59 protein-coding genes (2 of these 59 only partly in view) are annotated in these 56,320 nt (G+C 63.9%); 24 read left to right on the forward strand and 35 right to left on the reverse strand.

Annotated elements, in window-relative coordinates; genetic code table 11:
* A protein-coding gene (locus VKS22_16565; GenBank protein ID HLW72225.1) for a hypothetical protein crosses the window boundary here: on the forward strand, positions 1–622 show its 3' portion. It extends 1,247 nt beyond the left edge of the window; 622 of the gene's 1,869 nt are visible here — the last part of the coding sequence; its start codon lies off the left edge, out of view; it ends in the stop codon at positions 620–622.
* Positions 615–3,200 (forward strand): VWA domain-containing protein, encoded by a 2,586-nt coding sequence (locus tag VKS22_16570; GenBank protein ID HLW72226.1) that lies wholly within the window; start codon positions 615–617, stop codon positions 3,198–3,200. The genes VKS22_16565 and VKS22_16570 overlap by 8 nt, the downstream gene beginning before the upstream one ends.
* Positions 3,201–3,382: 182 nt before the next feature.
* Here VKS22_16570 and VKS22_16575 read toward each other — a convergent pair whose 3' ends face one another.
* Entirely contained in the window at positions 3,383–3,589 is a 207-nt protein-coding gene (locus tag VKS22_16575; protein HLW72227.1) for a helix-turn-helix domain-containing protein, read from the reverse strand.
* A gap of 323 nt (positions 3,590–3,912) precedes the next feature.
* Between VKS22_16575 and VKS22_16580 the strand changes: the two genes are divergently transcribed.
* Together VKS22_16580 and VKS22_16585 are read left to right on the forward strand one after the other, a co-directional pair.
* Entirely contained in the window at positions 3,913–4,620 is a 708-nt protein-coding gene (locus VKS22_16580) for a DUF72 domain-containing protein (protein ID HLW72228.1), read from the forward strand.
* An 8-nt stretch (positions 4,621–4,628) separates the two neighbouring features.
* Positions 4,629–5,252, forward strand: a complete 624-nt coding sequence (locus tag VKS22_16585) for a hypothetical protein (GenBank protein HLW72229.1) — start codon at positions 4,629–4,631, stop codon at positions 5,250–5,252.
* 68 nt (positions 5,253–5,320) lie between these two features.
* Here the strand turns inward: VKS22_16585 and VKS22_16590 are convergent, their stop codons facing one another.
* The 4 genes from VKS22_16590 to VKS22_16605 all read right to left on the reverse strand — a co-directional run bounded on the left by VKS22_16590 (position 5,321) and on the right by VKS22_16605 (position 8,837).
* A complete protein-coding gene (locus tag VKS22_16590; protein ID HLW72230.1) occupies positions 5,321–5,665 on the reverse strand; it encodes a polymer-forming cytoskeletal protein in 345 nt (114 codons plus the stop codon).
* A gap of 249 nt (positions 5,666–5,914) precedes the next feature.
* Positions 5,915–7,105, reverse strand: a complete 1,191-nt coding sequence (locus VKS22_16595; GenBank protein ID HLW72231.1) for an acyl-CoA dehydrogenase family protein — start codon at positions 7,103–7,105, stop codon at positions 5,915–5,917.
* Positions 7,106–7,222: 117 nt separating this feature from the next.
* Complete coding sequence (locus VKS22_16600; GenBank protein HLW72232.1) at positions 7,223–8,011, reverse strand: SDR family oxidoreductase; 789 nt, start codon at positions 8,009–8,011, stop codon at positions 7,223–7,225.
* A 31-nt stretch (positions 8,012–8,042) separates the two neighbouring features.
* Positions 8,043–8,837 carry an SDR family NAD(P)-dependent oxidoreductase gene (locus tag VKS22_16605; protein HLW72233.1) on the reverse strand — a complete coding sequence of 265 codons (795 nt, stop codon included), beginning with the start codon at positions 8,835–8,837 and terminating at the stop codon, positions 8,043–8,045.
* Positions 8,838–9,055: 218 nt separating this feature from the next.
* On the opposite strand from VKS22_16605, the gene VKS22_16610 reads away from it, so the two are divergent.
* The 6 genes from VKS22_16610 to VKS22_16635 all read left to right on the forward strand — a co-directional run bounded on the left by VKS22_16610 (position 9,056) and on the right by VKS22_16635 (position 14,026).
* Positions 9,056–9,679 (forward strand): DsbA family oxidoreductase, encoded by a 624-nt coding sequence (locus tag VKS22_16610; protein ID HLW72234.1) that lies wholly within the window; start codon positions 9,056–9,058, stop codon positions 9,677–9,679.
* Positions 9,680–9,684: 5 nt separating this feature from the next.
* On the forward strand, positions 9,685–9,903 hold the full coding sequence (locus tag VKS22_16615) for a sulfurtransferase TusA family protein (protein ID HLW72235.1): 219 nt from the start codon (positions 9,685–9,687) through the stop codon (positions 9,901–9,903).
* Between the two features lie 58 nt (positions 9,904–9,961).
* Complete coding sequence (locus VKS22_16620; GenBank protein HLW72236.1) at positions 9,962–10,411, forward strand: hypothetical protein; 450 nt, start codon at positions 9,962–9,964, stop codon at positions 10,409–10,411.
* A 127-nt stretch (positions 10,412–10,538) separates the two neighbouring features.
* Positions 10,539–12,038, forward strand: a complete 1,500-nt coding sequence (locus tag VKS22_16625) for a circularly permuted type 2 ATP-grasp protein (protein ID HLW72237.1) — start codon at positions 10,539–10,541, stop codon at positions 12,036–12,038.
* Positions 12,023–12,964: an alpha-E domain-containing protein gene (locus VKS22_16630; GenBank protein HLW72238.1), complete on the forward strand. Its 942-nt coding sequence runs from the start codon at positions 12,023–12,025 to the stop codon at positions 12,962–12,964. The genes VKS22_16625 and VKS22_16630 overlap by 16 nt, the downstream gene beginning before the upstream one ends.
* A gap of 141 nt (positions 12,965–13,105) precedes the next feature.
* The gene (locus VKS22_16635; protein HLW72239.1) at positions 13,106–14,026 is read left to right on the forward strand and encodes a transglutaminase family protein; all 921 of its coding nucleotides are present in this window, start codon (positions 13,106–13,108) and stop codon (positions 14,024–14,026) included.
* Between the two features lie 56 nt (positions 14,027–14,082).
* Here the strand turns inward: VKS22_16635 and VKS22_16640 are convergent, their stop codons facing one another.
* Both VKS22_16640 and VKS22_16645 read right to left on the reverse strand, forming a co-directional pair.
* Positions 14,083–15,534: an RNA-directed DNA polymerase gene (locus tag VKS22_16640; protein HLW72240.1), complete on the reverse strand. Its 1,452-nt coding sequence runs from the start codon at positions 15,532–15,534 to the stop codon at positions 14,083–14,085.
* A gap of 293 nt (positions 15,535–15,827) precedes the next feature.
* Positions 15,828–18,614 carry a vitamin B12-dependent ribonucleotide reductase gene (locus tag VKS22_16645; GenBank protein HLW72241.1) on the reverse strand — a complete coding sequence of 929 codons (2,787 nt, stop codon included), beginning with the start codon at positions 18,612–18,614 and terminating at the stop codon, positions 15,828–15,830.
* Between the two features lie 337 nt (positions 18,615–18,951).
* Here VKS22_16645 and VKS22_16650 point away from each other — a divergent pair, with 337 nt between their 5' ends.
* The 6 genes from VKS22_16650 (at position 18,952) to VKS22_16675 (ending at position 23,674) form a co-directional block, all read left to right on the forward strand.
* Complete coding sequence (locus tag VKS22_16650) at positions 18,952–19,404, forward strand: DUF721 domain-containing protein (protein HLW72242.1); 453 nt, start codon at positions 18,952–18,954, stop codon at positions 19,402–19,404.
* Positions 19,405–19,513: 109 nt separating this feature from the next.
* A complete protein-coding gene (locus VKS22_16655; protein ID HLW72243.1) occupies positions 19,514–19,864 on the forward strand; it encodes a hypothetical protein in 351 nt (116 codons plus the stop codon).
* 274 nt (positions 19,865–20,138) lie between these two features.
* Positions 20,139–21,707, forward strand: a complete 1,569-nt coding sequence (locus tag VKS22_16660; protein HLW72244.1) for a DUF1800 domain-containing protein — start codon at positions 20,139–20,141, stop codon at positions 21,705–21,707.
* Positions 21,708–21,723: 16 nt separating this feature from the next.
* The gene (locus VKS22_16665; GenBank protein HLW72245.1) at positions 21,724–23,001 is read left to right on the forward strand and encodes a DUF1501 domain-containing protein; all 1,278 of its coding nucleotides are present in this window, start codon (positions 21,724–21,726) and stop codon (positions 22,999–23,001) included.
* A gap of 68 nt (positions 23,002–23,069) precedes the next feature.
* Complete coding sequence (locus VKS22_16670) at positions 23,070–23,438, forward strand: hypothetical protein (GenBank protein HLW72246.1); 369 nt, start codon at positions 23,070–23,072, stop codon at positions 23,436–23,438.
* 35 nt (positions 23,439–23,473) lie between these two features.
* Positions 23,474–23,674: a hypothetical protein gene (locus tag VKS22_16675; GenBank protein ID HLW72247.1), complete on the forward strand. Its 201-nt coding sequence runs from the start codon at positions 23,474–23,476 to the stop codon at positions 23,672–23,674.
* Positions 23,675–23,752: 78 nt separating this feature from the next.
* Here VKS22_16675 and VKS22_16680 read toward each other — a convergent pair whose 3' ends face one another.
* Both VKS22_16680 and VKS22_16685 read right to left on the reverse strand, forming a co-directional pair.
* Positions 23,753–25,339 carry a hypothetical protein gene (locus VKS22_16680; protein HLW72248.1) on the reverse strand — a complete coding sequence of 529 codons (1,587 nt, stop codon included), beginning with the start codon at positions 25,337–25,339 and terminating at the stop codon, positions 23,753–23,755.
* A 152-nt stretch (positions 25,340–25,491) separates the two neighbouring features.
* Positions 25,492–25,905: a hypothetical protein gene (locus VKS22_16685; protein ID HLW72249.1), complete on the reverse strand. Its 414-nt coding sequence runs from the start codon at positions 25,903–25,905 to the stop codon at positions 25,492–25,494.
* Between the two features lie 195 nt (positions 25,906–26,100).
* Here VKS22_16685 and VKS22_16690 point away from each other — a divergent pair, with 195 nt between their 5' ends.
* Positions 26,101–27,249 carry a hypothetical protein gene (locus VKS22_16690; protein ID HLW72250.1) on the forward strand — a complete coding sequence of 383 codons (1,149 nt, stop codon included), beginning with the start codon at positions 26,101–26,103 and terminating at the stop codon, positions 27,247–27,249.
* Positions 27,246–28,523: an acyl-CoA reductase gene (locus tag VKS22_16695; GenBank protein ID HLW72251.1), complete on the forward strand. Its 1,278-nt coding sequence runs from the start codon at positions 27,246–27,248 to the stop codon at positions 28,521–28,523. Before VKS22_16690 ends, VKS22_16695 begins: the two co-directional genes overlap by 4 nt.
* 30 nt (positions 28,524–28,553) lie before the next feature.
* Here VKS22_16695 and VKS22_16700 read toward each other — a convergent pair whose 3' ends face one another.
* The 26 genes from VKS22_16700 to VKS22_16825 all read right to left on the reverse strand — a co-directional run bounded on the left by VKS22_16700 (position 28,554) and on the right by VKS22_16825 (position 51,810).
* Positions 28,554–29,951 (reverse strand): amidase, encoded by a 1,398-nt coding sequence (locus VKS22_16700; GenBank protein ID HLW72252.1) that lies wholly within the window; start codon positions 29,949–29,951, stop codon positions 28,554–28,556.
* Positions 29,952–30,038: 87 nt separating this feature from the next.
* On the reverse strand, positions 30,039–30,812 hold the full coding sequence (locus tag VKS22_16705; protein ID HLW72253.1) for a MotA/TolQ/ExbB proton channel family protein: 774 nt from the start codon (positions 30,810–30,812) through the stop codon (positions 30,039–30,041).
* Between the two features lie 272 nt (positions 30,813–31,084).
* A complete protein-coding gene (locus tag VKS22_16710; protein HLW72254.1) occupies positions 31,085–32,068 on the reverse strand; it encodes a FliG C-terminal domain-containing protein in 984 nt (327 codons plus the stop codon).
* A 44-nt stretch (positions 32,069–32,112) separates the two neighbouring features.
* Positions 32,113–32,991: a hypothetical protein gene (locus VKS22_16715; protein HLW72255.1), complete on the reverse strand. Its 879-nt coding sequence runs from the start codon at positions 32,989–32,991 to the stop codon at positions 32,113–32,115.
* A 17-nt stretch (positions 32,992–33,008) separates the two neighbouring features.
* Positions 33,009–34,367, reverse strand: a complete 1,359-nt coding sequence (gene flgK / locus VKS22_16720; protein HLW72256.1) for a flagellar hook-associated protein FlgK — start codon at positions 34,365–34,367, stop codon at positions 33,009–33,011.
* A complete protein-coding gene (locus tag VKS22_16725) occupies positions 34,357–34,605 on the reverse strand; it encodes a hypothetical protein (GenBank protein HLW72257.1) in 249 nt (82 codons plus the stop codon). Before VKS22_16725 ends, flgK begins: the two co-directional genes overlap by 11 nt.
* Before the next feature lie 66 nt (positions 34,606–34,671).
* Positions 34,672–34,962, reverse strand: a complete 291-nt coding sequence (locus VKS22_16730; GenBank protein HLW72258.1) for a flagellar biosynthesis anti-sigma factor FlgM — start codon at positions 34,960–34,962, stop codon at positions 34,672–34,674.
* The gene (locus tag VKS22_16735; protein ID HLW72259.1) at positions 34,962–35,504 is read right to left on the reverse strand and encodes a hypothetical protein; all 543 of its coding nucleotides are present in this window, start codon (positions 35,502–35,504) and stop codon (positions 34,962–34,964) included. Before VKS22_16735 ends, VKS22_16730 begins: the two co-directional genes overlap by 1 nt.
* 70 nt (positions 35,505–35,574) lie before the next feature.
* Positions 35,575–36,801, reverse strand: a complete 1,227-nt coding sequence (locus VKS22_16740; GenBank protein HLW72260.1) for a flagellar basal body P-ring protein FlgI — start codon at positions 36,799–36,801, stop codon at positions 35,575–35,577.
* Positions 36,801–37,652, reverse strand: a complete 852-nt coding sequence (locus VKS22_16745; protein ID HLW72261.1) for a flagellar basal body L-ring protein FlgH — start codon at positions 37,650–37,652, stop codon at positions 36,801–36,803. Before VKS22_16745 ends, VKS22_16740 begins: the two co-directional genes overlap by 1 nt.
* Entirely contained in the window at positions 37,649–38,419 is a 771-nt protein-coding gene (gene flgA / locus VKS22_16750) for a flagellar basal body P-ring formation chaperone FlgA (protein HLW72262.1), read from the reverse strand. Before flgA ends, VKS22_16745 begins: the two co-directional genes overlap by 4 nt.
* Complete coding sequence (gene flgG / locus VKS22_16755; GenBank protein HLW72263.1) at positions 38,400–39,191, reverse strand: flagellar basal-body rod protein FlgG; 792 nt, start codon at positions 39,189–39,191, stop codon at positions 38,400–38,402. The genes flgA and flgG overlap by 20 nt, the downstream gene beginning before the upstream one ends.
* A 22-nt stretch (positions 39,192–39,213) precedes the next feature.
* Positions 39,214–39,927, reverse strand: coding sequence for a flagellar hook-basal body complex protein (locus VKS22_16760; GenBank protein HLW72264.1), 714 nt, complete (start codon positions 39,925–39,927; stop codon positions 39,214–39,216).
* Entirely contained in the window at positions 39,924–40,535 is a 612-nt protein-coding gene (locus tag VKS22_16765) for a sigma-70 family RNA polymerase sigma factor (GenBank protein ID HLW72265.1), read from the reverse strand. The genes VKS22_16760 and VKS22_16765 overlap by 4 nt, the downstream gene beginning before the upstream one ends.
* Positions 40,532–42,562 (reverse strand): flagellar biosynthesis protein FlhA, encoded by a 2,031-nt coding sequence (locus tag VKS22_16770; protein ID HLW72266.1) that lies wholly within the window; start codon positions 42,560–42,562, stop codon positions 40,532–40,534. The genes VKS22_16765 and VKS22_16770 overlap by 4 nt, the downstream gene beginning before the upstream one ends.
* Positions 42,563–42,580: 18 nt before the next feature.
* The gene (locus VKS22_16775) at positions 42,581–43,687 is read right to left on the reverse strand and encodes an EscU/YscU/HrcU family type III secretion system export apparatus switch protein (protein HLW72267.1); all 1,107 of its coding nucleotides are present in this window, start codon (positions 43,685–43,687) and stop codon (positions 42,581–42,583) included.
* Positions 43,680–44,438, reverse strand: coding sequence for a flagellar biosynthetic protein FliR (locus tag VKS22_16780; protein HLW72268.1), 759 nt, complete (start codon positions 44,436–44,438; stop codon positions 43,680–43,682). Before VKS22_16780 ends, VKS22_16775 begins: the two co-directional genes overlap by 8 nt.
* Before the next feature lie 31 nt (positions 44,439–44,469).
* Positions 44,470–44,742, reverse strand: a complete 273-nt coding sequence (locus VKS22_16785) for a flagellar biosynthetic protein FliQ (protein ID HLW72269.1) — start codon at positions 44,740–44,742, stop codon at positions 44,470–44,472.
* Between the two features lie 27 nt (positions 44,743–44,769).
* A complete protein-coding gene (gene fliP, locus VKS22_16790; GenBank protein HLW72270.1) occupies positions 44,770–45,522 on the reverse strand; it encodes a flagellar type III secretion system pore protein FliP in 753 nt (250 codons plus the stop codon).
* Positions 45,519–45,944 (reverse strand): flagellar basal body-associated FliL family protein, encoded by a 426-nt coding sequence (locus tag VKS22_16795; GenBank protein HLW72271.1) that lies wholly within the window; start codon positions 45,942–45,944, stop codon positions 45,519–45,521. The genes fliP and VKS22_16795 overlap by 4 nt, the downstream gene beginning before the upstream one ends.
* A 10-nt stretch (positions 45,945–45,954) precedes the next feature.
* Positions 45,955–47,190: a flagellar hook-basal body complex protein gene (locus tag VKS22_16800; GenBank protein ID HLW72272.1), complete on the reverse strand. Its 1,236-nt coding sequence runs from the start codon at positions 47,188–47,190 to the stop codon at positions 45,955–45,957.
* 18 nt (positions 47,191–47,208) lie between these two features.
* On the reverse strand, positions 47,209–47,868 hold the full coding sequence (locus VKS22_16805) for a flagellar hook capping FlgD N-terminal domain-containing protein (GenBank protein HLW72273.1): 660 nt from the start codon (positions 47,866–47,868) through the stop codon (positions 47,209–47,211).
* A complete protein-coding gene (locus VKS22_16810; GenBank protein HLW72274.1) occupies positions 47,865–49,121 on the reverse strand; it encodes a hypothetical protein in 1,257 nt (418 codons plus the stop codon). The genes VKS22_16805 and VKS22_16810 overlap by 4 nt, the downstream gene beginning before the upstream one ends.
* A gap of 5 nt (positions 49,122–49,126) precedes the next feature.
* Complete coding sequence (locus VKS22_16815; protein ID HLW72275.1) at positions 49,127–49,534, reverse strand: hypothetical protein; 408 nt, start codon at positions 49,532–49,534, stop codon at positions 49,127–49,129.
* Positions 49,535–49,847: 313 nt separating this feature from the next.
* Complete coding sequence (locus tag VKS22_16820) at positions 49,848–51,137, reverse strand: FliI/YscN family ATPase (GenBank protein ID HLW72276.1); 1,290 nt, start codon at positions 51,135–51,137, stop codon at positions 49,848–49,850.
* Positions 51,138–51,168: 31 nt separating this feature from the next.
* Positions 51,169–51,810 (reverse strand): FliH/SctL family protein, encoded by a 642-nt coding sequence (locus VKS22_16825; protein HLW72277.1) that lies wholly within the window; start codon positions 51,808–51,810, stop codon positions 51,169–51,171.
* A gap of 2 nt (positions 51,811–51,812) precedes the next feature.
* Between VKS22_16825 and VKS22_16830 the strand changes: the two genes are divergently transcribed.
* The 6 genes from VKS22_16830 to VKS22_16855 all read left to right on the forward strand — a co-directional run.
* Entirely contained in the window at positions 51,813–51,995 is a 183-nt protein-coding gene (locus VKS22_16830) for a hypothetical protein (protein HLW72278.1), read from the forward strand.
* Between the two features lie 116 nt (positions 51,996–52,111).
* Positions 52,112–52,243, forward strand: a complete 132-nt coding sequence (locus tag VKS22_16835; GenBank protein ID HLW72279.1) for a hypothetical protein — start codon at positions 52,112–52,114, stop codon at positions 52,241–52,243.
* Positions 52,244–52,621: 378 nt separating this feature from the next.
* On the forward strand, positions 52,622–53,470 hold the full coding sequence (locus VKS22_16840) for a methane monooxygenase/ammonia monooxygenase subunit C (GenBank protein ID HLW72280.1): 849 nt from the start codon (positions 52,622–52,624) through the stop codon (positions 53,468–53,470).
* 100 nt (positions 53,471–53,570) lie between these two features.
* On the forward strand, positions 53,571–54,335 hold the full coding sequence (gene amoA, locus VKS22_16845) for a bacterial ammonia monooxygenase, subunit AmoA (protein ID HLW72281.1): 765 nt from the start codon (positions 53,571–53,573) through the stop codon (positions 54,333–54,335).
* 80 nt (positions 54,336–54,415) lie between these two features.
* Entirely contained in the window at positions 54,416–55,681 is a 1,266-nt protein-coding gene (gene amoB, locus VKS22_16850; protein HLW72282.1) for a bacterial ammonia monooxygenase, subunit AmoB, read from the forward strand.
* A gap of 178 nt (positions 55,682–55,859) precedes the next feature.
* Positions 55,860–56,320, forward strand: partial view of a hypothetical protein gene (locus VKS22_16855; GenBank protein HLW72283.1) — the 5' portion only. Its footprint extends 1 nt past the window's final position; the window shows 461 of its 462 coding nt (coding positions 1–461); its start codon is at positions 55,860–55,862; its stop codon straddles the right edge of the window (only 2 of its three bases are visible, at positions 56,319–56,320).

Below are 56,320 nucleotides of genomic sequence, written 5' to 3' on the forward strand. Positions count from 1 at the left end.
GCGCGCGCTCGCGCTGCCGGCCTGGATGGAGCCGCTGGCGCTCGGTGGCGTCGCGGGCGATCCGTCAAGCTTTGTGCTTGCCGGAATCGGCCGCACGCCCGGGGGCTCGAATGCGGTAATCGGCTTCGACGTGCGCAATCATCTGCTGCTTGATCCCGACCGGCTCGACGCGCTGCTGCTGACCATCGATACGCTGCGGCTGCTCGCCGCGCCGACTGACGCCAGAGTCGTCGCGACGGGCGACTTTGTGCCAGTTGCCACCTTTGCGCCGGCGACATTGCTCACGCCGAGCGGTGCGCGGAGTCAGTTGATTCCTGATCGCAGCGGCCGGGTGCGCTTCCGCGCGGTCGAGGCGGGTCGCTACGCGCTGCAGTCGGGCAAAAAGACAACCACGATTTACGCGAATTACTACGACGCCGGAGAATCCGATCTGGCGATGGCGCCGGGCGCCGACACGCCTGCGGCGCATATGGCGCATATGATCGAGGCCGCCGGGATGCATCGCGAGAGCCAGGTCGTGCAGCAGACGACACCGCTGGCCGCGCTCGTAATCCTGCTTCTGCTGCTGGAATCCGTGCTGCTGGCGCGGCGGTCGGCGCGCTGGGGAGTAAGCCATGTTTGAGCGGCCGCTGATGTTATGGCTGCTGGCCGCGGCGCCGCTGATCGTGTGGGCCGGCTGGCGCGCGATGGATACCGACTATCGCCTGGCCGCCGCGGTGTCGGCCCTGATGCGTCTGCTGGCCTTCGCTGCGGCCGTGCTGGTGCTCGCGGGCGCGAAAATTCCTATGCGTGGGAGCGCACAGCGCATGGCGCTGGTGGTGGCGCTCGACGAATCCCGCTCGATCGCGCCCGATCAGCATGACTGGATGATGCGCCAGGTCAGCGCGCTGCGCCGCGCGATGGACCCGCGCGATCGCCTCGGCCTGGTCGCCTTCGGACGCGACGCGCGACTGCGCGCGCCGCTGAGCGAACCGCGCATCCTCGCGCCCGAGGCGGCCGCGGTGGACGGCGGCGGCACCGATATCGCCGGGGCATTGATCACCGCCGCGGGCTTGTTCTCAGGCGCTTACGAGAAGCGCCTGGTCCTGCTGAGTGACGGGATCGAAACCCAGGGCGATGCGCGCGGCGAGATCGCGCCGTTGGACGAAGCGGGCGTGCACATCTATACGGACGCGCCGCCGCCGTCGGCGCAGGGACGCGTCGCTATCACGAGCTTCGCCGCGCCCGCTTCAGTGCGCGCCAACAGCAGCTTCTCGCTCCAGATCGAGGTCGAGAGCGAAGCGCCGCAGCCGACCGTCGCCGGCCTGAAGCTGCTGGCCGACGGCGCCGTCGTCGGTGGGCGGCAGATTACGCTTTTGCCGGGTTTGAACCGCTTTCGGCTGCCCTACCGAATCGCGCGCTCCGGTGCCTATCTGATGCAGGCGGCGATCACGGCGCCGGCGCCCCTCGTGGTGACGAATCCGCAGGCCGAATTGGCGATCTCCGTGAGCGCGCCGCCGCGCGTCCTGATAATCTCCGGCGCCCCGCCCGAGAGCCTCGCGCAGGTGCTCAAGCTGCGCGGCTATCAGGTCGCGGTCGCGGCGCCGCGGGAGTTGCCGATTCGGCCCCAGGACTATCTGGATTACCAGGCCGTGATTGTCGCCAACGCGCCGGCCGAAGCGCTGGATGAGCACGCGCAGCAGGCGCTGAATCGATACGTCGCCGATTTCGGCGGCGGCCTGATTGTCGTCGGCGACAGTCTGCGCGATACCGCCTTTCATGACGGTCCGCTGGAGAAGGTCCTACCGATCAGCTTCGCGCCGCAGCCGCCACCGCCATCGCGCGAGCCGATCGCGGTCTATCTGTTGATCGACCGCTCGAACTCGATGAGCTACAACTCACGTTTCCCGGCGGTGCGCGACGGCGAGCGCATCCGCTACGCGAAGGAGGCCGCGACGGCGCTGCTCAACCAGCTCGACGACACCGACTTTGCTGGCGTTATCGCCTTCGACTCTGACCCCTATGTGCTGGGCCATCTGCGCCCGCTCGGCGAGGACCGCGCGGAGGTCCTGGGACGCGTCCAGCGCCTGCAGCCGGGCGGCGGCACCGACTTCAAAGACGCGCTCGAAATTGCGCGGCGCGAAATCCTGCAAAGCGGCATCGCGGTGCGCCAGATAATTTTGCTGACCGACGGCGACACTAACCGCCAGTATCACGATCATGATGAGCTGATGGCGGCGCTGGCCAAGGAGGGCGTGCCGGTTTCCACCGTCAGAATCGGGCCCGACCTCGAAAATCTCCGCCTGCTGCAGGACTTCGCACAGATCACCGGCGGGGTTTTCTATCGCGTCGAGGATATTACCAAGCTGCCGCAACTGCTGGTTCATCTGACGCACGAGGCTCAGGATTTCAAGCTGCACGAGCATGCGCGAGTCGACGTCAGCGGCGCGAGTTCGATTCTGAGCGGGCTCGGCGCCAACGAGATTCCCGCGGTCGACTTCTTTGCGCTGACGGAGGCCAAGGACGGCGCGTCGGTTCCGCTGACCGCGCATAAGGGTAAAGTCAGTGCCCCGTTACTCGCGGCCTGGCAGTACGAGCTCGGGCGCGCGGCGATCTTTGCGGGCGATCCCGATTCTTTGGGCTCGCTGGCCTGGCTGCGCTGGGACCACTATGCGCAATTCTGGTCGCAACTCGTCAGTTGGGTGGCGCGCCCGGGCGATAGCGGTCCCTTTAATCTGCGCGCCAGCAATGGCGCGGACGGGGCCCTGCAGATCATTGCCGAAAAGGCCGATCAGACCCCGGCGGAGAACCTCTTCTGCCGCATCTCGGGGCCTCATCGGACGGCCGATATCGCGCTGACGCAGATCGGTCCGTCGGTCTATCGCGGCGAGTCCGCGCCGCTGACGCGCGGCAAATACAGCCTGGTCTTGATGATTAAGGCGGGCGACACGGAACGCGTTCTATTGCGGCGCGACATTGCCGCCACCGGCGTCAGTCTTGCCGACGCGGCCGAACTCAAGTTACGGCCCGCTGATACTGCCCTGTTGCGCGATCTCGCCGCCGGGACCGAGGGAGGATACGCAGCCGGCGTTAAGCAGATGCTCACACATGGCGGCGCCAAGGTCCGCACCTGGCGTCCGCTTGATTCGACGCTCCTGCCGATCGCGATTCTGTTGATACTCGGCGACGTCTTCATTCGCCGCCGCTATCTTGGGGACTAGCTGCGCATCTGAGCGAATCCGCTGCTCCGCCGCGTCCGCCCAGCGAGACTGATCCGGCAATCGACGCGGCGGGTTGTCACACGCTGCGAAGAATCTCTGGTGCGCGCGAACCCGGTAGGCGCGGGTACCGTCTCCCACAACGAGGCGAAGCCGGAAAGTCTCCTCGTCGGGGGCGCGGCCAATTACTGGCTGGCGCGCATCTGCTCGAGTTGCTCGGCGCCCTGCCGCAGCCGCCATTGGTCTATAGCTTCCACGTTGAAGCGCCAGTCACTGCCGATTTTGAAGCCGGGCAGTTGACCCTTCTTGAGCAGCCGGTAAATCGTCGAACGATGGACCCGGAGGTAATCCGACAGCTCACCAACCGTAAGAACCTTGGCATCTACTAGCATAGTCTTCTGATTCCTCTCCTAGATTTCCTAACAAAAGCTAATCAGCAAGTAAACGACCATATCTTGAAACTTGGCGCTGGCTGAATCGCGCTAAGCCGTCAGATAACGTTGACTCCGCCACTGCATATTTTATTCGACACAATTTATCTTTCAAGCCTCCATTGTGGATAACTTTGTCGTTGCTTATCTGTAGGCTGCGGAAACATTTTCGCCAAGAAACCATTCTGAACCTGTTGCCGCCGCCATCGCCCCGCTTGCGTCGCCTGACAATTCTCAGACGAGTCTAATTCTCAGACGCGCACGGGCTTGCTAGGTTACGACTGGTGGCGAGCGAGATCAGGGCCGGCGCGTCCGGTTTCAGCTACAAGGAATGGCTCGGCGGCTTCTATCCGGCGAAGCTGGCCGGGGCAAAGATGCTCGAGTTTTACTCGGCGCGGCTGGCGACCGTCGAGATCAATTACACCTTTCGCGCGATGCCGCGGCGCGCGATGCTAACGGGCTGGGCGGAAAAGACTCCGCCGAATTTCCGCTTCGCACTGAAGGCGCCCCAGCGGATCACCCACTTTGCCCGTCTGCGCGGCAGCCGCGAGACGCTGGACTACTTCATCGAGGTGGCGGGGGCGCTCGGCGAAAAGCTCGGTCCGGTACTTTTTCAATTACCGCCCGATTTGAGCCGCGACGACGCGCTGCTCGACGATTTTATCGCGCAGGTCGGCGGCCGTGTGCGCGCCGCTTTCGAGTTTCGCCATCCCTCATGGTTTGATGAGGAGGTGTTGGCGCTGTTGCGGCGCCGTCAGGTGGCACTGTGTGTAGCAGAAAGTGACAAACTGTCGAGTCCGGTGGCGAGCACCGCGCCGTACGCCTATCTGCGCCTGCGCAAGGAGAGCTACGACGACGCTGCGATGGCCGCCTGGGCCGAGAAGATCCGCGGGCTAACCGTCGGCGCGCGCGAGGCTTACATCTACTTCAAGCATGAGGCGGCGGCGCCCGAACTGGCGGCGAAGATGCAGCTGCTGCTCGCGACGGTTTGAACGCCTCGATGCTCGGGGCCGGCGCCTATCGTTACGAGATTCGCCAGGGCGCGACGGTCGTCGCGGTCGAAGAGGCGCGGGTTGCGCCCAAGGCGATCACGGCGACGCGGCGCGAGGCCGACGGTTTGACGGTGCGAGAGGCCGACGCCACGCTCGATGACGCCGGCAGGATTGAGCGGATCAGCCTGCGCTATGCCAGCAGCCTGTTCCGGCGTGACGCCAGTTATCGGGCGGACGGCGACAGCTTTCGCGGCAACGTCAGCGCGATGGCCGGGCGCAACGAAATCGTGATCAAGCTCGGGCGCTTCGGTGAGATCGACGGCGCCGACCTGACGATCTTTCGCGCCTTGATCCTCGCGCACGTGCGGGAGCGCGGGCAGATTCGCTGGACCGGCCGCGTGGCCGTGATCGATCACAACACGCTGGCCGCCGCGTCGCTCAAGCAAACCTGCCGGCTGGGAGATGCGCGCGGCGCGGCCCTGGGCGTGAGCGTTCCCGGCGACGGCTCACTATGGATCTACGAGGCGCGGATGGGCGATGTCGAGGAGATCGCGGTCGACCGGACTGGCTCCGTCGTCCGCCGGCGCGATAGCCGCGGAAGCGAATCCCGCCTCATCGACTTTAAACCCTAGCGAACCCAAAAAACAGGCAGCCCCACCCGGTTCGCCTTGAACGACGTCCCCGAGGCCGTCGCGCCGCGTCAGGCGGCGGCGCGCTCGCCGGGCATCTTGCAGTCACCCTCGAACTGCGCGCCCTCATTCAAAACGAGGCTCGGCGTCGTAATCGCGCATTTGAGCCGCGCCGTCGGCAGCAATTCGAGCCGCTCACGCACGATGATCTCGCCGCTGACCTGACCGGCCACGGTCAGGCGGGTGGCGGCGATGCGCGCCGTCACGATCGCGCCTTCGGCGATGAGGATTTCGTCGCCGGTAATCTCGCCGTCAACTTCACCCTCGATTTTCGCCGGTGCGCGAAAGTTTAGCTTGCCCGAAATTTTGGCGCCTTTGCCGATGCGCGATTGAAATGATTCGTCGTTTAGCCCCATGTTCCCCCCTTTTAACTACCTTGAGCTGCAAGGGGGGCGGCGGAGTCTGCGAACGCGCAGCGAAGGCAATGACTCCCCTGCTCGCTCCACTTTGTTTCGCTGATGCGCCCCCCCGGTGCTCGCTCCGCGAAGTGTCGCTAACGGCGAATATGCCGCGAAACGGCGGGCGAGGCAATGCCGTCGGCGCAAGGCGTCAAATGGGGAGCACTCTGAGGACGAAGTCGAATGGCCGCGAAATCAAATGCTCGCTTATTTGGCGCTGGCGTCGCGCGCGAGGATCGCGCGGGCCAGCGCGAAGCGATGGACCTCCGACGGCCCGTCGTAGATGCGAAAGGCGCGGATGTCGCGATAGGTGCGCTCGACTACGGTGTCGTCGGTGATGCCCATCCCGCCGAGAATCTGCAACGAACGATCGACGATGCGCCCAGTCGCCTCCGAGCAGAAGACCTTGCACATGCTGGTTTCATTGCGCGCCTGCTCGCCCTGATCGAGCATCCACGCCGCGTGCCAGATCGCGAGGCGGCAGAGCGACAACTCGTTTTCATTATCGGCGAGCATGAAGCCGACCCCCTCATGCTCGCCGATCGGGCGGCCGAAGGCGTGACGGCGCCGCGCATAGTCGGTCGCGATCGCATGACAGCGCCGCGCCGCACCCAGCCAGCGCATGCAGTGCGTCAGCCGCGCCGGACCCAATCGCACTTGCGCGTAGCGGAAGCCCTTGCCGACCGCGCCGAGGATGCGCTCGGGCCCGACCCGCACGTCGTGGAATTCGACCTCGGCGTGGCCGCCCGGTGAATTGCTGTCAATCGTATTGAGCAGGCGCGTGATCTTGAAGCCGGGAGCGTCGGTGTCGGCCAGAAACATGGTGGCGCCGAGATCGCGGCCGTCGGCGTCCTCCGTGCGCGCCATCACGATATTGAGCGTCGCGCCGGGCGCGCCCGTGATGAGCCATTTGCGGCCGTTGATCAGATAGTCGTCGCCGACGCGGCGGGCCGTGGTCTTCATCAGGCTGGGATCGGAGCCGGCGCCGCCGTCCGGTTCGGTCATCGAAAAGATCGTGCGGATTTCACCGCGCGCCAGCGGGCCGAGCCAGCGCGCCTTCTGCTCAGGCGTCGCGACCTTGTCCAGCAGGTTGGTGTTACCTTCGTCGGGAGCCTGGATATTGAGTGCGAGCGGCCCCAGCGGCGACCAGCCCGCAGCCTCGAAGATCACCGCCATCCCGCGATGGTCGAGGCCGAGTCCGCCGTACTCCTTGGGCGCGTGGGGCGAGAGCAGGCCGGCGGCGCGGGCGCGCGCGACCATCTCGAGCCGGAGCGCCTCGGCGGGTCCGTGCGGACCCTGGCGCGGATCGCGTTCGAGCGGCACGATCTCCTCGCGGATGAAGCTCGTGACCTTGCGCTCGAGCTGAACGATTTCGTCAGGTAGTGAAAAATCGATCATTGAGGATGACTCCGATTGGCGATTTGACCGCGCCCGGCGCGCCGGGCGGGCTGTGTCCTGGCGCTACTTTTTGTCTATTTCCTACATTCATGAATCGGCGAAGAGTTCGAATTGAGATTAAACGCGGCAGAGCAGGCCGCCGTCCACCGCGATCGCCTCGCCGGTGACGAAGCCGGAGACCGGCGAAACCAGGTAGAGCAGCGCGCCGGCGATCTCCTCGGGCTTCATCAGCCGGCGGTACGGCAGGTACCTGACCAGCTTTTCATTGAACTCATCGGCCTGCGTTTCGGCGCGATCGGCAACGTCAAGCCATCCGCATTCGATCTGGTTGACGCGGATTCCGCGTCGCGCCCACTCGAGCGCGAGCGCCCGCACCAGATTGCGCACCGCGCCCTTGGCCGCGCAGTAGAGCGTCGCGTTGGGGACGCCGCGCTCGGCCAGCACATTGCTGATGTTGACGATCGTGCCGCCGCCCCGCTGGAGCATCAGGCGCCCGACTTCCTGGCACGCCGTCCAGACGCTCTTGAAGTTGTCCTCGATCACGCGGTCGAAGGCGGAATCGTCGGTGGCCTCAAAGGGCGCGTAGAACGGGTGGTCGAGCGCGGTGACCAGAATGTCGAGGCCGCCCAGCTTCTTGACCGCGAGATCGGCGGTCGCGCTGAGGTCGGCACGGGCGGCGGCGGTCTGCACCTGGTACGGAGCGTTTTTTTGTCCCGCGGCTTCGAGCGCCTTAACGGTATCCTGCAAGGGCTTTTCGGCGCCGGGCTCCTGCGAGGCGAGAAAGACCTTCGCGCCAGCTTCGGCCAGCGTCAGCGCGGCGACGCGGCCCAGCGGATGCTCCGCGCCAATCACCAGCGCACGCTTGTCGGTCAGCGCAAAATCATTGACTCCGGAAGGCAGCGCCATCGCATTCAACTCCGTCGCGCGGGCGCGCGCTTCATTGTGAATCGGCCGGCGCGACGCCGGTCGGCGCGATCCCGCCGGCGAGGCCGCCGCCATCGATCGCGATCAGCTCGCCATTAACGTGATTGGAGGCGTCGGAGGCGAGGAAGACCGCGAGCGGCCCGACATCGTCGTCCACACCGGCGCGGCCGATCGGGATGAACTTGCCGCCCTTGAAAAACTTCATCATGGCCTCGTTGTGGGGAAAGATCCCGGGCACGATGCAGTTGGTCTGGATATTGTAATCGGCGTAGGTCAGCGCGAGCGAGCGGGTCAGCTGGAGGCTCGCGCCCTTCGCGCAGGCATACATATAGTTATGTTTTCCGCCTCGCAGTCCATAGCCGGAGGCGACATTGATAATTTTGCCGCGCTTGCGCACGACCATGTGCGGAATCGCGGCGCGCGCACAGTAGAATTGGCTCGAGAGATTGACGTCGATTCCGGTGCGCCATTCCTCATCGGTAATCTGTTCGAGCCGCTTGCCGAAGGAATCTTCGTCGATGCCGGCGTTATTGACCAGAATATCGATTTGGCCGAACTCGTTGAGCGCCGCGGCGACCATCGCGTTGACCTGCTCCGAGCGCGCGACGTCGGTCGGCTGCACCAGGCAGCGCCGGCCCAGCTTGCGCACCTCCTCGGCGGTCGCTTCGAGCTGGGCGAGCGTGCGCGCCGCGACCACGATGTCGGCGCCGCAGCTCGCGAAGCGCAGCGCCATCGCACGCCCAAGGCCGCGTCCGCCGCCGGTGATAAGCGCGACTTTGTCCTTAAGGCTGAAACTTTCGAGAATCATCGGTTCTTCCCATTAACTCTCATCGGCGTCACGCGGCTCAAGCGCACCGGCGCTCGTGCGTTCCATGCTAATTAACACAGCCGCTACTTCAAAACAGGTAGCACGCCTGGACGGAATCCACGCGACGGAGGGGCGTATCCGTTTACGTGCGACGCGCCGGAAGCGTATATATTTCCTGAGGTCTTTTCCTGGGGTGCTGTCCTGAGGTCTTGCCCTTTATGTCAACCAAAATCGAGATGTTCTCCGATTTCATCTGCCCGTTCTGTTACGTCGGCTTCGCGACGATTCGCCGGCTCAAGCCCGAATTTGATCTTGAGATCGGTTGGCGCGGCTTTCAGATTCATCCGGAGTGGCCGGCCGACGGGATGCCCGCGGCAGACTTTCGCCGCGACCTTAGCCCCGAGGCGCGCCGCGCGATCTGGACGCGAATCGGACAGATGGCCGACGCCGCCGGCATCGCGATGCGGCCGCCCGAAATTCTGACGAACTCGCGGCTCGCGCTCGAGGCCGCGGAGTTTGCGATCGAGCTTGGCAAGGGCGAGGCCTTCGAGGAGCGGGTCTATCGCGCCTACTTCAACGAGGGCCTCAATATCGGGCAACAAGGGGTGCTGGCGGAGCTCGCGTCGGAAGTGGGAATCGAGGCGCAGGCCATGAACGTCGCGCTGGAATCGAACCGTTATACGCTGCGGCTCAAGAACAACGCGATGATTGCGCATCGCCGCAACGTCGATGGCGTGCCGACCTTCTTTATCGGCGAGTATCCACTGGTCGGCGCGCAGAGCGAGGATGTGATGCGGCAGATACTTGGCCGCTACATCGGCAAGCTCGCCGCGGCGAAGTAGCCGGCATGGCGAGCGCGCTTGACCTGCGCGGGATCAAATGTCCGCTTAACTGGGCGCATGCGAAGGTGCGGCTCGAGCGGATGGCGCGGGGCGAGGTGCTTGAGTTGTTGATCGACGATCCGCGCGGCGTTCGCGATATCCCGCGCGCGGCTGAAGCGGAAGGCTATGCTGTAATCGAGGTCGCGCCGCTAGCGGCGACGTGGCGGCTGCGAATCGAGAAGTAGGCGGGCGGCCTCGCGGCGCCGTGACAGCTGACGCTGAACGATGCGAGAGGGGAATCCGATGCTGACGCCCGAACAGAAAAAGAAGCTGCTGGAGCTCTATGCGCGTCAGCACGTTGCGGTGCTGATCACGCAAGGCGATGAATGGACGACCGGCACGATGCAGGCGTTCGCCGAGACCGACGCGCTCGAATTGCTCTTCATCATGGCGGCCAACGCCGAGAAGTACCAAAACGCGCGTAAGCGACCGAATGTCACTGTGATGGTCGATACGCGAGACCAGGGCAAGGTCGAGACCTTCGAGATTACGCGCGCCTCGGTGCAGGGCGTCGCGAGCGAAGTCGCGCGCAACAGTCCGCAATGGGAGACGCTCAAGGCGGTGTTCCTCAAAAAAAATCCGTTCGAGGCGCCCTTCTTCAGCAACGACGGCCTGCGAATGATGCGGATAACGCCCCGGCGCGTTTCCTACGCCAGCGGCCTAAGCGACGTCTTCAAGGCCGAGTTCGACTAGCCCCCGCTCTTCCGCTCAGCACTCTCCTTGCCGCCGGGTCGCCGTCTCGGTCCGAAGGACCCGGCACGCGCATTGCGATTCAGGACCTTGACGCCGATCAGACGCGCACGGGAGTAGTGAAGTCGAAATGGATGCTCAAGCGACTGGCAGCGGACTGCCGAATTTGAAGGCATCGGCGCTGATGCGCGAACTGCCGATGGACGAGATGTTCGAGGTTGGCGGCCGGCCGCGACCGGAATGCGCGCGGGTCGCGAACTATCTGCTGACGCTGGAGGCGCCGCGCCTGGCGGAACTCGGCAATCACGCCCATCAGATGTTTCAGCAGATGGGCGTGACCTTCAATCACTATGGCGACGCCGACGGCGCCGAACGGATTTTTCCCTTCGATCCGGTGCCGCGCATCATCGCAGCGTCGCAATGGGCGCAAATCGAAGCGGGATTGATTCAGCGGGTCCGCGCGCTCAACGCCTTTCTAGCCGACATCTATGGCGAGGCTGCGATTTTGCACGACGGGATTGTGCCGCGCGATCTGATCATCGGCTCACCGCAGTTTCGCCACGCCGCCGCGAGCCTGCAACCGCATGATCGGCCCTTCGTCACGGTGGCTGGAATCGATCTGGTGCGCGGCGCCGACGGCCGCTTCCTAGTGCTCGAAGATAATGCGCGCACGCCGTCAGGCGTTTCATATGTTTTGCAGAATCGCGTGATTATGCTGCGGCTCCTGCCTGAGCTGCTGCGCGCGCTACGTGTTCGCAGTGTCGAACAGTATCCAGCCGATCTGCTGGCCTGTCTGCGCGAGTTGGCGCCCATCGGCATCAGCGATCCGGTCGTCGCGATTCTGACCCCGGGCCCATACAATTCGGCTTTTTTCGAGCACCTCCTACTCTCGCAGCAGATGGGCGTCGAGCTGGTCGAGGGCCGCGATCTCGTCTGCGCCGGCCACAAGCTCTTCATGAAGACGGTGTACGGCCTGCGCCGCGTGCATGTGCTTTACCGGCGGGTGGACGACGACTACCTCGATCCTGTGGTCTTCCGCGCGGATTCCCTGCTCGGGGTGGCCGGGCTGACCGCGACGATTCGCGCCGGCAATGTCGCGATCGCCAACGCGATCGGCACCGGCGTCGCCGACGACAAAGCGGTGTTCGCCTACACGCCGGCGATGATTCGCTACTACCTCGGCGAAGCGCCGCTGCTGCCGATCGTCGAGACGCATCTGCTGCGCGATCCGGAACCGCGCGAACATGTGTTGCGCAATCTCGATCGTTTCGTGATCAAGCCGACCGGCGCTTCGGGCGGCTACGGCGTCGTAATCGGGCCGCAGGCCAGCGCGCTTGAGCTCGCGCAGGTGCGCGAACGGATCATGCGCGATCCCGCGGCCTATATCGCGCAGCCGATGGTGCAGTTGTCCGTCCATCCGACGCTCGCCGCCAGCGGCAGCGGGCCGCCCCGGCTCGAACCGCGCCATGTGGATTTGCGCCCGTTTGTCCTCATGGGCTCGAAGCCTCGGGTTCTGGCCGGCGGCCTCACGCGCGTCGCGCTGCGTGAGGGCTCGCTCATCGTCAACTCCTCGCAGGGCGGCGGCAGCAAGGACACCTGGGTGTTGGAAGACGGATGCTCCGTCGGATAGCCGATCAGCTCTTCTGGGCGGCTCGCTATCTCGAGCGCGCCCAATGGCGCGCCCGCCTGGTCGATGTCAACTACAACCTCTTGCTTGAGGTGCCGCCGCGCGACATCGACGCCTGGGAGCCGCTGCTCGCGATTACCGGCGAGGCCGAGAGCTTCAACGCGCATCACAATCAGGCCGACGAGCGCACAGTCGTCAATTTCTTCGCGCTCGACCCGGCGAATCCGGCCTCGATCCGCAGTTGTATCGAGGCCGCGCGGACCAACCTGCGTTCGATCCGCCATCAGATTTCTTCGGAGCTGTGGCTCGAGGTCAATCGACTGCATCTTGACGCGGCGAACTGGCCGGCCGACGCGTTCGCGCTCGGCGCGCTTAACGCCTTTTTTGCCACCCTGCGCGAGCGCTTCTACACAATCAGCGGCGTGGTGTGGAACACCATGACGCGCGATATCGCCTACGACTTTTTTGAGCTCGGCACGATGCTCGAGTGCGCGGACAACGTCGCCCGCCTGCTCGACGTCAAGTATCACTATCTGTTGCCGCGGCTCGAAGATGTCGGCGGCGCCGCGGACATCCGGCAGTGGGCGGCGCTCTTGCGCAGCGCCTCTTCCCTCGAAGCTTTCCGCAGGATCTATGGCAACGCCTTGCGGGTCGATCGGGTCGTCGATCTTCTACTCTTCAACGGCGCGATTCCGCGCTCGGCCCGCTATTGCGCCGATCGCATCGCCGCGGCGCTCGCGCGGATCGCCGCACTCGACTCCGACGGCAGCGCGCCGCAACTGGGCCAGGAGCGGCTTATCGGCTGGTTGGCCGATAGCTCTGCCGACATTGCGATCACCGGCGGCCTGCACGAATTCCTGCTGGGCTTTCAGAGCGAATGCGCGGCCCTTGCAACGCGAATCGCCGCAGCGTACATGCCTGAAGACTAGTGGAGCGAGGTGGCATTGGCACGAGGGAAACGAGCAGGCGAGTCTTGACTAAGGCCGCGGCTCGCGGACTCGCCCGCCCCCCGGAGCGGCGTCAAGATTCTTGGTCTCGACCCCTCGCCTGAGAGTGCTCGGATTGCCTATATGCGATTTCAGATCAGGCATCAGACGCGATTTGAATACGAGCGCCCGGCTTTCGATTCGCACAACGAAATCCGGCTGCGTCCATGGGACGGCCCGACGCAGCGCTGTCTCAACTTCGAGCTCCGGACCACGCCTGCCGCCCCGATCGTCGCGTACGAGGATTTCTACGGGAATCACGGGCATTCCGTCTCTGTCGACGATCCGCATGACGCGCTGACGATCGTCGCGCAATCGGCGGTCGAGATTAACATGCCGCCGCCGCAGACTTATCCCGAAACCCCCTTCTCACGTTTCCTCGGTGACGACGCCCTCCACACTAACGCCTTTTATGAGTTTCTGGCGCAGAGCCGCTACATCCCTTTCAGCGAGCGGCTGCGCAAGTTCTTCTGGATGGGCGCACGGCCTCAGGGCATGGAGGATGTCACTGAATACGTGATGCGAGTGGTGGCGTACGTGCGTGACCAGTTCGAATATGAAACCACCCGCACCCATGTGCATTCGAGCATTAACGACATCCTCAAGTCGGGCGGCGGCGTCTGTCAGGACTTCGCCCATCTGACGATCGGGTTGCTGCGGCTGGCGGGTGTGCCCGCGCGTTATGTTTCGGGCTATCTCGCGCCTGCGACTCAAGCGCCGGGCGCGATGCTCGGTGGTCAGGCGAGTCATGCGTGGCTCGAAGCCTGGCTGCCCGGACCGGGCTGGAGCGGCTTCGACCCGACCCATGGATGCCGGACCGACGAGCGTCATCTCGGGATGGCGATCGGGCGCGACTATGGCGACGTCCCGCCGATTCGCGGCACCTATCGGAGTCCCGGAGCTAAATCGATCATGCGGGTCGAGCTGAGTATCGCGCGCGCCGACGAACCGGGTTCGGCAGACGGCGCCGCGACTGCGCTCAAGCTCTGCAGCTCGCAACAGTAGAGCATCGATTCGCAGATCACCTTTTTGGTTCCGTAAATTAGAGGCCGGTATACCAGCTAGGCCGCGTTTCTCACCCATTCGACGGTGTATTGGGTCTCAGGATGTTTTTTTCGGATATCATTGAGAAAGCTGTTACGCTGTCGATGCCCTCCAGCGTGTCGCAATGTAGTAATGATTGCCCTGCGAATGTCGGGCTCGCTTTCCGCACTAGCCGCCTGCATCAAAAAGGACTGTTTGATCTTGTCGCTTCGCGCGAGAGCCCTCCATGCCGCAGCTCGGGTCGGCCAGCGTCTCGATTGATCGCTCGCGATTCGCTCGAACTCCTTGGCCTCGTCACCCCCAGTACGCACCTGTGACATTGCCATTAACATGTGGAATGTAAGCGCTTCGAAATGATCTTCGGGCGCCTGCGAAATTAATTTCATACATTCTTCGATTACGCGCTTGGTTGTCTTCGCAACCATCACGTAGGGACCCGCGATCTTGGGGTCGATGTTCATCAAGTCTCGCCGGCAAACCAGGTCGTAGCAACCATGCATATCGTTCCGGTTTTTCAAGTATTTCAATATCCACCGGTACTGGGATAGCTTGATCTCGGGCGAATTCAAAATGTCTTGGTCAAATGCCCGCCTAACACCCCACACACTCAACTCCGGCGAATACGATGCTGCGCCTTCCCAGTACTGGATCTTGGAATCGCGCAGGTTTTCTCTGGCCTCTTCTGGGTCGTCGAAGAGCTTTGTCTTTTCTTCTGATCTCGTGAGACCCAACATGGGCAGCTCTTTATCTAGTAAAGTAACCACAGCCTCACGCAGTGCTCTGGTCTTTGTGAAAATAAGGATATCGTCGCCATAGCGCTTATGATCTGCTCCGGACGCAATAATCGACTGATCCACGGGGGCGAGAAAAAGGTTACCTAATACGGCTGAAGCCTCCGGACCGATTGGCAAGCCGCGCAGTCCGGTTTGGTCTCGCCAGAATTCTAGGGTTCGCAGAAGTCGCCGAACAATTTTGTGGTTACAGCGACACCGCAACAGAAGGTCTTCCAGCAGATCAAAACGAATAGATGGATAAAACTTCGTTACATCTGTTCTGCACATAAACGGGCGAGTGTCGTCGTCAAGGACACTTATTCCCGCTTCCGTGAAGGCCCTCCAGGCCTCTTTGCTCGATCGAAATGTCCAAGCGCTCGCGGCGTCACCAAAGGAAGAAATACGGTAAGAATAGACGCGATCCGAAATTGTTGGATCCGTGACTCGCGCGAGGCGGCCTCCATCAACACGCAACAGGGCGAGGTCCGCTACACTGGCCACCGCCATCACGCGCAGTTTGTTTGGATACTGTGGATGATAATTCGGATACGGAAATAACGTCAGTGTGTTCGGCGTGTATTCCCTTGAAGATGCCCGCTTCGCCAACTGGGACGCGAAGGACTGGGCAAACATCTTATAATCTTCAAAATGGATGACATCAGGAATTTCAAAGAAACCCGAATTGTGAGCTGCCACTGCTTCAATGTTTCTGTGTAATTGTTCTATGTTGAATGTACAATACCTCCGCCTCTCCACCGGCTCGCTATCTCTAAAAGGTACACTTTAGAGGGCCGGGATTGCTCCCGACCCCCTGCCGTCCCCACATCCGCCGCCTCTCCGCCACACACTGCCTAGCGGACTGAGTAATCCGCTACCTAATCAATCGACCCCGGAGAAACTCTTCCACGCCGCCCCAAACCATCATCACCTCTGCCATCCCCGCACCGTCCATCCACTGAGTTTCTCCGGGGTCCCAAAGCTTTCTCACCTCATGAGCATCCGCTGGTTGTGCCGCAGTTGAGGCACTTGTAGCAGGCGCCATTGCGTACCATGATGCAGCCGCAGTCGGGACAGGGCGGCGCGTCGGCCTGATTGATGAACACCTGCCGCAGAGAAGTGTCCTTGCCGTCGATCAGATCGGCGGCGATGCGCGGGCGCACCAATGCAAGTTTGGGTGAGGTGACTTCGCCTTGGTCAGCGCTCGGCGACTGACTAATCACGCCAACCTCATTGCGGGCCTGCTCATCGAGAAATTTCGACGCCATCCAGCGGAACAGGTAATCAACGATCGACTTCGCGTAGGGAATCTGCGGATTTTTGGTAAAGCCCGACGGCTCGAAGCGCATGTGCGCAAATTTATCGACCAGGAACTGGGGCGGCACGCCATATTGCAGCGCGTATGAGATCGCGGTCGCGAACGAATCCATCAGCCCCGAGATGGTCGAGCCCTGCTTCGACATCGAGACGAAAATCTCGCCCGGATTGCCGTCCTCGTACATGCCGACCGTGATGTAACCCTCATGGCCCGCGATATCGAACTTGTGCGTGATCGATTTACGCTCGTCGGCGAGCTTGCGGCGATAGGGCCGGAATTCGTCAGGCGGCGCCGCGGCAGACACCGCCTTGAGCGCGTCATTCGCGACTGTCTCTGCGCGCTTGCCGGTATTGAGCGGCTGCGTGCGCTTGGAGCCGTCGCGATAGATCGCAACCGCCTTCAGCCCGAGCCTCCACGCCATGACATAGGCCTCGGCAACTTCGTCAACGGTCGCTTCCGCCGGCATGTTGATCGTTTTCGAGATCGCGCCCGAGATGAAGGGCTGCACCGCGCCCATCATCTTGAGATGGCCCTGGTAATGGATCGTGCGCGAGCCTGCGCGCGGCTTGAAAGCACAATCGAAGACCGCCTGATGGGCATCGGCCAGATGCGGCGCGCCCTCGATCGTCTCGTGCTCGTCGAGGTACTCGACGATTTCCTGGACCTCACGCGAGTCGTAACCCAGGCGCTTGAGCGCGCGCGGCACGGTCTGATTGACTATTTTGAGCATCCCGCCGCCGACCAGTTTTTTGTACTTGATCAGCGCGATGTCCGGCTCGATGCCGGTCGTATCGCAGTCCATCATGAAGGCGATCGTGCCGGTGGGCGCGATTACGGTGGCCTGCGAGTTGCGATAGCCGGCGCTTGCGCCGAGCTGCAACGCCTCGTCCCACGACTCGCGCGCCGCATGCAGCAGATCGAGCGGCACGTACTCGGGCTTGAGCTGTTCGCGCGCGCAGGCGCGATGGCGCTCGATCACCTTGAGCATCGGCTCGCGATTTATCGCGTAGCCCTCGAAGGGGCCGAGCGCGGCAGCGATCCGCGCCGACTGCGCATAGGCCTCGCCGTTCATCAGCGCGGTGATTGCGGCAGCGTAGCTGCGCCCCTGATCGGAATCATACGGCATCCCGAGCGCCATCAGCGCCGCTCCGAGGTTCGCATAACCGAGTCCGAGTTCGCGAAACAGATGGGCGTTGCGGCCGATCTCATCAGTGGGATAGGACGAGTGATCGACGACGATATCCTGCGCTGTGATCATCACGTCGACCGCGTGCCGGAAGGCTTTCACGTTGAAGTCGCCGCGCTCGTCGATAAACTTGAGCAGGTTGAGCGAGGCGAGATTGCAGGCCGAGTTGTCCAGATGCATGTACTCGCTGCACGGATTCGACGCGTTGATTCGGCCGCTGTTCGGGCAGGTGTGCCAGCCGTTGACGGTGGTATCGAACTGCATCCCGGGGTCGCCGCAGGCCCACGCCGCCTCGGCAATCATCTTGAGCAGATCGCGCGCGCGATAGGTGTCGGCGACTGCGCCGCCCTTGATATAGCGGGTCTGCCACTCGGCGTCCTCGACGATCGCCTTCATGAAATCGTCGGTCACACGCACCGAGTTGTTGGCGTTCTGAAAAAAGACCGAGCCGTAGGCGTCGCCGTCGAGCGAAGAATCGTAACCGGCGTCGATCAGCGCCCAGGCCTTTTTCTCCTCGTCCTGCTTACAGGTGATGAATTTTGCGATATCGGGATGGTCGGCGTTGAGGACGACCATCTTGGCCGCGCGCCGGGTCTTGCCGCCCGACTTGATCACGCCCGCCGACGCGTCCGCCGCCTTCATGAAGGAGAGCGGCCCCGAGGCCGTGCCGCCCGACGACAGCCGCTCGCGGCACGAGCGCAACGCCGAAAGATTGACCCCGGCGCCCGAACCGCCCTTGAAGATCATCCCTTCGTTGCGGTACCAACTCAGGATCGAGTCCATGTTGTCCTCGACCTTGAGGATGAAGCAGGCCGAGCACTGCGGCTTCTCTTCGATGCCGACGTTGAAATAGACCGGGCTGTTGAACGACGCCATCTGGTTGAGCAGGAGCCAGGCAAGCTCGGCCTTGAAGGTGTCGCGATCGGCGTCGGCGGTGAAATAGCTCTGCTTCTCGCCCCAGCCCGTGATCGTATCGACGACGCGGCCGACGAGTTGCCGCACGCTGGTCTCGCGTCTTGGGTCGCCGAGCGGCCCGCGAAAATACTTCGAAACGACGACGTTGGTGGCAGTCTGCGACCACCCGCGCGGCACTTCGACGTTATGTTGCTCGAAGACCGCGCGGCCGTCCTCGCCGGCAATCACGGCCGAGCGGACATCCCAATCGACCTGCGACATCGGATCGACGCCGGCCCGCGTAAAGAAGCGTTGAAGTGTGATCGAGCGTGATTGCGCGTTATTTTTTGCAACCTCTGAGTTTTCCACGATTAACGCCATCGCTCTTTCGCTCCCTTCCCGCCCGTGAAACCACCGCCATGTGTCACTCGGAATTAGTATGGTGCGAAGATTCTGTCAAGAGCGAACCCCTACATATGGTGTTCAAGACGTTGTGAATAACTATATATTAGGTTGTGGATAACTTTCATGCAACCGCCCAAGATGCCCATAAAGGCTGCCTAAAGCCCGCACGAGGCTCAAAGAAGTTGAAGCTTAGGCTATTGTGATCGCTTCAGCGTGCTGCGAATGCATTTCTATGCCGCTAAACTGTGGACAAACCTGCTAAAAGACCATTGGGCCTCTGGAACGATCAAGAGATTGTGAGAAACTACCTGCGATGACAATCGCCTCCAGCCGACGCCGGCCGCCGCAGCAGATTGGCGGCGCTATCCAGGATCTGCTCGCGCGCTTCGATTCCGACGGGCGGTTCGAGATCGTCCGGCTGATTCGCGTTTGGCCCGAAGTTGTCGGCGAGGCGATCGCGCGGCGCACCGAGATCGTCGGACTCAAGTTCCACACTGCGGTAGTGAAGGTATCGGGCGCAATGTGGCTGCAGGAGCTCAACCTGATGAAGCCGCAAATCCTCGACCGCCTGCGCCATCAAATCGACGGCGATGCGATCCGGGACGTGCGCTTCATGCAGGGCCGGCTCAGCCGTCGAGAGCGGCCGCGTCTGCGCGCGGTGCCGCGCAATACCCGGAGATCGATTGAGCTGCCGGGCGTCGCCGATCCTGAGCTGCGGCGCGCCTTTGAGAGTCTGATCGAGGCCTGGGGCCGCTCGCCGCGCTAGCCTGAACGGGGTCGAGCGATTTATTGTGGCGTCTCGATCATTTAGTGTTTATATCAACCGGGCGGGAGATCTGTCTGCGCTGCCACCGACAACGCAAAAGGAGAATGAAATGAACTTGAAACGTCCGATGATTCTGCTCTCGGCAACACTGCTGATGGGAGCGCTGAGCGCGCCGGTCATGGCGCAGGGCGAGCCGCTACAACCGCCGCGGCCGACACACTTCGACAAACACCATAAGTATGCCGATAAGTTCGGTGATTTTCTCGACAGCCATCCCGGGATGGAAGAACAGTTAAACCACGACCCGCGTCTCGTCGATGACCCGGCCTACCTGAAATCCAATCCCGACCTGAAGGCTTATCTGGAGCATCATCCGGGCGTCAGAGAGAAGTTCAAGAGTCATCCCACTCTGTTTCTCCGGCGCGTACATCGGACCCAAGGAACTCCGGCGAAGTATTAGGCTCGCGCGATAGCGTCCGACATAAGTCAGTAAACGTTTAGCCAACGGTCTCCGTCATACCCTTATGGCGGAGACCGTTTGAATAATAGTAAGGAGCTAAAAAAGAATGAACAAACTAGGCGAAGGAAATAAGCGAACAACGAGAGTTTGTTTACTTTGTAAACAATTAGCATCGGGCGGGCAGGCAAAGGGGCAAGCAAAACGGCCTACCTACATAGGTGCGAGTTTAGGTTAGGTGTTACTCCGAGTTACCGACGGCAGGCGGTGAGCCGTCGTGACTCAAACGGCGGCAATGCCGCTGGAGTTGCGGCCGTTGCACGCGCTCAATCGGCTCGCTTTCGGTCCGGCCCCGGGCGATGTCGAGACGGCGAATCGGCTCGGCGTTGAGCGCTGGATCGCGCAACAACTCAATCCGCATGGGCTCCCTGAATCGCCGGAGCTCGAGGAGCAAATCGGCGCGTTAGAGACGCTGCGGATGACGCCGGTCGAGCTGTTTCTGCAATATGGCCCGCCGATGGGCGGCCGCCGCGGACCGAATCAAAAGCCCAATCGCGACCCCGAAGCGCAAAAGCAGGCGCGCCAACAGGCCCGAATTGTCGTCGAGCAGGCGATACGCGCGCGGCTGATGCGCGCCGTCCGCAGTCCGCGGCAACTCCAGGAGGTGATGACCGCCTTCTGGTTCAACCACTTCAACGTCTTTGCCGGCAAGGGCCTATGTTATCTGTGGGTCGGTGCGTACGAAGAGGAGGCGATTCGCCCGCACGTGATGGGCCGCTTTCGCGATCTGCTTGGCGCGACGGCCAAGCATCCGGCGATGCTGTTTTATCTCGACAATTGGCAGAACACCGCGCCCGACTCACCGGGCGCGCGCGGCAAGCTCGAAGGGATCAACGAGAATTACGCCCGCGAGCTGATGGAGCTGCATACGCTGGGCGTCAACGGCGGCTACTCGCAGGCTGATGTCATCGCGCTGGCCCATATTCTTACCGGATGGGGTATCGTGCGCCGCCGGCCACCGCTGGGCGGGGGCGGCTTTCGGCGCCGCTTCGGTGAGCAACCGGGCGCGGTCCGCACGCCCGACGGTTTTTTCTTCGATCCGTCACGTCACGATTTCAGCGACAAGAGTCTGCTCGGAGAATCAATCCGCGGCGGCGGTATCAACGAAGGTGAGCGGGCGCTCGATCTGCTCGCGCGCCATCCGGCGACTGCGCGTCACCTGAGCACGCAGCTCGCGCAGTATTTCGTCGCCGACAATCCACCAGCCCCGTTGATCGATCGGATTGCGCGGAGCTATCTCGCGAATGACGGCGATCTCCGCGTCGTCCTCGAAACGCTGTTCGCCAGCCCGGAATTCTGGGACTCGCGCAGCTACGCGGCAAAATTCAAGACGCCCTATGAATTCGCGATTTCGGCCGTGCGCGCCACCGGTACGCCGGTACGTAACGTGCGGCCCCTGATGAACACGATGGCGGGACTCGGGATGCCGCTCTTCGGCTGCCAGACCCCGGACGGCTACAAGAACACGCAGGAGGCCTGGCTCAATCCGGACGCGATGATGCTGCGGCTGGCCTTCGCGACCGCGCTCGGAGCGGGCCGGCTGCCGCTTAACCGTCCTTTCTCCGACTTCGCCGACGAGCCTGCCGGCGAGGGTGCGGGCGGTGGCATGCGCCGGGTCGCGATGGTTGACCGTGTAGAGAACAAACCCGCGCCGCCTGATCCGGTCGCGCTCGCGATGACCCTCGGCGACCGTTTTTCTCCCCGGACGCAAGCCGCGGTCGAATCGGCGCCCACGGGCTTGCGCGCGCCGCTGCTGCTCGGCAGTCCCGAATTCATGATGCGATAAGGAACCCAATCGAATCATGTTCAAGCACGATCATCCCACGCCGCCGGCGAAGATGATGAATCGCCGGCAATTTATTCGCGCCGCCGCCTCGCTTTCTGCCAAAGGCGTGATCCTGCTGGGCACGCACTCGTGGGCGGCGCGCGCCTTGGCGGGCGAATCGGCCGACCGCCGGCGACTGGTGGTAGTCTTTCTGCGCGGTGCCGTCGACGGTTTGAACGTCGTGGTCCCGTATGGCGATAGCGAGTATTACGCGGCGCGCCCCTCGATCGCGATCCCGCGCAAGGGCGATGGCGCGGTCCTCAACCTCGACGGCCACTTCGGACTTAATCCCGCGCTCGATGCGCTGATGCCGCAATGGCGCGCCGGCACGCTGGCCTTCGTGCAGGCCTGCGGCTCGCCCGATCCGACGCGCTCGCATTTCGACGCGCAGGACTACATGGAGAGCGGCACGCCCGGGATCAAGACGACGGCCGACGGCTGGATGAATCGCGTGCTGGCGGCGTTGCCGGGCCGCAGTCCGACCGGCGCGGTGAGCCTGGGACCGGTCGTGCCGCGCATCCTGTCAGGCCGCGTACCGGTCGCGAATATTGCACTCGGGCGCGGCGCGGCGCGTCCCCTGCCGCTCGACAATCCACGAATCGAAGCGGCCTTCGATCGGCTTTACGATGGTCGCGATGCGATCAGCGTCGCTTACCAGCAGGGTCGCGCCGCGCGCAAGCAGCTGGTCGGCGAACTGCGGCAGGACATGGCCGAGGCCGATAATGGTGCGCCCACGCCCGACGGCTTCAGTCAGGATGCGGACCGGCTGGCGTACCTGATCCAGCGGGACCCGTCGATCAAGCTCGCCTTCATGGCGCTGGGCGGATGGGATACGCACGTCAATGAAGGCGCGGTGCAAGGGCAACTCGCAAATCATCTCAAGCAACTCGGCGACGGCCTCGGCAGCTTCACGAAACTGCTCGGTCCCGCATACGGCGAGACGGTGATCCTCGTGATCTCGGAGTTCGGCCGCACGATGCGCGAGAACGGCAACGGCGGCACCGACCATGGTCACGGCAATGTGATGTGGGTCATGGGCGGGCCGATCCGCGGCGGGCGGGTTTACGGCCGCTGGCCCGGACTAGCGAGCAGCAATCTCTATCAGGAGCGCGATCTCGCCGTCACGACGGATTTCCGCGAGCCAATCACTCGAGTGCTCGCCGCGCATATGGGACTCTCAGCCGCACAACTTGCGCAAATCTTCCCCAATCGCCCGACCGATAGCGGCAACGTCGCGTCATTGATTCGGACCTGAACTTTACCCTTCTCGTAATAGAGCTCCCAACACCAAGGCTGACCGTAGGCATCAACGCGACACAAACCTTGGCGGGCATCTCCACTTGGGACAACAACGTCGTGGAAGCCGGAACTGGAATTGTGCGCGCCGCGTTTGGCGAGGGAACCTCGACAACCGCCAGCGGTTTCGGGGCGAACGTCTTTGATGGCGGCGGCAAGGTCCGGACGGGCTTTGGCCTCTCGCAGGATCTCATCGACGCCGAATTCTTCGCGATCGACGCTAACGGCAGCGCCACCGGGATCGGCACATTTGACGCTACCAATTTCGCCGGTGTCTTCGCCAGCGACCTGAATGGCGTCAGCCGCCAGGACGACGGCATCACGCTGGACGGGATGTTCAACTATGAGGATCTGTTCGATCAGAACGGCCCCTTCAGGAGCCACCGCCGTTCCTGAATAGCAACGGCCGTGGTGGCAATGGGTTCTCCGTAGTGGACTCAAATGGGCTGGTGGCGGCTTCAATGGTCGATTTCGAGAGCAGCACGGCTCAGGTCAGGGGCTTCAACGTCGTCGATGGGAACAATCTCGATCGGATGTCGGCGTATCTGACCGGCACCACTAATAGTCTCGGCGGCACCATGACTATCACGACCCGTGATCAGAACGGCAACACCACCGGCACATTGCCCTGACGCTCCGGCGGAACCGGAAGTGTTTCCCGGACGTTCCCGCGGCTAGCGGGAACGTCCGGAGACTTATCGGCTAGAGGGTTAACTGCAGCCCGGAAACTTCAGGGTGGCGAGGCGGGTGTGCCAGTCGGAGCCCTTGGTAGCAAGGTACTCATTGGCGTACCAGAAAGTGCAGTCGTCGATCGGATCTACGGCCATGCTGGTGTAGTCACCCCAGCGATTGATGGTCTGTGAAGCTGAGCCCAACTTTATCGCGGCGATCGCCTCCATCGTGTTGATCGGATCAGTCGGAATGCGCCCGGTGTAGAGGATGCTCGGATGAACGCTGCTGCTCGAGGCGCTGAAACCGAGAGCGATGTCGCCCGCTTTATCCATCGCGAGCGAGCCCATCCAGAGCGAGATAGCGCCGACCGTGAAAGTTCCCTGCTGCGCGATCGCCGGGGCAGAATCCGGATTGATGATGTCGTACCATCGCACCGCCGCCACCGCCTTACTCGGCTTAACCGCGTGATTGACCACCAGATGTTCTGTGCCGCCAAGATTGCGCCATGCCAGCCGGTGCATCAGGCGGTCACCTAGCGAGTCGAGTTTCTGGCTGATACCCGGTTGCGGGATACAGGTGCCGGTTGAGGCGCAGGCCTGGGTGTACGGGGCAATGCTGATCATCGTGGGTCCGGTGAAAGTGGCATTGGCCGGAGTCGCGAAGTCCGAGTGAAAGTCGAAGAGTTCGAGCGTATTGGGGCTGCTGCCCAGCTCGACAAAGAAGTCCGGCTCGTTGGTTGCGGGCGGCGTGGCGCCGTCGACGTCCGATGGCAGGAAAGAGAAGTCACTCGTGGTCCGCTGGAAGCATTCGGTATTTGACGGGCCGCCAGCAAGCATCGACGCGCGATCAAGCGCACAGACCTTTGCCCCAAGAAAGGTAACTCCGCCGGAGAAGATGTTGAAGGAGGCGTAGTAAGCGTCAGACCAGACGCCGAATTTGGGATAGTCGGGCAGGCTCGATCCGAACGAAACTTCGTAGCGGTTATAGGTCAAGGTTGCATCCGAGCCGGTTGAGACCGCCACGCATTCGGAATTGGATGTAAATGAACTGTTGTAGGCCAGGATGGTTACCAGCCAGCGGCTCGCCGCCTTATCATAGAGCACCACCGGATCGCTGTAGTTCGAGGTCGTCTTGCCGCAAAGCGTGCCGGCGAAGCCAGACCAAATGCTGCTGACCGCCGCCGGGCCGAGGATCGATGCACCGCTGCTTTTGTTGAAGATCTGATACGAAACGTTGGTGGTCTCGACGACTTGCGTGCTGCCCACCGAGGCGTTGGTGTCCGGCGGTACGAAGCCGCTGATATTGCTCACCCCGTCGAAATTCAGACCGACCGTGGCAGCGACAAGTGGGCCGCCCGAGCGTTGGATCACGGGGTCAGTCTCGCTAGCGACGGCAGGGGCAGCGCCTGAGCGACGCCGCACCGGCAGGACTTCGTGCGTGCCGCTGCTGACGGAGCTCTCGGCGGCAATAGCGATATCACTCAAGGGCGCTGAAATATCGTGGTTGACCTCGCCGACAAAGGTCGCGCCGACCTGAACTTCCTGAGCGCCGGTCGTAGTAGGACAAACCATCGCAGTAAGTCCCACCGACGCGCCCAGCGCTAGCATTGTTATTGTTTTAGTCATCCAATCCTTTCTTGAATCATTTAGTGAAGCGTTTTACAGCTTATTTACTCAAATTAGAATCGTCAAACAGACGTCAAGTGTCAACGATTTATCATCGTTGTCGGCTGCGTCGCGTCGCCTGACGGATTGCGCGAAGAGCGAGGCGCTGAAATTTACTTGTGCGCGGGCGCGTTGGCGGCGGCCGGGTCGTCCGGCGGCGCTTTGACCGTGAGCAGTTGCAGCGCCTGCCCGAGATCAAGCTCGCTGTACTTGGGATTCGCGTACAAAGTGTCGAGCTTGTGCACGGCCTCGGCAGGCGTGAGTTCGGAAGTCGAAAGCTCGTCGGCGAGCTGACGGATGATTTTATCGGCGCCTTTCCAGTGAAAGAGATCGGCCGCAATCGAGAGGCTCTCGAGCTTACCGACACTCACCTGCATCGCATCGCCGTAGCCATTGATATAGCCGGTTTTGGCCGTATTATTGAGCCTGGTCCAGAAGATCCCGTTGTGATTGAAATTCGGCTCTGCGAAAACCATTCCCCAGCTCACCAGAAAGCCCAACACCACACCCGCAGAGAATTTTTTCATCTTTTACTGCTTGGAGCCCCTTATCCCTCGAACATCTCGATTCAATGTTTTTAACAAACCGCAGTTTGAAATTGAATAGGCCGGCAACCACCACGAGATTTCGCAGTCCCGGCGAATTAACCCCCTCGTTGATGCGTGGTCTGCGATACTGTCGTCGTCATAATATACGAGGCGGTCGTTGAAAGCGTTTCCCTTATGACGATTCTGGACGAAGTTCTCGATTTCATCCAGCGGCCCGGGTCGCGCGAGGGCTTCGACGCGCTGGCGCTCCGCGTGTTCGCATATCAGGTCGACCATGTGCCGGCATATCGAAGCTATGTTGCCGCGCTGGGCGTCGAGCCTGCGGCCGTGCGGCGCGTTGATCAGATTCCCGCGGTCAGCACGCTCGCTTTCAAATACGCGCAGATGGAAAGTCTCGCCGAGACGCCCGCGACGCAGGCCCGCCTCTTTCTAACCAGCGGCACCACGATCGGGATGGCGGAGCGCGGCCGCCATCGCGTCCTGCACCCGGAGATCTACCGGGCTTCCGCCATCGGCCACCTGCGCCGGATGATGTTCCCCGACGGGCGTCGCCTGGCGATGATTGCGCTTCATCCGACCGCCGAGCGGATGCCCGAGTCGTCGCTGTCGCAGATGATCAGCTGGTGTATCGAGGAGTTTGGTACGGCGGAATTGGCGTGCGTCGCCACGCGCGAGGGGATCGACGTCGCGAAGGCGATCGAGTTTCTGCGCGGGTGCGCGCGCGCCGGCGCACCGGTTTGTATTCTCGCCACCACCGCGGCCTGCGCCAAGCTGTTCGCGGCGCTCACCGAGTCATCCACTGAACGCACCTCGCGGACTCGTTTGCTCGGTGCGCGCGGCAGCCGCGCTTCGCTAGCGATCGTCCTTCCCGCAGGGTCGCGCCTGATGGATACCGGCGGCGCCAAAGGCCAGACCGCGCCGCTCAGTGCGGCGGAAGTGGCCGAGCAGGCTTCGCGCTGCCTGAATCTCGATCCGGCCCTTGTGATCAATGAGTACGGCATGACGGAAATGTGTTCGCAGCTTTATGACGCGACGCCGTTCAACTCAGATCGCAGCGAGCCGACCGCGGCGCGGGTAAAACTCCCGCCGCCGTGGCTCAAGTCGTTCGTGCTTGATCCCGGGTCGTTGCGGCCGGTTGCCGATGGTGAGATCGGCCTGCTGGCGTTCTTTGATCTCGCCAACGTCGCGTCGGTCTCGATGTTGCTCACGGAGGATCTAGGCGTGATCGATGGCGGAGGCGTCAGGATCCTCGGTCGCGCAGCAACCGGCGACGCGCGCGGATGTGCGCTCGCGATCGCAGAGTTCGCGAATCGGCCACCTTGAACTCCACAAGCGTCGCGCCGCAAGTCGATGAAGTGTTCGCTGCGGAGTTCAGCCTGCGTGCGGTGCTTGCAGCGAATGCCCCTCCGGTCGAGTGCGTGGCCGCTGCAATCGTCGCAACTTGCTGTCAACTCGGATCGATTGAACATCCGCGCGGATGCGCGGCCGTCACGGCAATCGCCGCACGCTGGGGCTGGTCGGCATTGTCGCTTCCGCTGGATCGCGTCTGCGCACCGTGGAGCGAGTTTGATCGGGTTTTGGCCTTCGCGCGAACGCTGCGGGCGCGGCGCGAGCTCATCGGTTTTATCATGCCCGCCAACCTGCCCGGCGCCGGGCTGCACGAAGTCGCCGCGGCGATACTCGCGGGATGCGCGGTGATCATCAAGACGGCCGCGGCGGAGCCGATTTTCTTTGCCGAATTCGCCCGCGCGCTCGCTGAAGTGGACGCGGCCGTGGGCGCGCGAATCGCGGTCTTTAGTTGGGGCCGTAAACAGACTGACTTGACCAAAGCAATGAGCGCACGTTGCGATCGGATCGTGGCCTTCGGCGACGATGGTACGATCGCGCAACTCGAGCCGGCGAGAGCTTCCGGCCTCGGCCAGCCGGATCGTGGACTGTCGAGATTCGTCGGCTTCGGCGCGCGCGTCAGCGGGATCGTTGTGACCGCGGGCGCGATCGGGGGCGCCGGTCGCGACGCGCTGGCTGAGACGATTGCCAAGGAGGTCTCGGTCTTCGAGCAGCGCGGATGCCTCTCGCCACATCATCTGTTTGTCGGCGAGACGGACGGACTTGCAACGCGGGACTTTGCCGAGGAGATCGCCGCGGCGCTCGAGCGGCTTGCGCGCGGTCCCCTGCCGCCGCCGCGCGCCCTCGCGCTCGAGGATGCGATCGCGATCCGACGCGTGCGCGAGGCAGCGCGCTGGCGCGCGCTCAGCGAGCAATCGGTGCGCTTGTGGGAGGGTGCGCTCCCGGGCTGGACGATAGTTTACGATCGCGACGCGGCTTTTACGGGCGGTCCGGGCTTCCGTACGCTCACAATCTCGCCGTTTTTCGATCCTGCTGATCTCGCACGCCGTCTCGCGCCGGTAACAGGCCGGGTCGAAGCCATGGGCGTCAAATTCTCGACGGCCGATTCCCGCGACTACCTCGCGGAGCTGCGCGAGGTGATCGGGCGAACGGGCGCAAGCTGGATCTGCGAACCCGAGCGGATGCAATCGCCACCGGCCGATTGGCCACATGGCGGCGGCGAATTTCTCCGGATGCTGCGAGCCTCCTGAAACTGATTCCCATCCCGCGTGAACCAAAGCCTATTTCGAGGGCGGCCGTTGCAGATGCCAGTCGGTGGCCCTTTCAAAGGCTGCGCCGGCGCGGAGCAGAGTCGCTTCGCCAAGATGACGGGCGACGAGTTGCAGGCTGGGCGGCGGGCCACCGGGCTTCTGTCCGCATGGAAGCGACAACGTTGGGTTGCGGCTCAGATTGAACGGCGCTGTGAAATAGACAAGAGAGTTGCTCCCTCCGTCGATCAACCCACTGGCATCGGGCGGGATCGCGCTGGCGGGAAGCGACGCCATCGCCATCGAGGGGCAGGCAAAAACGTCCACCTGATCGAACATCATCTGCACTTGGTTGGCGAAACGTTCACGCACCTGATGGGCCTTGGCGTAAGACTGACCGCGCACTTCGGCGCCGATTTCGAGAAATGAGCGGAAGCCGGGACCATACTCTGAAGCCCGCGACGGGTAAGTGTGCTCGTGAGCAGCGGCCGCGTCGGCGGCGCAGAGCGTCGTCCAAGCTGAGATCCCCGGTTCGACGTCGGGAATGGTAATCTTCACGACCCGCGCGCCGAGCCGCTCGAGCGTCCGCACGGCGTCGATCACCGCTTCGGCGACGTCGGCTGTCGCGATGTAGCGCTCATCGAGCCCGACGCGCAGTCCGCTGACACCGCCAGCGAGAGCCGACTGATAATCGTCCACCGACGCGGCGAGAGAAGTATCGTCGTGCGGGTCGCGACCGGCGATCGCGGCGAGCATCAGGGCGGCGTCGCCGACGCTGCGCGTCATCGGTCCGATGTGGTCAAGTGATTCGCCGAGCGGAAAGACACCGTACCGGCTGACGCGCCCCCACGTCGGCTTCAAGCCGACGATTCCGCACGCCGCCGAGGGAAAGCGAATCGAGCCGCCGGTATCGGTGCCGATCGCGCCGAAGCAAAGTCCGGCTGCAGTTGCGACCCCCGAACCGCTGGACGACGCCCCCGGCCATAAGGCGTGATCCCATGGATTGAGCGGTATCGGAAGGGATGGATGGTACCAGGCCATCGCAAATTCCGTCAGGTTGAGCTTGCCGAGAAGAATCGCGCCGGCGGCTTCGAGCCGTTGGACCACGGTGGCGCTGGAATCGGGCCGCCAGTCACGCAGAACGGCGCTGGAGCAGGTGGTTGGAATCCCCTTAGTCCCACAGAGGTCTTTGACCGCGACCGGCACGCCATGAAGCGGTCCGCGCCAGCGCCCGGCGCGCAGCTCCGCGTCGGCCTTGGCAGCAGCGAGCTGCGCGGAGTCCTCGATTACCAGATTATAGGCGTGAAGCCCGTCGTGCGCGCGAATCCGTTCGAGGACGCATCGGGTAACCTCGCCGGAAGTCAATTTGCCCTCGCGAATCTGCTTCGCGACCTCACCCAGCGACAAAAAACAGAGCGCCTCTGTGTCCATTTGATTCTCCCGCACGCGCCGGTCAGATTGGGAGAACCAGTAACACACAGAGGCGCGCGGCCGCCATGATTTCGGATCGAAGAAGGACTAAGCGGCCTTTTCGGTCTTCTCCGTTTTCTCTGTCTTTTTGACCAGCGCAACCGGCGGTGTTGGCGATCCTCCGGTCAAGGTTTGACGCAGCGCCAGTCCCTTTTGCCCGGCCAGGATACCTTTGAAGGCCGTAATCACTATGCGATCGAGTTCCTTCTCGGTTTGCGCACGGGCGCGGATTTTTTTGGAGAACGGGTAGGCGAGGATGTTGGCTGTGCCCACGCCGTAGAGGGTCGCAACAAACGCGGTGGCGATGCCGGAGCCGATTTTGCTCGGATCATCGAGCATGGACATCGTATGAATCAGACCGAGCACCGCGCCCATGATGCCGAAGGTCGGCAGGTAGCCGCCCGCCGCATCGAAAACGTCAGCGCCGGCGCTGTTGAGCCGGAAGTTCTCGGCAAACCGCCGCTCGAGCACGCCGAGCAATGATTCCGGCGCCATATTGCTCACAAGCAGGTTCAGCGCGGTGCTCAACAGGGGATAACTTTCCTTTGAGATTTGCTTCTGAAGCGCGATCGGACCTTCTTTGCTCAGGACAGTGCTGTAACCGACGATGCGGTCGATCAGCTCGAACGGATCAGGCACCGTCGAGGCAACGACCTTTTTCACGTCGCGAGCCGCCGCCATCAGGGAGGAAGGGGCAAAGGAGAGCATGCAAGCGCCAAGGCTGGCGCCCACAACGATCATCGCGGCGCTCAACTGTACCAATGAGCCGAGCGCGCCACCTTCGATCCATTGCCCGCCAAGCACGCAGGCCGGGCCAAGCAACAGCCCGACGATGCTGGCGAAATCGAGTTGCGTTTTCGTCCCCACTCGCCTCTTCGCTCTCCTTGATCGAACTCAGGCAAATCTTGATGAATCGCCGTTCGTCCAAGGTTAGCGCAAGACGCGTACCTGAGCTGTTAAGTGCGAAACGTTAGCTTTTGGGCGAGTGAATCAAGTTCAGGCATCTCAAATTCCGCAGATTGTCCTAAGACAACGAGGCCGGTGTCCTGATTTCGATAATCGTGCTTGTTGAGAGAGGCGGCAGATGAGCGCTTTCAAGCGACCATCTCCTGCTCATCGGCACGGAGGCGAACCTTGCCGTCGCGATTCATATTCAGGGCGAGCGTGCTGATTTCGCGGCGGGCAGCGCGGACCTCGGTGGCGGCAACACTCCCGCTGTCGTCGAGTCCCTGCGTCACCATCTGCTTCACCTGATCGGTGAGCCCGCTGAAGATGAGGTCGCGCTGCTCAGGCGCCATCCCCTTAAGCGCGATGGTCAGCTTTTCGGTCGGGACTTCGCCGAGGATGCGTTCGAGCACGCGGACTTCGAGCTTGAGCAGGTCTTCGAAGTGGAACATCTCGCGCTCGAGCGCCGCGGCGCAGGCCGGCTCGGTGGCGCGCAACTGCTCGACGATCGCGAGGGCGGCCTCACTGTCGAGCCGATTCAGCATCGTGGCGGCGGCTTTGACTCCGGCCTGCTGATCGCCGGCGCCGGCGCCGACCCCACTATTGAGGCTTTCCTCAAGTGCGGCCGCGAGCGCGTCGGCCGCGGCGGCGGCGATAGAGCCGCTGCGGGTCAACCGCTCGATACTTTTGGCGCGGGATTCCTCAGGCAGCAGAGCGAAGAGGTCCGACGAATAGGCCGAGGGCAGCTTCGCCAGCACAATCCCGATGGTCTCGGAGCGCTCGTCCTTGAGCAGGGCTGCCAGCGTCGCGGGCGTCACTCGTTTGGCCAGCGCGTGCCACGGATCCTGACGCAAAATCTGCGATGCGCCCTCCTCGCCGACGGCGAGCACGAGCGCTTCCTTGAAGTGTCCGCCGGCGCCGCCTGCGGCCAATTCGAGAAACTCGCGGCCGACGCCGATCAGGCTCGTCTCGTCAGGCTTGCCCGCGGCCTCCTGCTCGTAAGCCTGGGTCAGGTTGGCCAACTCGACTTCATTCAGATGCTTGAGAACCTTGGCCAGGACATCCTTGTTCAGCGTCATCGCGAACAGCGCGGCCTTGTTCGACCGGGCAGAAGACTCACTTTGCAGCGCCATGATTTTTCGCTTTTCCTCCTCTATCCGATGTTGAGCGCCGACGCTTAGGCCAGAACGTTGATCAGCGGCAGTTTGCCAAGGTCGGAGCCGAGCGACACCAATGCCTGATCCTGCAGATTGAGCTGCTGCAGGCTGGCCGCGGCCTGCGCGACGTCGACGTTGGTGGCGGAGCTGATCGCACTGGTCAGTGAGATGATATTAGTATTGCCGCTGCTGACCTCGTTGGCGGCGTTGTTGATGGTCCCGCCGATCCCGCTGCGCACCTGGGCGATCTGGGTAACCTCCGCCTGCAATTGCGTGAGGGTAGCGGCGACCGCCGGCTGGTTATCGGAATTAAGCGCGCTTTGCAGCGCGGTCAGGGTGCCGATCACCCCGGTGGTACTGTCGCCGAAAATCGATTGGCCATTGAAGGTCAACTGGAGCTTGGTGCCGTCGCTTAACTGCGCGGAGTTGGAGCCGGTGTCGCCTGAGTAATTACCCGCGTTGTCATACGGCGGAGTGAGTACCTGATTACCGCCAAAGATATAGCTTGCGCCATACTGGGTATTGGCGGCGCCGATGACCTGAGTAAGCAGGCCGCCCACCGCCTGGCCGATCGCGGACAATTGTCCGGCGTTCAGCGTGCCGTCGGACCCCTGGGTGGCGTCCTGGATCGCGGTATCGAGGGCCGTGTTGACCGATGCCAGCGCGTTATCGGCGGTGGAGAGCTGGCCCTGCGCCAGTGTGGCGATCGAGACGTCGTTGGTGACGGCCGATTGCTTCGTCGCGTACAGCTCGCCTTGGGCGAAAGCCGAGGGGTTGTCGGAAGGCTGATTGACTTGCTTGCCGGTGGCCAGTTGCTGCTCGAGGGTCTGGAGACCGCTCGTCGTATTGTCGAGGGCGAAACCGAGCGAATTGAACAGGGATAAGTCTGATACAGGCATTGGCTAATCACCTATGGTCACTGGCTACTCACTTGAATGAGATATTGGGTGATGTCGTTGGCGCTTTGTAAGGCGCGCCCGGCGGCTTCCAGGGCGTTCTGATACTGGACGAGATGCGTCAACTGGTCATTGAGTGAGACGCCGGTGATCGAGCTCTGGAGGGTTTGCAAGGAAGTCAGCGTGGCGGTCGCCTGCTGTTGATTGGTGGTGGCGTTGGCGACGGTCGAGCCGAACTGCGAGGCGATTGCGGTAAAGGCCTGGCCCAGGGTTTCCGACGGCGCCGCAGAATCGAGGTTGGTGGCCGCGGCCAGATTGGCGAGCGCGGCGGCATTGGAGCCGTCGCCGGGGACGCCGGCGGCGCTCGCGGCGGCGGCGAAGTTCTGCTCGGTGACGGCCGGGTTGATCGAGATGGGCGCGCCCGACGTTCCGGGCACGACAAAGAGCGTGTTGCCGGTCGAGCCGTCGAGGCCATAGCCGGTCGAATAAACTGAATTGATCGCGCCGGCAACGGAAGTCGCGAAGCCGTTGAGGCTGCTCTGCGCCTGCAGCACGCTCGCGGCGCCGGAGATGACGCCGCCGATACTTCCGCCGAGCTGCGCGGGTTGCAGCGGCAACGTCCCGTGCGTGAGCGTGACCTGCAGGCCGACATTAACGCCGGTGCCGGTGGTGCTGAGCGTGAGCGCGTTGGCGCCGCTGACCAGCGGCACGCCATTGACGGTTACGTTGCCGGCCGAATCGGCGGTGGCGCCAATCAACTGGGACAACTGGGCGACCAGGCCGTCACGCTGATCGAGCAGCGCCGCGGCGCTGCCGCCCTGCGCCTGGGTGGACTGAACCTGCGAATTTAGTGCCGCGACCTGCTGGGTAATATTGTTCACCTGCGAGACCAGCGTGCCGAGCTGTGCGAGCTGATCGCCGGCCGTCTGCTGCAGATTGCCGGAGAGCGTCGCGGAGGCCTGGGCAAAGTTGGTGGCGGCGCTAATCGCCGCGGTGCGGGCGCTCGGATCGGTCGGTGAAGCGGACAACGTCGTGAAGGAATTAAAAAGATCCTGCAGATAGCCGGAGAGGTCCGTGCCGCCGCTCGGCGAGATATAGTTCTGCGCCAGCGTGGTGGCTTGGGTGAAGGCCTGATTGAAGCTCGCCGAGGACTGCGCGCTATCGATCTGACCGGTGAGGAAGGGCGCCTGCGCGCGCTGCGTCCCCAGCACCTCGACGCCGATCCCCTGGCCTTGTGCGCCGGGGGCGGCGGCCAGCACTACCGATTCCGCCGAGTAGTTCGGATTGGAAGCGTTGCTGATATTGGACTCGGTGGCGGCGATTTCGGCCTCGGCCGCGGCAATCCCGCTAACCGCAACGGAAGTGATATTAACCGACATAGTGAAAGCCTCCACCGATCGCGTGGACGCGCTCGTGTACCGCCGCGCGCAGGCCGGTGGTGAGCCGGGCGAAGCTGTCGAGGATGCGGCGTAGCTCGAGCAGCTCGGCGCGGCTGATTGCGCTATGCGGCGCGCTCAACTCTGCGCTCAGCGCTCCGATTACGGTGGTGAAACGCGCGAGCCTGGCGACACTACCGAGGTCACAACCGCCCAGTGCCGGGTATTCCAAAGGCGTCATTTTGTACTTCTCTTTCTCACTGGCCGCTGGCAGTTAAGGCCTGGCCCACGCGCTGCGCGACCAGACTTAAGTCCGGCCGATAATGCCGTCGGCCAAGGCCGAGCGCAGCTGCATCACCCGCTCCGAGCGAAACGACGATAGTGACGCCACCGCGCTGCTCGCCGAGCCGAGGAGCAGTCCCAGCGGTGAGAGCGTCGTGCGGTCCGCCGGCGCGCTCGGGGAGGGCCCGGGGCCAGCTGCGCCGGCAGTGTCGCGAACCGGCGCCGCGCCATTAACCGGCGCCGCCGCGGTGGTCGCAGCCGCGTCGAGTTGCGTCGCCGACGGGGCAACACTCAGGCCATTAATGGAGTTCGACATTAGAGGGTACCCCCAAGTTTGGAGGGTGGAGGCAAGTCCGGGACCATCGCCGAGGGGGCCGGCGGCAGTATCAACGGCCCACGATTATCGGCCTGCGTTATCGCCGCCGTCTTAAATTCGGACACGGCGGATGTTTCGGATGGGCCCGAAAATGGGACAGACAATTCGGCGGGCGACGCCGCGGCCAGCACCGCGCGGTCGATCTTTTCGATCAGCCGGTCCTTGCTATCGAGTCCCCGCGGCGCAGCGGAATTATGCGTGCCGCCGAGATCATGTTCGAGCGCGGCATTCAGCGATTTCATCGCGGGCGAGCGGGCCAGCAACTTGCCCATCGCATCGTCCATGAAGGAGCCGTAGATATCGCCGGTAGCGCCGCCGCCAATACCCATCGGACCGGAGTCCACGCCCACCATTGATTGGCGCATCTGGCGCGAGAGAATCGTCGCGAAGGTCTGGCTCAGGCCCTCGGCGGCGCTGCGCCGCTGCAGGTCTTGGCCGCCAAAGAGCGCGCGGTTGAAGAGGCCTTGAACAACTATGCTCATAATCTTAACTCCTGGCTCATAACCTCTGTTCCTTGAACGGAAAGCGTTTCGCCCAGTCGGCTGATAGCGGTCAGCGAATGATCAGCTCGCCACGCAGCGCGCCGGCGGCGCGCAGCCCCTCGAAAATCGCGATGACGTCGCCGGGCTTGCTGCCGACCGCGTTGAGCGTTTCCGCGATCTGCTCGACAGTGGCGCCTTGCGGCAGCATAAAAAATTCGCCCGGATCTTCGTTGACCTTGACGCTGGAAGTTTTGGTCACGACGGTCGTGCCGCCGCTGAGCGGCCCGGGCTGCGAGACGTCGACTTTGGGTTCGATGGTGATGGTCAGATTGCCATGGCTGATCGCCGCGCGGCCGACGCTGACCCGGCCGCCGACCACGATCGTGCCGGTGCGCTCGTCGACCACGACGCGATCGGATTGGCCGGCCGCGACCATGATGGAGTCCATCGCCGCGGCGAAGGTGACGGGCGACATCCAGGCCGGGAGCTCGACCTCGATCGTGCCGGGATCGAGAATCGCGGTATGGGCGTCGGGGAACTTGCCGATGATCGCGCCGGCGGCATGGGCGGCGACCGCGGCGCTGGGATCCTCGAAGTCGAGTTCCAGCTTGCGCAGGGCGGAAAAATCATTGGGGATCGCGCGTTCAACCGTCGCGCCACCGGGGACCTGGCCGGCGGTCTGAAAGTTTTTGCGCTCGGAAGCGCCGCCCGAGGCGTTGGCGAAATAGCCTTCGACCGAGATCGGTCCCTGCGCGAGCGCATAGACCTCGCCGTCGGCGCCGCGCAGCGGGGTCATCAGCAGGGTCCCGCCCTGCAGCGAGCGCGCGTCGCCCATCGTCGAGGCCAGCACGTCGATTCGCGCGCCGACCCGGGCGAAGGGTGGAATATCCGCGGTGACCATCACGGCCGCCAGATTACGTACCTGAATATTCGCGGGATTGAGCGCCGCGGGCAGCGTGATGCTCTCATGGCGGAGCGTGTTGAGCAGAAACTGGATTGAGAGCAGTGTCTGCTGCGAATCGCCGCTGTTTTGCAGCCCGACCGTTAGGCCATGGCCGAGCAGATGGTTGATGCGAATACCGTGGATATGGGCGAGCGTGGCGAGCGGCGCGTAATTGCCGTCGTTGCCATGTTGAAAGCCGAGCAGACCGCCGCCCGGCGCGACGTAGCGCGCCTCGAGCGCCTGCGCGGATGGCGGCGGCAACAATCGCGGGTCCGCCTGGTCGCCCTGATCAAGCGCCCAGACGTAGCCGATCGCCATAAAGAGCAAAAAAACGACGATACCCGTGATTTTCATCAGAAGAGCCACAACCGGTCGAACATCCGGGTGGCGAGTCCGTCACCCTGCTTGTCGCGCGACTGGCCCTCGCCGGAAATACTGAGGTTGAGGTCGGCGACTTGCGCCGAGGCGATCGCGTCGGAGGAGTCGATATCCTGAGGACGGACGACGCCGCTCAAGTGAATCGTGTCGTCCTCGCCGTTGACCTGAAGGCTGCGCTCGCCGCGAATCGAGAGTGTGCCGCTCGGATTCACCGCGGTCACGACCGCGCTGACCGTCGCGGTGAAGGTATCGGCTGCGGTCAGGTCGCCCGCGCCCGTGGTGCTGTTGGTGGAAGTGCCGTTGACCAGACTGGCGAGATTAAAGGACGGATTCTTGGCGGCGAAATTCTCGGCAACGCCGAAGAAGTTGGGCAAGCCGGCGCTGATCGCGCGCTGATTCGAGAGCGTAGTGCCGGCCTTGCTTTCGCTGGCGACGGCTTCCGTGACGTTGACCGTGAGGACGTCGCCGACCGAGCGCGCCTTGACGTCGGCGACGAGATCGTCGGCCATTACGCGCATCGGGATACTGCCGGCGGCGTCAGGGGCGAAGGCGACGCGATCGACCTGATCGATATTGACGCCGGTATCGCCGGGCGCAGTAATCGGCGCGGCAACGGCAGTAGCGATTTGCGTATCCGGCGGCGGCGGCGCTTGTTGCGCCGCCTTGGGCGCCTGGTTGGCCGGATCCAGATCCGGAAACAGCATCCGCGGCACGGCGTGGGCGATCATCGGCAGGAAGGGCAAGGCGACGCAGCCGTTAAGCGTCGCGGCGAGCAGTAGTAGCAGCGGCAGTTTCAGCATCAGCATCCGCAAGCGAACCCGTTTCATGGCATCACCAGTTCCGCGGTCTTGACGCCGGTGACCGTAACGCCGACTGGCGCGCCGCTTTCAGGATTGATTACCGTCGCCGTATCACCGACGCTGGCGGCGGAGTTGGATTGCAACTGTGCGCGCACGGTGACTGGACCATTGCTGATCGTCACGATGACGAGATCGCCCGGATGGATCGCGAGTGGACGGATGAGCTGGTAGGCGTAGAGCGGCTGGCCGGCGCGGATCGGGTTGGCGGCGACCATGCTCGTGCGCGGCAATTGTTCGAGCGCATTGGGAGCGGCCGAGAAGGCCTCGACGGCTTGCGCCTGGAAGTCGCTGGTGGCGACCGCCTCGCCAGCCGCGATATCGCGCGCGGCGACCAGCACCTGTCGTTGGGCTGCAACGATAGCGGTGCAGGCCGTTGTGGCCCCGTCGTGCGTCAGCACCACTGTCAAGCTGCGGGATTGTAGCTGCGTCATGCCGGGCGCGACGTCAGCCAGAGTGGCGCCGGCGGGCGGGTCGCAGCCGAGCGTGACGGCCTGGAGAGTTACGCCGGGCGGCATCAGGGGTGTAACGCGGGCAACGAGCGCCGCGTTCAAATCGGGGAGCGGCGGCGCTGCGGTAGTCGGCGCTGATGCCCCAGGATGCGCCGATGACGCCGCGGGCTGAGCGGCCAATACCGCCGCGACGGGGGTGACCGTATCCGCATCCGCCTCCGCCGGCGCGATCAGGCTGATCGCGAGAGCAGCCGCGACGGCGAACTTAAACGCGGACGAGGCCATTGGCGATACTCTGCATCTGGTCGGATTCCTGCACCGCCTTGGAGCCGGCCTCGTAGGCGCGCTGCGCCTCGATCAGCTCAACCAACTCCTGCACGGTGCTTTCATTGGGCATCTCAAGGAAACCCTGGGAGACCGAGCCGAAGCCGTTCTGGCCGGCGATACCGGTCTGCGGCGAGCCGGCGGCCTGAGATTGCGCATAAAGGTTTTGTCCGAGTGGTTGAAGGCCGGCCGGATTGATAAAGCGGACGATCTGCAATTGGCCAACCTGCGTGGGCGTGCTTTGCGTGCCGACCTGCACCGAGATCGTGCCGTCGGGGCCAATCGTCAGATTCTGCGCGCCTTGCGGCACGCTGATCCCGGGCAGGGTCGCGTAGCCGTCGAGCGTGACGAGGCGGCCGTTCTGGTCGAGTCGGAAGCTGCCGTCGCGGGTGTAGGCGAGCGAACCGTCGGGCCTCGAAATTTGAAAAAACCCGTCGCCCTGAATCGCGACGTCGAGCGGATTACCGGTGTTGTTGAGCTCGCCCTCGGTAAAAATCTGGTCGACTGCGGCGGTCTTGGTCCCGAGTCCAACTTTCTCACCGGTGGGCACATAGCTGACCTGCGACGACTGCGTGCCGGCCTGCCGCGTGCTGACATAGAGCAAATCCTGAAAGCGCGCGCGCGAGACCTTGAAGCCCGGGGTGGAGGCGTTAGCCAGATTGTTGGAAATGACCTGGATGCGGGTTTCTTGCGCCTGCATACCGGTCGCCGCGATAGATAAAGCCTGTAGCACGAAGGGTTGCCTCCTGATTCGATCAAGCAGTTAGAGTGAAAGCCTGGATGGCGCGGTTGGAGTTCTCGTCAATCGCCTTCACCGAGTTCATCGCGGCCTCGTAGCTGCGCGAAACGTTCATCAGCGAGACCATCCCGCCGACCGCGCTGCCGGCCGAGGCTTCGAGGAAGCCTTGATAGAGCTGGCTGGCCGTGCCGGTGGCGGGGGGCAGCGCGGCGCCGCCGGCGGCGCCGTAGAGACCACCACCGAGCGGGGTCAGAGTGACCGCGGCCGGGTCGGCCAGAGCGATCTTTGCGGCCGGGGCGCCGTTGACGCTAATCGAACCGTCGGTGGCGATCGTGATCTGACCGGCGGGGAGCTTGATCGGGCCGCCGCCGCCCGCGCTCTCGATCGGCAGGCCAGCGGCGAGCAGCGTGCCGTCCGGTGCGAGCTGCAATTGGCCATTTCGGGTATAGGCCGGTCCTTGGGGGGACTGGACGGTGATAAAGGCCGGGCCGCTGACGGCGACATCGAGGGGATTGCCGGTCGAGTTGATCGGGCCTTGCGTCAGATCGAGCGGCGGCGTCGCGTCACTGGCCGCATACTGGAATGGCGAGCCGTTGCCGCCGACGCTCTGCACAATATTGAGCAGGCGCCGGAAACCCGGCGTCGCCAGGTTGGCGAGGTTGGAGGCGGCGATCCCCAGGCCCGCGAGTTGGCTGGCGGCGCCCGAGGCGGCGAGATAAAGCGCGTTCATCGATAGTCTCCTTCGGCGAGGGCGGCCTTGAGCTTGGCCAACGCCGCCTTGATTGCGCGCGCGGCAGTGCTTTCGGAACTGCCGCTGACCGCGGCGACTTCGGCCAGACTGAGTTCCTCGAAAAAATAGAGCGCGAGCAGCGTGCGTTCGCCTTCGGTCAGCAGGCACTCCATCAAGTTCCGCACTTCGGCGCTCTGGGCATGTTCCGCGCCGCCAGCGCTGTCGTCGGCGGGCAGTGAATCGGGTTCGATCGGTTCGCCGGGCAGCGCCAGCACGTCGTCAACGTTCGCGCCTGAGGCTTTCATCGCGGTGCTAATCTCGCGCATCAAGGCGCCATGCACGTGCGAACGGGCAAAGACGCCAAAGCCGACGCCGCGGCTGGGATCGAAGCGGCGCGCGGCCAGCAGCAGCCCGAAGCATCCGGCCGAGACCAGATCATCGCGGGTCAAGCCGATGCGGGAGGAGAGCCAGACACGATCGGCCTGGCTGACCACCAGCGGCAGATAGTTCTCGACCAGCGTGGCGATTTCCGCGGGGCTGAGTTCGGTCGCAGCGGGCGCGGTTTCGGGCGCTGCGTCGGCGTATTCCTTGAAACGATTCGGGCTCATCCGATCCGCCCCACGATCGTCGGCTCGACGCCGGCCGGGATATCGGTCGCGCCCAGCACGACGATATGGCGGGAGGCGCGGCGCGCGACGCGCTCGAAGATGCGGCGGATTTGCGGCGAGACCACCACCGCCGGCATCTCGCCGGCCTTTGCCGCGGCCTCGCCGGTGGCTTTGTGCACCGCCTCGGTGGCCGTGCGCAGCACTTGCGGGTCGGTCAGCATTTTCTGATCTGCGCTGGCGGCGGCGAAGAACGGCTCCTCGAGCAGGGGGTCGACCACGAGAATCGGCAGGACGCCGTCCGGACGCCGCAGGCTCTCGCAGATGGCGCGGCCGATCAGCGGGCGGATACGTTCGGCCAGCTCGGCGGGATCCTTGCTCGATGGGCCTTCGGCTGCGAGCGCTTCGAGGATTACGGGCAGGTCGCGGATCGGAATACGCTGCGCCAGCAACAGTTGCAGCACGCGGTAGACCGAGCCCAGATGGATACTGACGCCGGAGAGTTCTTCGACGATCCGCGGAACGACCTTCTGCGCCGCTTCGAGCATCCCCTCGACATCCTTGCGGGTGAGAATCTCGGCCGCGTTGGCGCGAACAATTTCGGCGAAATGCGTGACCATCGCGGTGAGCGCGTCGACCACGGCGTAGCCCGCCAGGCGTGCATTAGTGATCTGTTCGCCGGCCACCCAGAGGGCGGGCAAACCGAAGGCGGGCTCGGTGGTGTCGAGTCCCTTGACGGCTGGGCTCGGGCCCTTCGGTCCGGGTATCGCCAGCGACATGGTCGCGCGAATCGAACCGCGGGCGGCCTCGGCGCCGCGCAGCGAGATCCGATAGGTGTGCTGGTCGAGCGCGAGGTTATCGACGATGCGCACTGCGGGCAGAGTGATTCCGAGCTCATCGCGGATTTTCGGGCGCAGCGCCTGAATCTTGTCGGCGAGCTTCCACGGCTCATTGACGAAGGGAATCAGCGCGGAGCCGAGTTCGAGCCGCAAAATATCGGGCCATGGGCTGACGGCTTGATCGGCGGCCTTGGGTTTGACTACCGCCCCCTCCGCCGCGGCTGCGGTCGCCATCGTACGCGCGCGAAAGCCCAGGGCGATCAGCCCGCCGGCGATCGCGAGGAAGGGAATATGAGGCAGGCCCGGCATCAGTCCGATCAGGGCGAGCAGGCCGCCCGCGCTGAACATTGCGGCGGTATTCTGGAAGAGATCCTTGCCGATCGTGTTGGGCAGGTCGAGATCGCCCGCCGTGCGCGAGACGATTACGCCGGCCGCGGTCGAGGTCAGCAGCGCGGGGATCTGCGCGGCGAGGCCGTCGCCCACGGTCAGGATGGTATAGGTGTGCAAGGCGTCGCCGACGCTGAGACCTTTTTCGATCACGCCGATAAACAGGCCGGCGATCAGATTGATCGCCATGATCAGGATCGCGGCGACGGCGTCACCGCGCACGAATTTACCGATACCGTCCATCGCGGCGTAGAAATCGGCTTCGCGCGCGAGCTCGCGGCGGCGCCGGCGGGCCTCTTCTTCGCCGACGATACCGGCATTGAGGTCAGCGTCGATCGCCATCTGCTTGCCGGGCATCGCGTCGAGCGTGAAGCGCGCGGCGACCTCGGCGACACGGCTGGCGCCTTTGGTGACAACGGCGAAGTTGATAATCGCGAGGACGACGAAAACGACGATTCCGACCGCGTAGTTATCGCCGACCACGACCCGGCCGAAGGACTCGATTACCGTGCCGGCGGCGGCCGCGCCGAGATTACCGTGCAGCAGAATAAGCCGGGTCGAGGCGACGTTGAGCGAGAGCCGCAGCAGCGTCGCCACCAGCAGGACGGTCGGAAAGGCCGAGAAATCGAGCGCGCGCCGATTCGAGGCCGAGACCACCAGCACAACTATCGAAAGGGCCAGCGAAAACGACAGCAGGACGTCGAGTAGAGTTGCGCCGATCGGCGCGAGCATCCCGGCCAGCACGAGCATCGCGGTGGCCGGCAGCGCCAGCTCGGACGCGGAGATGAGTCGGTTCGTCGGCATCGTACTTGGCTACTGCCCTCAGGCTTCCTGTCCCCGGACTTGCGGTCTTTGTCCGGCCGGCTGCGGCGATGGCGACGAGGCCTGGTGGCGGGCCGCTTCGGCGCGCAGAATCATGCCGAGGACCTCGGCGACGGCGCGGTAGAAGTGGCGCGGAATCTGATCGCCGACTTCGACAGCGCGAAACAGGCCGCGGGCCAGGATGGGATTCGGCATGATCGGCACTGCGGCCATCCGCGCGATCGCGACCAGCCGATGAGCACGCTCACCGGCGCCCTTGGCGACGCACTGCGGCGCCGGGTCGAAGCCGCGGCGATAGCGCAGCGCCACCGCGTAATGGGTCGGATTGGTGAGCACGACGGTCGCCGTCGCCGCCTGATGGATGCCGCGCACGCGCTTGGCGCTCATGCGCATGGCGCGGCGGATCGCGCGCTTGACCTGCGGATTGCCCTCTTCCTGCTTGAGCTCGTCGCGGAATTCCTGCCGCGTCATGCGCAGCTCGGTCTCGTGCTCGTAGCGCTTGTGCGCGTAGTCGGCGGCGCCGGTGACGACCGCGATCACGGCGCTCCAGCCGAGCAGCCGGCGGACCGCCGCAGCCATCACGCCGAGGCTCTGATCGATGCTCCCGCTGTTGAAGCCGGCAGTGAGCGCCCAGTAGGCGGTCTCCCAGCCAAGCAGTGCGATCAAGACGATTTTGGCCGCAGCCTTGCCGAGTTCGATCAAGCCGGCGACGGCAAAGATGCGGCCGAAATAGCTCAGCGGATTGAGCCGCTTCCAATCGGGGGCGAGCCGCGCAGGCGCGAAGACGATCCCGCCCTGAGCGGCGCTGGCGAGCAGCGCGACCGCGGCGAGCAGGCCCGTGCCGGCGGCCACGAGCATCAGCGGCGGCAACAGCGCCGCCGCCGTCGTATCGCCGAGTCGGCCCGTAGTTCCGGCTGCGAAGGCCTGGCGGAAGGCGCGCAGCGCGGTGCTACCGATCAGGCCAAGCGCGCCGGCCGCGGCGCTGGCGGCGAAGGCCAGCACGAGCGCCCCGGTTAGATCGCGGCTGCGCGCGACGTTGCCCTGCTCGCGCGCGCGCTGGCGCTTTTGCGGCAGCGCCGGGAAAATCTTTTCGTCGCGCTCAGCCATTGAGCCACCCGAGCGCCTCAGCCATTACCGAGGACCAGACGCGCGTGATTCCGGCGGTCAGTCCGGCCGCGTCGAGGGTCAGCAAAAACAGTCCTGCAAGGACGATCGCGGCGGGCGCCGCGACAAGAATATTGACCTGGGGCGCCAGCCGCGCAATCGCGCCCTGCGCCAGCGCCAGCACAAAGAGCGGAATCAGCAGCGGCAGCCCGAGACCCAACGCGAGAACGAAAAGCCGGCCGCCCAGCCGGATCAAAGCCGACGGCGGCGGCAGCGTAAGCTGCCCGAGCGGCGCCACATCAACGCTGCGCGCCAGGGCAATAAGCAGCGTCCGATGGAAGCCGCCGATGAAAAACAACAGTTCGGCCAGGGTGCCGAAGGCGTCGGCCGCAACGTTGGGTATCTGCGTCGTGACGCGCAGCAGACCGCCGGTGTTGAGTTCCATCCCGGCGCCGATCAAATCTCCCGCCATGATGGCGGCACCGAAGACGAGCGCCGCGGCAAAGGACAACATGACGCCGACGCCGAGCTCGCGGATAACCAGCAGCACGATTGGCAGAACGCCCGCCGCGACGGGCAATGTCACGCTCGCGCGCGACATCAGGGCGCCAGCGAGCAGGGCCGCGAGCAGCACGCGCAAGCGGATTGGCAGTCCCACCCCGAGCATCGCGGGCAGGCCGAGCGTAACGCCAGCGGCGCGGGCAAAGAGCAGGCCGAAGGCGAGCGTGAGTTCGGGGCCGACTTGCAGCTTCATCAGCGCGCCATCATCCTCAAGGAGCGACCCCTCAGCGAGCGACTACCCACGGAATTGCGCTCAGCGCCTTATGCATAAAGCCGCTGAGCGTCGCGGTGAACCAGGCCGCGGTGAGCCAGCCGACGACGAACGCCACGGTGAGCTTCGGAATGAAGGAGACGGCGGCGTCCTGCACCTGCGTTGCCGCCTGGAGGACGCCGAAAATGATCGCGGTCGCGGTCATCGCGCCGAGCAGCGGCGCGCCGACCTCGAGGGCCTGCCAGAGCATCGAGCGAAACAGGTCGGCGGCGATTGCTGGGGTCATAAGGTAACTCCGGAAACTGCGTAAACCTCACGAAAAGCTCGCGGCGAGATTGCCGAGCAGCAGGGGCCAGCCGGAGGCCAGCACAAAAACCAGGAGCTTGAGCGGAATCGAGACAATCGAGGGCGGCAACATGAACATCCCGAGCGCCATCAGCACCGCCGCGGTCACCAGGTCGATCGCCAGAAAGGGCAGGTAGATCAGGAAGCCGACGCGAAAGGCCGCGGTGAGCTCGCTGGCGACGAAGGCCGGCACCAGCGCGGAAAAGGGCAGGGCCGCCGCCGAGCGAGTCGCGGCCGGCGGGACGCCCGACTTGGTCATCAGGCCGTAGGCCATCTCGACGTCTTCGGTGCGGGTCTGGCGCAGCATGAAGTCGCGCAGCGGGGCCTCGGCCGCGGTCATCGCCGCGGCCGGATCGAGCTTGCCCGCCATGTAGGGATCGACCGCGGCGGCGCGCACGCGATTCCAGGTCGGCGTCATCACCAGTAACGTGAGGAACAGCGCGAGCCCGGTGATCACCATATTCGGCGGGGTCTGCGGCAGGCCGAGCGCCTGGCGCATCAGGGAGAGCACGATCACGATCCGGGTGAAGGAGGTGAGCATGATCAGCAGGGCGGGCGCGAGAGTGATCAGCGTGAGAAGGCCGGCAATTTCGAGCGGTCCCGCATCACGCTCGCCGGGATTGATCGAGAGGTCGAACGCCGCAGCGACGCCAGGGGTCAGGAGCGTGCCCAAAGTAGCCGCGATCGCAGCCGCGGGGCGCAAGACGGTGAAAGACTTCATTCGACGAGATACCCGCTGAAGTAGATATCGACGATGTCGTCGTGGAAGTCGGGCTTAAGCGCCGCCATGAGGTCGCGCTTGAGAGCGGCTTCGCCTTGCGGGGTCGCGAGCTCGGTGGAAGGGCGGGCGGTGACTATTGCGACGATGCGATCGCGCACCACCGCCACCCGTTCGGTGACTTCTTCCGCCTGCTTGACCCGCACCGCCATCACGGGAGTGAGCTTGATATAGTGCTCGGCGGCGGTGTCGGCGAGCCGCAGGGTCATCTCCTTGGCGTCGATATAGGCGACCTTGGGCGGCGGCGGTGGGGCGGCGACCGCGGCGGGTGCCGCGCCCGCGTGACGTGGCTTGAACCAGTAGTAGCCGCCGCCGGCGGCGACGAGCAGGATGAGCGCGCCGCCGCCGATAATCAGTTTGTTCATCGGTTTGTCCTCAGGAACTCTGGATATGAATTAAGGTGCTGAGGATGTTGTCCTGGGTCTGCAGCGCCTGGGAATTAGCCTGAAAACTGCGCTGCAGCACGACCAGCGAAACCAGTTGACCGGTGGTGTTGACGTTGGAGCTCTCGAGCGAGCTGGGATCGATCGAGCCGGCCGCGCCCGCGCCGGCCGTCGCGATCGTGGCGGCGCCGGACGTGCTGGTCTGCTGATAGACACCGCCGTTGGACAGCGCGAGACCCTGGTTGTTGACGAAGGTCGCGACGGCGACCTGGGCGACGTTGACCGTGGTCCCATTGGAGTAGGCCACCGAGACCACGCCCTTATTGTTGATCGAGACGCCGGAGGGCCCGCCTGCGGCGTTACCGTCGGCGCTGCCGCTGACGGCGTTGGCGCTGGCAAACTCCGTGATGGCGCTCAGATTGAGATTGAGCGCGAGCGGGGCGGCCCCGGCCGGCGTCGCGGTCAAGGCCGCAGCCGGTATACCGCCGCTGACCTCGTTGCCGTTGGCGTCAAAGCCGAGCGTGCCGGAGTTGTTGGCGAGTCCGGCGGTACTGCCGTCGAGAGTCGCCGTCCAGTTCCAATTCTCCGCCGCGGGTGGCGCGCCCACGCCGGCGTTCTGGAAAAAAAAGGTCACGATGTGGGCGTTGCCCAGGCTGTCAAAAACCTGCGTGCTGACCGACGAATTGTAGGTAGTGGGATCGCTTGGATTGATCGCTCCCGTGATCACCGGACTGGAGGCGTCGAGATTGCCGCTCAGGGTATTCTTGGTCGACGCCGTCGGTCCCAGCAGGCCCTGCGGAATCGTAATCGGACCGAGCAGTCCGCCGACGCTGCCCGACGAGCTGATCGGGAAGCCCAGGACTTGATCGCCGTTAAAGGCCTGCAGTTGGCCGCTCGCGCTCACCGTCATATGGCCGTCGCGGGAAAAGACCTGATTGCCCGAAGGGTCTTGAAAGACGAAAAAGCCGTTACCCTGGATCGCCAGATCGGTTGGCGAGTTGCTCTGCGTAATCGCGCCTTGCGAAAAATCCCGCACGATTCCCTGCGCCACTGCCCCGCCGCCGAGCGGACTGCCGTTGACGAACTCGCCGAGTAGCGTGGCGAAGTCGGCCGCTTCGGACTGGAAGCCGGTAGTTCCGGAGTTGGCGAGGTCGTCGCTCACCGCCTGCATCGCGGCGTCAACGCTTTCGAGGCCGCTTTGAATAACCGATAAAACATCACCCGCCATGAGTTGAAATCCTCCGGATTAATTGCCCGACGGCTGCACGCCGACCGAACCGACCTGGTTTTGTGGAATCACGAGGTTGCCGAGATCGAGCGCGACGCCCGTGCTGGTCAGCGAGACGCTCTGGACGACGCCCTGCTCGATCAGCCCGCTGCTGGGGGCCCCCGCGCTGTTGACGATATTGACGCTGTAAGCGCCATCGGGATTACCCGATGGCGGACTCCAGGTGAAGGTGTCGAGCGTACCGGCGGTCTGCGTCCCGAGGGCGACCGTATCGACTTGGGCGCCGGCGGCGTTGAAGACTTGCGCGGTATAGCTGTCGGTCACGCTCGGCGTGAAACTGATCGAGGTCGCCTTGCCATTGAGCAGGCCGAGCTGATTACCGGGTGCGAGCACTTCGCGGCCGATATAGGCCGATGCTGCCTGCATCAGGCCGGTCGCGGGGGGCTGCGTAACGGCGCTGTCGATATTCTGGAGCTGGCCGAGATTGGCGAACTGCACCAATTGGGTGGCGAACTGGGTCGGGTCGGTGGGGGTGGTCGGATCCTGGTTCTGAAACTCGGCGACCAGAATCTGAAGGAAACTCGTCGACGTCAGCAGTGACGTTGGCGTCGTCGGAGTCGCCGGGTTACTGGCGGGCGCGGGCGCCGCGGGAGCCGTCGCAGCCGTGGTCGTGCTCATTCCTTGACCTCCTGCACGGTGAAAACGGTTTGACCGGGCGCGGCAACCGGACGCGGTGGCGGCTGGCTGGCGCTGCGCTCGCCGCCGTTGCCGCGGAAACTCCCGCCGCCTTGATAGCTGACGTCAGCGCTATGCAGCCGCAGCCCCGAAGCGTCCAGGGCCCGCCGCAAAGCACCGACCTCGCCCTGCAGGCGCTGCGCGACCGGCGCGTTATCGGTGACGATCCGCAGCTCGACCGCACCTGCACGTTCGCGCACGCTGACGCGCGCGGAGGCGCCGTCAGCGAGATCGATCTTCAACGCCGTCGCGCGCGCGGGTTCTGACGGCGGCGCGACTTCACGCGCGAGCTGCAACGGTGCCGAGGCCGCGATCCGCGGTGCGGAGACGTTATCGCCCGCCGGCCGCGAGACGACTGCGGGCGCAGGCGTGTCGGCCGATGTATGCTGCTGCGACAGTGGTGGCGCGGCCACGGCGAGCGTCTTGGCGGTCATCGCAGCGGTCGCCGCCGTTGCCGGCGGCGCGGATGCGGTAATCGCACCGCCAGTCATCGCAGCGGTCTTTGTATTGGTTTTGGCGTCACTCGAGGCTGACGCCGGATGGGTAGTCGCGTTCGCGTGGCCGGAGCCCGCCTCAGTGGCTGACGGCGCGGGCCGCGAATGAGCCGCGAGTGGCGAGTCGGCGCTGGGATTCGCAGCTTTAAGCACAAAGCCGGGAGCTTCCCGAAGCGAAGAGTTTTGCGCTGAAAGAGTTTGCACGGACGAATTCTCCGTGAGCCCGTCGGTCTGATGACTGGTGTGGGCGGCGAGGTCGAGCTGCGCCAATGTCGCCGGCGAGGGGGCTTGCCCAGCGCCAGTTTGCGCCGAAGCGAGGGTCGCGAGTTGAGCGGTTTGCGGCACACTCGGTGACGGCGTGCTCGCGCCCGCCTTTAATCCGGTCGCGAACCGCGCCACCGCAGAAGCCGACGCGAGCGTGGCCGGCTGGTCGAGACTGGCGACAGCCTGCGCACTGCCCGCGCTTGCAGTTATCGCGGCGGCCGCGGCATTGACGGCGCCGCGCTGGCCCGGCGCGTCGGTCTCGGTCGTCGGGGCGGCCGCTTTAACACCAGGCGGCAGCGGCGGCGCGAGTATGGACAACATCGCGCCGAGTTGCGCGCCGAAATCGGCCTGGTCGCGATTGTCAGTCTCGCTCTTGCGCGCCGCCGGCGCAGGGACCAGAGCCGCGCTGTTCAAGGCAGCATTTTCCCGAATCGGCATAGCGCTTACCGCTTGTCGCCACGCGGACTGACGCGCCGCTTCCAGCTCTGAAATTGGTCGGCGTCGTGTTCCTGTGCGCGTTCCTGCTCGAACCGTTTTTCCCGCAGGAGGTCGTTGTGCGCGCCGCGGATCGCGTCGCTCTGCCGATGCGCCTGATCGACCCGTTCACCAGCGGCGCGCACGCGCGCAGCTTCGGCGCCGGCAGTTCTGGTCGAGTCGAGTCGCACCTGGCCGATCGCGCCCAGATCGCGCAGGTCAGCGGCCGAGCCCAGGATAGCGGCCGTGCGTGCCTGCTCGCGCACCTGCTCGACCATCGATAGTGCGGCAGCCCGAGTCTTGAGCTCAGTCAATTCCTCCCGCAGCCGCATCTCGCGCAGCCATAACAGCCGTGACATCAGCGTTTCCCGATTCATCCCGTCCTCCGTGATTGCGGCAGAAGTTCAGCAAGGAGCAGGCCAGCGGGCGATAAACTTACGTGTGTGAGGTCAGGCGCGTCAGCGTGGACGAACGAAGGAAAAGGCGTTTCCTTTTTTGCTGCGCGTCTTCACTCAAGAGCAGCAGCTAGCGCGTACTGATCGCCGTGCGGCGCCGGCAGACTGCTCGCTGCGAGAGCCCGCGCTTCGAGGGGCCCGCCGGATGTCTCCGGCGGCGTCGCTTTCCGCGACGCCACGATGTCCCGATCAGAGGCTCGTTGCATGTTGGCGATAGTCCCGCGCGGCCCGGCGCTCAGACGATCGCGTCGCCGAGTTGGCGCACGCTGTCGTCAAAGCTGACCTGCTGATGGAGGCCCTGTTGCAGAAACGCTTCCAGTTTCGCGTGCAGTGTCACCGCCTCGTCGAGCCGACGATCGGCCCCCGGATGGTAACTGCCGAAGGCGATCAGCTCCTCGGCCTCACGCCAGCGCGCGTAAAGCTCGACGAAACGGCGGCGGGCCGCGCGATGGTCTGGAGCCGTGACGCGCTGGGCCACGCGCGAGATCGAGTTCTGAACATCGATCGCGGGATAATGGCCCTTGCCGGCGAGTTCGCGACTGAGTGTGATATGGCCGTCGAGCACGGATTTGGCCAGCTCGCCGACCGGGTCGTTTTCCTCGTGCAGCAGCACCGTATAGATTCCGGTGATCGCGCCGCCGCCGGCGTCCACACCGGCCTGCTCGACCAGGCGCGGGATAACCGCGAAGACCGAAGGCGGATAGCCGCTCGCGGTCGGCGGCTCGCCGGCGGCGAGCCCAATTTCGCGCTGCGCCATCGCGACCCGTGTGAGACTGTCCATCAGCAGCAGCACGTTGCGGCCTTGGCCGCGCAGATAGCTCGCGATCGTGGTTGCCAAAAAGGCGCCGCGGATTCTGAGCGGCGCCGGCGCGTCGCCCGGCATCACGATCACGACGGAGCGCGCGAGGCCTTCGGCTTCGAGGATGTCCTCGATAAATTCACGCGCTTCGCGGCCGCGCTCGCCGATCAACGCGATTACGTTGACGTCGGCCGCGGCGCCGCGCGCCATCATGCCCATCAGGACGCTTTTGCCGACCCCGGGCATCGCAAAGACCCCAATCTTCTGCCCGATCCCGAGCGTCAGCAGACCATCTATCGCGCGCACGCCGACCCCTAGCGGAGACGCGGTCAGTCCGCGCGCCAACGGCGCAATCGGCGCCGGTTCGAGTTCGATCGGCTCGCCGGCCGCCGGCGCCGGCTTGCCGTCCAGCGGCCGGCCCATCCCGTCGAGCACGCGCCCGAGCAGCCAGGGACCAGCCTTGAAGGTGAGATGGCAGGGCGCAACCAGACTGCCGGCGGCGAGCTGGCGGGCGTCCTCGATCGCCAACAACAGTAGGCGATCGTCGTGGAAGCCGACGACCTCGCAGAGCACGCGGGTCGCGCGGTCGCGCACCGCAACCATCGCGCCCACCGGCAGGTCCGGCCCGGTCGCTTCGAGCAGCAGGCCCACCGAGCGGGTCAGCCGGCCGCAGGCCGGCGCGGCGATTGCGGGCAGCGCCGCGAGATAGTCGGCAAGATCGATCATGACCGATCGAGATAGAGCGCACGCGGCGCGCTCATGTCCGCCGCGCGCGCGTACGGCGCGCCCGCGTCGCGAAGACTGCGAGGCGAATCTGTTCGAGCGCGTCGGCGAGCGTGTTCTCGACCAACAGACGGCCGGCGTCGACGCGGACCCCGCCGGCGGCGATCGCCGCGTCGGTGCGCAACGTCAAACCCTCGAGTGCAGCTTCGGCGGCCGCCACGTCAGCGGGATTCAACACCACCTCGAGCGGCCGCTGCGGCGCGAGCGTCTGGATTCCCGCGCGGATCGCACGCTTGACGAAATCGGCGCGGACCTCGTCGATTTCGACGAGACGCGCCGCGGCCGCGAGCGCGAGTTCGACCGCAAAGCTCTCGGCCTCGACGAGCGTGGCCGCGCGCGCATCCGCGCATTCCGCGAGAGCCGCGCGAAGCGCGCCAGCCGCACTCTCGAGTTCAGCCAGCCCGGCGCGGCGACCCTCTTCCAGCGCCTGCGCGTGCGCGACCGCCGCGGCCTGCGTGAGCTCCGCGAGCGCGGCCTGCTGCCCGAGCCGCAGACCCTCCTGATAGCCGCGCGCGAGCGCGGCGGCGGCTGCCGGGTCTTGCTCCGCGGAACGCTCCGGCCCGCCGCTAAGTTCGTTACGGGCGGGAAAGGCGTAGCTGCGCGAGGGCGGCGTCATCAGTGCACGTAACCGTTGCGTTCGCCGGCCGCGCCCTCGGCGGCTTCGAGCCACTTCCGCAGGATCGCGGCGGCGGCCTGCGGATCGCGGCTGGCCTCTTCGTTGAGCTTGGCGCGGAGTTCGTCATATTCCGAGCGCGGCGCTTCCAGCGGCGCAGTGTCGCCGGGCGGCGCAGCAGGCGCTGATAATGTTGCAGTCGCCTCGGCGGTCGTCCCGGCGTTCGTCGGCGCGGTGACCGCGGCGGCTGGCGCTGCCCGCGCCGATCGGGAAGTGGTCGCTGACCAGCTTGCAGCAGCGGTTGGTGAAGACCGGCGGACGGCTCATCCAACATGCGCGCTACTATTGGTTGCTGTTGGCGGAGAGCCATCTGACGCGGCGGTTGTTTGCCGGCATGCTGCGAAAGATCACGATGCTGCCGTCGCCAGCGGGATAGGTGGCTTGCAGCGCGCAGCAAATTTTCGGTGACGATGCTGGGGCGCAGGCAGAAGTGTCTGAGAATTTGGTCGGAGAAGCGGCAGGTTCGGGTATCTTATGTCAACGCGAGGCCGAACTGGCCCGTTGCGGCGGGGCGGAAAGCCCTTTTGACTCAAAACAGGGCTCGAACTTCGCGTTTGCAAAACTCCCGGTGTCGGTGCGAGTCTGATTGAGGATTGAAAATGGAAATTCCGGAATAAATCGAAATTCCGGGTGATATCTGTCCGAGTTGGATCCTATAACAGGGATCTGAAAAAAGCGGCTCGGAGGCGTGATGGTTATCATGCGCAACACCGTGCGTTAAGAGCTGGCTTCCTAGTGGTAAGGAGTCCTCAAGATGGCGACACTATTGAACACCTCGGAAGTAGCCGGCATTGCGCAGACGCGCTCCACTGCGGCCGGCCGGGCTAACAGTCACTGGATTAGTCCCACGTTTATGATGATTGTCTGCGGGATCGTCGGGATGCTGATGATCGCCGCCAGGATATACCAACAGGTTTACGCCTGGAGCGCGGGCCTGGACGCCACCTCCCCGGAGTTCCAGACGTATTGGATGAACCTGCTTTTCGGCCAGTTCGCGGTCGAGGCGCTCGCCGCCGCAGCCATCTGGGGCTACGTCTGGGTCAGCCGTCCCAAGGATTTTGCTCGGGTGGATTCGCGCGAAGAGCTCAGACGGTTCGGCGTGTTCGTTGCCCTGATATTCTGTTACGTCTTCGCGGTATTTTGGGCGGGGAGTTTCTTTGGTGAGGAGGACGCGAGCTGGCATCAAACCGTCATTCGCGACACTTCATTTACACCCAGCCACATCATCCTCTTTTACTGGGCCTTTCCCATCTACATTATTCTGGGAATCACCGCCTACCTCTACGGGATGACGCGGGTCCCGCGCTTCGCCGCCCGGCATTCGCTGCCTTGGCTTATCGGCGTGTCGGGACCATTCATGCTGCTGCCCGTAGTCGGATTCAACGAATGGGCTCACAGCTTCTGGATTCTCGAGGAACGGTTCTCAGCTCCCGTACACTGGGGGTTCATGATCTTTGCGTGGGCTGGACTGGGCCTCGGAGGGCTCCTGCTCCAGGGCTGCGACTATATCCACGAGTTGACCACCGGCGAGGCGCAGACTTACGTCGGCACCAACGGGCCGGCCGCCGACCCCGCCCTCGAATTCGAGCGCGAGGTGATGTGATCAACGCGCGCGGCGGACGGGACTTTCGCCGGCTCTCTGAGCGCGGAACGGGCCCTGCTCGGCGCGATTTGAGCGGCGCAACCACCCCGAAAGGATCCTGATGGCAGCGCATCCGCGAGCCCGTTCGCAACCGGCAGTAGCGACTCCCGAGGAGGCTCGGCGGGTCTATCGTTGGTTTGATCTGGTGATCGCCGTCCTGCTGCTCTTCCTTTTCATGGGAATCTATCATGTCACAACCATCCTCACGGTAGGCGACTGGGATTTCTGGGACGATTGGAAGGATACTCGCTGGTGGCTCTCATTCACTCCGATCGTCCTGATCGCGATGCCGTCCGCGACTACCTACATCTTCTGGTCGAAGTTTCGGCTGCCCTTCGCGGCGACCTTTCTCACCCTCTGCCTGGTTTATGCCGAATGGATCAATCGCTTCTTCAACATGCACGGATGGGCCTATTTCCCGCTGAATTTCATCTGGCCTTCGACCCTGATCCCATGTGGAATCGCGCTGGATACCACGCTGGTTCTTACCGAGAGCTACCTCCTCACGGGCATCATCGGCGGCTCCCTCTGGGCGGTACTGTTCTACCTCGCCAATTGGCCCTTGATAGCGCGCTTCCTGCTCCCGGTTAACGTAGATGGCGTGCTGATGTCCTTAGCTGACCTGCAGGGTTTTCACTATGTCAGAACCGGCACGCCCGAATATATTCGGATAATCAACCGGGGAACCCTGCGTACCTTCGGACAGGATCCCATATACCTGTCGATCGCCTTTGCGGCTGTTATGTCTATAATCGTCTACATGGTTTTCCTCTCCGTCGGCCGGATTTTCACCAGAAGTCAGTTTGCATGGCTTAAGAAAATTTAAACGGGTAGCTACAAGCTGGCTGGCGACACGGCGAGATAGTGACGCGGCAATTGTGCGGACTGGCGATATGAGCGCGCTCGATGGATAAGCGGAAAGATCTCGCGAAGCGCAACGCAACGCTGCTGGCCGCGACTATTGTCGGCGTGCTGCTGGCGTTCGGCACCAATGCCCTCGCGCATGGAGAACGCGCCCAGGAACCTTCGCTGCGATTGTCGACCATACAATGGTACGACACCAGGTGGTCGGCTGATCACGTTAATGTAAACCAGGATCTTACGGTCTCCGGCCGGTTTCACGTGATGGCGAGTTGGCCGCTCGAAATCCCGAAGCCGGATCGGCTGACGTTCCTTAATGTCGGCATCCCTGGGCCGGTATTCATCAGGACCTCGAGCTTCATCGATGGCGTCAACGGCGTGGCGTCGATGCCGCTCGAGCTTGGCAAAGACTACCAGTACAAGTTCACTCTGCGCGGCCGGATTCCGGGCCGCTATCACGTTCATCCGATGCTGGATGTCCAGGATGCGGGCGCGATAATCGGACCGGGCAATTGGGTTACCGTCGCGGGTGACGCAAGTGCGTTTAAAGACCCTGTCACTACGCTCACCGGCCTCAAGCTCGACCTCTCCCGCTATGGTCTTGCGGCGGTCGTGAGATGGCACCTGGTCTGGGTAGTGCTCGCCCTCGCGTGGCTCGGTTATTGGCTGCGGAAACCTCTCCTGATGCCGCGCTACGAGGCCGTCCAAGCCGGCGAAGGAGACCATCTGATAACGCGAAAAGATCGCATCGCGGCCGCCATCGTTCTCGCCACCACTCTGGTAGTGGCGATCGCGGGCTTCGCGATCACCAATATGGAATACCCCGTAACCATCCCTCTCCAGTCCAACCAGACTAAGGTTCCCGCTTTGGACGATTCGCCCGCCAGCATCTCGATCACACCGGAGCAGGTGACTTACCTGGTGCCTGGGCGCTCGGTCCAGTTTCGGCTCCGCATCGCCAACCACGGCGCGAAACCCGTCAGGATCGGCGAATTCACGACCGCCAACCTGCGCTTTCTTGATAGCGCCGTCGAAAGGCCGGAAACGGGCTATCCGGAGGATTTGATCGCGCCGGCCGGCCTGCTCGTGCGGCCCGACGAGCCAATAGCCCCGGGACAAACCATGCAGGTGGACATCGAAGCGACCAGTTCGGTCTGGGAGACCGACCGCCTTACTGCGCTCGTGAGCGATCCGACCAGCCGCATCGGGGGCCTGTTCATGTTTTTCAGTCCGGACGGTGAGCGCTCGATGGTCGAGTTCAGCAGCGCAATCATTCCGACTTTTACGGAACGTGTTCGCGACGGTGAATGATGCGACGCGTATCGGCGAGGCACGGTTCCGATCTGGGCGCCGCCGGCCAAGCCCGGCTGAGATCTTGCGCTTCCTGACTCTGCTGGCAGTCTTTGCCATCTGCCTCGCGCCGCGCCCGTCTTGGGCGCACGGCGGCGGACCCGGTTTGGACTATGACCCCTGCGTTCGCCGAGCCGGCTTGGACTACCTTGTTCACTTTGCGGCCTACCAGCCCCGATTCAATCAGTTCGAGGAATACTGTGGCAGCCTGCCGCGCGGCGGCCAGACCCTCCTGGTTTTCGACTTGCTCGGCGCGGAATTGCCCAATATTCCGGTGTCGATCGAGATTGAAGGGGGCGCGCACCGACTCTCGATACCCGCACGGCTTTATCGCTCAGGCGTGGTTGATGTGCAGGCCGAACTCGAACCCGGCAATTACACCGCTTTCGTCACGATAGGTGAACCGCCGGATACTCACCGCCTTGCATTCCCATTTTCTGTCGGCGTCTGGTGGAACCGGCTGGTGGGGCCGATGCTGCTCGGATTGCTTATCCTCTTGGCTGCCGCTGCTTACTGTATGTATCAACTGAGACTTGGCATGCTGGAAAGTCGCCAGTCCACGTCGAGCACGATAGTTGGCTTGTCCCGCACCAGCGCGTG

The organism is Candidatus Binataceae bacterium (assembly GCA_035308025.1).
GTDB lineage: Bacteria > Desulfobacterota > Binatia > Binatales > Binataceae > JAJPHI01.

Coding starts and splice junctions, on each gene's coding strand:
- VKS22_16570 (HLW72226.1), top strand. CDS start 615: ATGTTTGAGCGGCCGCTGATGTTATGGCTGCTGGCCGCGGCGCCGCTG.
- VKS22_16575 (HLW72227.1), bottom strand. CDS start 3,589: ATGCTAGTAGATGCCAAGGTTCTTACGGTTGGTGAGCTGTCGGATTAC.
- VKS22_16585 (HLW72229.1), top strand. CDS start 4,629: ATGCTCGGGGCCGGCGCCTATCGTTACGAGATTCGCCAGGGCGCGACG.
- VKS22_16590 (HLW72230.1), bottom strand. CDS start 5,665: ATGGGGCTAAACGACGAATCATTTCAATCGCGCATCGGCAAAGGCGCC.
- VKS22_16595 (HLW72231.1), bottom strand. CDS start 7,105: ATGATCGATTTTTCACTACCTGACGAAATCGTTCAGCTCGAGCGCAAG.
- VKS22_16600 (HLW72232.1), bottom strand. CDS start 8,011: ATGGCGCTGCCTTCCGGAGTCAATGATTTTGCGCTGACCGACAAGCGT.
- VKS22_16605 (HLW72233.1), bottom strand. CDS start 8,837: ATGATTCTCGAAAGTTTCAGCCTTAAGGACAAAGTCGCGCTTATCACC.
- VKS22_16610 (HLW72234.1), top strand. CDS start 9,056: ATGTCAACCAAAATCGAGATGTTCTCCGATTTCATCTGCCCGTTCTGT.
- VKS22_16615 (HLW72235.1), top strand. CDS start 9,685: ATGGCGAGCGCGCTTGACCTGCGCGGGATCAAATGTCCGCTTAACTGG.
- VKS22_16620 (HLW72236.1), top strand. CDS start 9,962: ATGCTGACGCCCGAACAGAAAAAGAAGCTGCTGGAGCTCTATGCGCGT.
- VKS22_16625 (HLW72237.1), top strand. CDS start 10,539: ATGGATGCTCAAGCGACTGGCAGCGGACTGCCGAATTTGAAGGCATCG.
- VKS22_16630 (HLW72238.1), top strand. CDS start 12,023: ATGCTCCGTCGGATAGCCGATCAGCTCTTCTGGGCGGCTCGCTATCTC.
- VKS22_16635 (HLW72239.1), top strand. CDS start 13,106: ATGCGATTTCAGATCAGGCATCAGACGCGATTTGAATACGAGCGCCCG.
- VKS22_16645 (HLW72241.1), bottom strand. CDS start 18,614: ATGGCGTTAATCGTGGAAAACTCAGAGGTTGCAAAAAATAACGCGCAA.
- VKS22_16650 (HLW72242.1), top strand. CDS start 18,952: ATGACAATCGCCTCCAGCCGACGCCGGCCGCCGCAGCAGATTGGCGGC.
- VKS22_16655 (HLW72243.1), top strand. CDS start 19,514: ATGAACTTGAAACGTCCGATGATTCTGCTCTCGGCAACACTGCTGATG.
- VKS22_16665 (HLW72245.1), top strand. CDS start 21,724: ATGTTCAAGCACGATCATCCCACGCCGCCGGCGAAGATGATGAATCGC.
- VKS22_16680 (HLW72248.1), bottom strand. CDS start 25,339: ATGACTAAAACAATAACAATGCTAGCGCTGGGCGCGTCGGTGGGACTT.
- VKS22_16685 (HLW72249.1), bottom strand. CDS start 25,905: ATGAAAAAATTCTCTGCGGGTGTGGTGTTGGGCTTTCTGGTGAGCTGG.
- VKS22_16690 (HLW72250.1), top strand. CDS start 26,101: ATGACGATTCTGGACGAAGTTCTCGATTTCATCCAGCGGCCCGGGTCG.
- VKS22_16700 (HLW72252.1), bottom strand. CDS start 29,951: ATGGACACAGAGGCGCTCTGTTTTTTGTCGCTGGGTGAGGTCGCGAAG.
- VKS22_16710 (HLW72254.1), bottom strand. CDS start 32,068: ATGGCGCTGCAAAGTGAGTCTTCTGCCCGGTCGAACAAGGCCGCGCTG.
- VKS22_16715 (HLW72255.1), bottom strand. CDS start 32,991: ATGCCTGTATCAGACTTATCCCTGTTCAATTCGCTCGGTTTCGCCCTC.
- flgK (HLW72256.1), bottom strand. CDS start 34,367: ATGTCGGTTAATATCACTTCCGTTGCGGTTAGCGGGATTGCCGCGGCC.
- VKS22_16725 (HLW72257.1), bottom strand. CDS start 34,605: ATGACGCCTTTGGAATACCCGGCACTGGGCGGTTGTGACCTCGGTAGT.
- VKS22_16730 (HLW72258.1), bottom strand. CDS start 34,962: ATGTCGAACTCCATTAATGGCCTGAGTGTTGCCCCGTCGGCGACGCAA.
- VKS22_16735 (HLW72259.1), bottom strand. CDS start 35,504: ATGAGCATAGTTGTTCAAGGCCTCTTCAACCGCGCGCTCTTTGGCGGC.
- VKS22_16740 (HLW72260.1), bottom strand. CDS start 36,801: ATGAAAATCACGGGTATCGTCGTTTTTTTGCTCTTTATGGCGATCGGC.
- VKS22_16745 (HLW72261.1), bottom strand. CDS start 37,652: ATGAAACGGGTTCGCTTGCGGATGCTGATGCTGAAACTGCCGCTGCTA.
- flgA (HLW72262.1), bottom strand. CDS start 38,419: ATGGCCTCGTCCGCGTTTAAGTTCGCCGTCGCGGCTGCTCTCGCGATC.
- VKS22_16760 (HLW72264.1), bottom strand. CDS start 39,927: ATGAACGCGCTTTATCTCGCCGCCTCGGGCGCCGCCAGCCAACTCGCG.
- VKS22_16765 (HLW72265.1), bottom strand. CDS start 40,535: ATGAGCCCGAATCGTTTCAAGGAATACGCCGACGCAGCGCCCGAAACC.
- VKS22_16770 (HLW72266.1), bottom strand. CDS start 42,562: ATGCCGACGAACCGACTCATCTCCGCGTCCGAGCTGGCGCTGCCGGCC.
- VKS22_16775 (HLW72267.1), bottom strand. CDS start 43,687: ATGGCTGAGCGCGACGAAAAGATTTTCCCGGCGCTGCCGCAAAAGCGC.
- VKS22_16780 (HLW72268.1), bottom strand. CDS start 44,438: ATGAAGCTGCAAGTCGGCCCCGAACTCACGCTCGCCTTCGGCCTGCTC.
- VKS22_16785 (HLW72269.1), bottom strand. CDS start 44,742: ATGACCCCAGCAATCGCCGCCGACCTGTTTCGCTCGATGCTCTGGCAG.
- fliP (HLW72270.1), bottom strand. CDS start 45,522: ATGAAGTCTTTCACCGTCTTGCGCCCCGCGGCTGCGATCGCGGCTACT.
- VKS22_16795 (HLW72271.1), bottom strand. CDS start 45,944: ATGAACAAACTGATTATCGGCGGCGGCGCGCTCATCCTGCTCGTCGCC.
- VKS22_16800 (HLW72272.1), bottom strand. CDS start 47,190: ATGGCGGGTGATGTTTTATCGGTTATTCAAAGCGGCCTCGAAAGCGTT.
- VKS22_16805 (HLW72273.1), bottom strand. CDS start 47,868: ATGAGCACGACCACGGCTGCGACGGCTCCCGCGGCGCCCGCGCCCGCC.
- VKS22_16810 (HLW72274.1), bottom strand. CDS start 49,121: ATGCCGATTCGGGAAAATGCTGCCTTGAACAGCGCGGCTCTGGTCCCT.
- VKS22_16815 (HLW72275.1), bottom strand. CDS start 49,534: ATGAATCGGGAAACGCTGATGTCACGGCTGTTATGGCTGCGCGAGATG.
- VKS22_16820 (HLW72276.1), bottom strand. CDS start 51,137: ATGATCGATCTTGCCGACTATCTCGCGGCGCTGCCCGCAATCGCCGCG.
- VKS22_16825 (HLW72277.1), bottom strand. CDS start 51,810: ATGACGCCGCCCTCGCGCAGCTACGCCTTTCCCGCCCGTAACGAACTT.
- VKS22_16840 (HLW72280.1), top strand. CDS start 52,622: ATGGCGACACTATTGAACACCTCGGAAGTAGCCGGCATTGCGCAGACG.
- amoA (HLW72281.1), top strand. CDS start 53,571: ATGGCAGCGCATCCGCGAGCCCGTTCGCAACCGGCAGTAGCGACTCCC.
- amoB (HLW72282.1), top strand. CDS start 54,416: ATGGATAAGCGGAAAGATCTCGCGAAGCGCAACGCAACGCTGCTGGCC.